Source organism: Streptomyces sp. NPDC015144, assembly GCF_043079735.1.
Lineage (GTDB): Bacteria > Actinomycetota > Actinomycetes > Streptomycetales > Streptomycetaceae > Streptomyces.
Window position 1 is genome coordinate 54,709 of the sequence record NZ_JBIBUU010000017.1, and the last position, 57,175, is coordinate 111,883.

At 72.5% G+C, this 57,175-nt stretch carries 49 protein-coding genes and 2 tRNA genes (1 of these 51 cut by a window edge); 18 read left to right on the forward strand and 33 right to left on the reverse strand.

The window, feature by feature from the left end; all coding sequences use genetic code 11:
• On the forward strand, positions 1-574 hold the 3' portion of the coding sequence (locus ACF08W_RS25950; protein WP_385218330.1) for a ribonucleotide-diphosphate reductase subunit beta. The gene continues 446 nt to the left of window position 1, outside the view; the window shows 574 of its 1,020 coding nt (coding positions 447-1,020); its start codon lies beyond the left edge, outside the window; its stop codon occupies positions 572-574.
• Between the two features lie 97 nt (positions 575-671).
• Here ACF08W_RS25950 and ACF08W_RS25955 read toward each other — a convergent pair whose 3' ends face one another.
• A complete protein-coding gene (locus ACF08W_RS25955) occupies positions 672-848 on the reverse strand; it encodes a hypothetical protein (protein ID WP_352278389.1) in 177 nt (58 codons plus the stop codon).
• Positions 849-929: 81 nt separating this feature from the next.
• Here ACF08W_RS25955 and ACF08W_RS25960 point away from each other — a divergent pair, with 81 nt between their 5' ends.
• Positions 930-1,904 (forward strand): helix-turn-helix domain-containing protein, encoded by a 975-nt coding sequence (locus tag ACF08W_RS25960; RefSeq protein ID WP_352278388.1) that lies wholly within the window; start codon positions 930-932, stop codon positions 1,902-1,904.
• Positions 1,905-1,996: 92 nt separating this feature from the next.
• Positions 1,997-3,919, forward strand: a complete 1,923-nt coding sequence (locus tag ACF08W_RS25965) for a family 20 glycosylhydrolase (RefSeq protein ID WP_392280700.1) — start codon at positions 1,997-1,999, stop codon at positions 3,917-3,919.
• A 62-nt stretch (positions 3,920-3,981) separates the two neighbouring features.
• On the opposite strand, the gene ACF08W_RS25970 is transcribed toward ACF08W_RS25965, so the two are convergent.
• The 9 genes from ACF08W_RS25970 to ACF08W_RS26010 form a co-directional block, all read right to left on the reverse strand.
• Positions 3,982-4,719, reverse strand: a complete 738-nt coding sequence (locus ACF08W_RS25970; protein ID WP_352278386.1) for a D-Ala-D-Ala carboxypeptidase family metallohydrolase — start codon at positions 4,717-4,719, stop codon at positions 3,982-3,984.
• A 225-nt stretch (positions 4,720-4,944) separates the two neighbouring features.
• On the reverse strand, positions 4,945-5,583 hold the full coding sequence (gene def / locus ACF08W_RS25975; protein WP_352278384.1) for a peptide deformylase: 639 nt from the start codon (positions 5,581-5,583) through the stop codon (positions 4,945-4,947).
• A 104-nt stretch (positions 5,584-5,687) separates the two neighbouring features.
• Positions 5,688-6,680, reverse strand: a complete 993-nt coding sequence (locus ACF08W_RS25980; protein WP_352278382.1) for a hypothetical protein — start codon at positions 6,678-6,680, stop codon at positions 5,688-5,690.
• Between the two features lie 91 nt (positions 6,681-6,771).
• A complete protein-coding gene (locus tag ACF08W_RS25985; RefSeq protein ID WP_385217814.1) occupies positions 6,772-8,028 on the reverse strand; it encodes an HD-GYP domain-containing protein in 1,257 nt (418 codons plus the stop codon).
• Complete coding sequence (locus tag ACF08W_RS25990; protein ID WP_392280701.1) at positions 8,025-9,413, reverse strand: HD-GYP domain-containing protein; 1,389 nt, start codon at positions 9,411-9,413, stop codon at positions 8,025-8,027. Before ACF08W_RS25990 ends, ACF08W_RS25985 begins: the two co-directional genes overlap by 4 nt.
• A 137-nt stretch (positions 9,414-9,550) precedes the next feature.
• Positions 9,551-9,871 (reverse strand): mycothiol system anti-sigma-R factor, encoded by a 321-nt coding sequence (rsrA, locus tag ACF08W_RS25995; RefSeq protein WP_385217819.1) that lies wholly within the window; start codon positions 9,869-9,871, stop codon positions 9,551-9,553.
• Positions 9,868-10,524, reverse strand: coding sequence for a sigma-70 family RNA polymerase sigma factor (locus ACF08W_RS26000; protein ID WP_352278374.1), 657 nt, complete (start codon positions 10,522-10,524; stop codon positions 9,868-9,870). Before ACF08W_RS26000 ends, rsrA begins: the two co-directional genes overlap by 4 nt.
• Positions 10,525-10,908: 384 nt before the next feature.
• Complete coding sequence (locus tag ACF08W_RS26005; RefSeq protein WP_352278373.1) at positions 10,909-11,577, reverse strand: alpha/beta family hydrolase; 669 nt, start codon at positions 11,575-11,577, stop codon at positions 10,909-10,911.
• A 31-nt stretch (positions 11,578-11,608) separates the two neighbouring features.
• Positions 11,609-12,424, reverse strand: coding sequence for an SOS response-associated peptidase (locus ACF08W_RS26010; RefSeq protein WP_352278371.1), 816 nt, complete (start codon positions 12,422-12,424; stop codon positions 11,609-11,611).
• A 78-nt stretch (positions 12,425-12,502) separates the two neighbouring features.
• Between ACF08W_RS26010 and ACF08W_RS26015 the strand changes: the two genes are divergently transcribed.
• The 6 genes from ACF08W_RS26015 to ACF08W_RS26040 all read left to right on the forward strand — a co-directional run bounded on the left by ACF08W_RS26015 (position 12,503) and on the right by ACF08W_RS26040 (position 17,473).
• Positions 12,503-13,216 carry a M50 family metallopeptidase gene (locus ACF08W_RS26015; RefSeq protein ID WP_392280702.1) on the forward strand — a complete coding sequence of 238 codons (714 nt, stop codon included), beginning with the start codon at positions 12,503-12,505 and terminating at the stop codon, positions 13,214-13,216.
• Positions 13,217-13,316: 100 nt separating this feature from the next.
• Positions 13,317-14,633, forward strand: coding sequence for a 3-phosphoshikimate 1-carboxyvinyltransferase (gene aroA, locus ACF08W_RS26020; protein WP_352278367.1), 1,317 nt, complete (start codon positions 13,317-13,319; stop codon positions 14,631-14,633).
• Positions 14,634-14,636: 3 nt separating this feature from the next.
• Positions 14,637-15,653 (forward strand): ribosome small subunit-dependent GTPase A, encoded by a 1,017-nt coding sequence (rsgA, locus tag ACF08W_RS26025; RefSeq protein WP_352278365.1) that lies wholly within the window; start codon positions 14,637-14,639, stop codon positions 15,651-15,653.
• A 105-nt stretch (positions 15,654-15,758) separates the two neighbouring features.
• Complete coding sequence (locus ACF08W_RS26030) at positions 15,759-16,082, forward strand: multidrug efflux SMR transporter (protein WP_352278363.1); 324 nt, start codon at positions 15,759-15,761, stop codon at positions 16,080-16,082.
• Positions 16,083-16,137: 55 nt separating this feature from the next.
• Positions 16,138-16,938: a histidinol-phosphatase gene (hisN, locus tag ACF08W_RS26035; RefSeq protein ID WP_352278361.1), complete on the forward strand. Its 801-nt coding sequence runs from the start codon at positions 16,138-16,140 to the stop codon at positions 16,936-16,938.
• A gap of 121 nt (positions 16,939-17,059) precedes the next feature.
• Entirely contained in the window at positions 17,060-17,473 is a 414-nt protein-coding gene (locus ACF08W_RS26040; RefSeq protein ID WP_385217830.1) for a cyclic nucleotide-binding/CBS domain-containing protein, read from the forward strand.
• Positions 17,474-17,546: 73 nt separating this feature from the next.
• Here the strand turns inward: ACF08W_RS26040 and ACF08W_RS26045 are convergent, their stop codons facing one another.
• Positions 17,547-18,998 (reverse strand): catalase, encoded by a 1,452-nt coding sequence (locus ACF08W_RS26045; RefSeq protein WP_385217833.1) that lies wholly within the window; start codon positions 18,996-18,998, stop codon positions 17,547-17,549.
• A 161-nt stretch (positions 18,999-19,159) separates the two neighbouring features.
• Here ACF08W_RS26045 and ACF08W_RS26050 point away from each other — a divergent pair, with 161 nt between their 5' ends.
• A complete protein-coding gene (locus ACF08W_RS26050; protein WP_385217836.1) occupies positions 19,160-19,579 on the forward strand; it encodes a Fur family transcriptional regulator in 420 nt (139 codons plus the stop codon).
• A 143-nt stretch (positions 19,580-19,722) separates the two neighbouring features.
• On the opposite strand, the gene ACF08W_RS26055 is transcribed toward ACF08W_RS26050, so the two are convergent.
• From ACF08W_RS26055 to ACF08W_RS26070, 4 genes are all read right to left on the reverse strand, one after another.
• Positions 19,723-19,796: transfer RNA gene (locus ACF08W_RS26055), tRNA-Met, on the reverse strand.
• A gap of 111 nt (positions 19,797-19,907) precedes the next feature.
• Complete coding sequence (locus ACF08W_RS26060; protein WP_352278356.1) at positions 19,908-21,950, reverse strand: tetratricopeptide repeat protein; 2,043 nt, start codon at positions 21,948-21,950, stop codon at positions 19,908-19,910.
• A 212-nt stretch (positions 21,951-22,162) separates the two neighbouring features.
• Positions 22,163-22,236, reverse strand: a tRNA-Met gene (locus ACF08W_RS26065).
• 51 nt (positions 22,237-22,287) lie between these two features.
• The gene (locus ACF08W_RS26070) at positions 22,288-25,272 is read right to left on the reverse strand and encodes a UPF0182 family protein (protein ID WP_392280738.1); all 2,985 of its coding nucleotides are present in this window, start codon (positions 25,270-25,272) and stop codon (positions 22,288-22,290) included.
• A gap of 137 nt (positions 25,273-25,409) precedes the next feature.
• Here ACF08W_RS26070 and ACF08W_RS26075 point away from each other — a divergent pair, with 137 nt between their 5' ends.
• On the forward strand, positions 25,410-25,970 hold the full coding sequence (locus ACF08W_RS26075) for a PPA1309 family protein (RefSeq protein ID WP_392280703.1): 561 nt from the start codon (positions 25,410-25,412) through the stop codon (positions 25,968-25,970).
• Positions 25,971-25,996: 26 nt separating this feature from the next.
• Here the strand turns inward: ACF08W_RS26075 and ACF08W_RS26080 are convergent, their stop codons facing one another.
• The 4 genes from ACF08W_RS26080 to ACF08W_RS26095 form a co-directional block, all read right to left on the reverse strand.
• Positions 25,997-27,085: a PDZ domain-containing protein gene (locus ACF08W_RS26080; RefSeq protein WP_352278353.1), complete on the reverse strand. Its 1,089-nt coding sequence runs from the start codon at positions 27,083-27,085 to the stop codon at positions 25,997-25,999.
• 145 nt (positions 27,086-27,230) lie between these two features.
• Positions 27,231-27,401 (reverse strand): hypothetical protein, encoded by a 171-nt coding sequence (locus ACF08W_RS26085; protein ID WP_352278352.1) that lies wholly within the window; start codon positions 27,399-27,401, stop codon positions 27,231-27,233.
• A 163-nt stretch (positions 27,402-27,564) separates the two neighbouring features.
• The gene (locus ACF08W_RS26090; RefSeq protein WP_352278350.1) at positions 27,565-28,026 is read right to left on the reverse strand and encodes a molybdenum cofactor biosynthesis protein MoaE; all 462 of its coding nucleotides are present in this window, start codon (positions 28,024-28,026) and stop codon (positions 27,565-27,567) included.
• Positions 28,027-28,141: 115 nt separating this feature from the next.
• Positions 28,142-29,284 (reverse strand): SDR family oxidoreductase, encoded by a 1,143-nt coding sequence (locus ACF08W_RS26095; RefSeq protein ID WP_366293016.1) that lies wholly within the window; start codon positions 29,282-29,284, stop codon positions 28,142-28,144.
• A gap of 192 nt (positions 29,285-29,476) precedes the next feature.
• Between ACF08W_RS26095 and ACF08W_RS26100 the strand changes: the two genes are divergently transcribed.
• Positions 29,477-30,892: a zinc-dependent metalloprotease gene (locus ACF08W_RS26100; protein ID WP_385217847.1), complete on the forward strand. Its 1,416-nt coding sequence runs from the start codon at positions 29,477-29,479 to the stop codon at positions 30,890-30,892.
• A complete protein-coding gene (locus ACF08W_RS26105; RefSeq protein ID WP_352278344.1) occupies positions 30,889-31,437 on the forward strand; it encodes an NUDIX hydrolase in 549 nt (182 codons plus the stop codon). Before ACF08W_RS26100 ends, ACF08W_RS26105 begins: the two co-directional genes overlap by 4 nt.
• A 117-nt stretch (positions 31,438-31,554) precedes the next feature.
• Here the strand turns inward: ACF08W_RS26105 and ACF08W_RS26110 are convergent, their stop codons facing one another.
• The 4 genes from ACF08W_RS26110 to ACF08W_RS26125 all read right to left on the reverse strand — a co-directional run bounded on the left by ACF08W_RS26110 (position 31,555) and on the right by ACF08W_RS26125 (position 35,417).
• Positions 31,555-32,310, reverse strand: a complete 756-nt coding sequence (locus ACF08W_RS26110) for an AIM24 family protein (RefSeq protein ID WP_352278343.1) — start codon at positions 32,308-32,310, stop codon at positions 31,555-31,557.
• A 19-nt stretch (positions 32,311-32,329) separates the two neighbouring features.
• A complete protein-coding gene (locus ACF08W_RS26115; protein WP_392280704.1) occupies positions 32,330-33,010 on the reverse strand; it encodes an AIM24 family protein in 681 nt (226 codons plus the stop codon).
• Positions 33,011-33,021: 11 nt separating this feature from the next.
• Positions 33,022-34,686: a TerD family protein gene (locus tag ACF08W_RS26120; RefSeq protein WP_392280705.1), complete on the reverse strand. Its 1,665-nt coding sequence runs from the start codon at positions 34,684-34,686 to the stop codon at positions 33,022-33,024.
• A 107-nt stretch (positions 34,687-34,793) separates the two neighbouring features.
• Complete coding sequence (locus tag ACF08W_RS26125) at positions 34,794-35,417, reverse strand: M48 family metallopeptidase (protein ID WP_352278338.1); 624 nt, start codon at positions 35,415-35,417, stop codon at positions 34,794-34,796.
• A gap of 247 nt (positions 35,418-35,664) precedes the next feature.
• Here ACF08W_RS26125 and ACF08W_RS26130 point away from each other — a divergent pair, with 247 nt between their 5' ends.
• Together ACF08W_RS26130 and ACF08W_RS26135 are read left to right on the forward strand one after the other, a co-directional pair.
• Positions 35,665-36,810 carry a ThiF family adenylyltransferase gene (locus ACF08W_RS26130; RefSeq protein ID WP_385217856.1) on the forward strand — a complete coding sequence of 382 codons (1,146 nt, stop codon included), beginning with the start codon at positions 35,665-35,667 and terminating at the stop codon, positions 36,808-36,810.
• A 41-nt stretch (positions 36,811-36,851) separates the two neighbouring features.
• Complete coding sequence (locus ACF08W_RS26135; RefSeq protein WP_392280706.1) at positions 36,852-38,411, forward strand: ABC1 kinase family protein; 1,560 nt, start codon at positions 36,852-36,854, stop codon at positions 38,409-38,411.
• Positions 38,412-38,466: 55 nt separating this feature from the next.
• Here the strand turns inward: ACF08W_RS26135 and ACF08W_RS26140 are convergent, their stop codons facing one another.
• The 5 genes from ACF08W_RS26140 to ACF08W_RS26160 form a co-directional block, all read right to left on the reverse strand.
• A complete protein-coding gene (locus ACF08W_RS26140) occupies positions 38,467-38,682 on the reverse strand; it encodes a hypothetical protein (protein WP_385217862.1) in 216 nt (71 codons plus the stop codon).
• Between the two features lie 211 nt (positions 38,683-38,893).
• Positions 38,894-39,244, reverse strand: coding sequence for a hypothetical protein (locus ACF08W_RS26145; protein WP_352278331.1), 351 nt, complete (start codon positions 39,242-39,244; stop codon positions 38,894-38,896).
• Positions 39,241-39,618, reverse strand: coding sequence for a WhiB family transcriptional regulator (locus ACF08W_RS26150; protein ID WP_385217866.1), 378 nt, complete (start codon positions 39,616-39,618; stop codon positions 39,241-39,243). The genes ACF08W_RS26145 and ACF08W_RS26150 overlap by 4 nt, the downstream gene beginning before the upstream one ends.
• A 173-nt stretch (positions 39,619-39,791) precedes the next feature.
• Positions 39,792-40,127 (reverse strand): hypothetical protein, encoded by a 336-nt coding sequence (locus ACF08W_RS26155; protein WP_352278328.1) that lies wholly within the window; start codon positions 40,125-40,127, stop codon positions 39,792-39,794.
• A gap of 165 nt (positions 40,128-40,292) precedes the next feature.
• On the reverse strand, positions 40,293-42,494 hold the full coding sequence (locus tag ACF08W_RS26160; protein ID WP_352278326.1) for an ATP-dependent DNA helicase UvrD2: 2,202 nt from the start codon (positions 42,492-42,494) through the stop codon (positions 40,293-40,295).
• Between the two features lie 224 nt (positions 42,495-42,718).
• On the opposite strand from ACF08W_RS26160, the gene ACF08W_RS26165 reads away from it, so the two are divergent.
• On the forward strand, positions 42,719-42,973 hold the full coding sequence (locus ACF08W_RS26165) for a mycoredoxin (protein WP_352278325.1): 255 nt from the start codon (positions 42,719-42,721) through the stop codon (positions 42,971-42,973).
• 78 nt (positions 42,974-43,051) lie between these two features.
• Here ACF08W_RS26165 and nudC read toward each other — a convergent pair whose 3' ends face one another.
• Both nudC and ACF08W_RS26175 read right to left on the reverse strand, forming a co-directional pair.
• Entirely contained in the window at positions 43,052-43,999 is a 948-nt protein-coding gene (gene nudC, locus ACF08W_RS26170) for an NAD(+) diphosphatase (protein WP_366292975.1), read from the reverse strand.
• Positions 44,000-44,042: 43 nt separating this feature from the next.
• Complete coding sequence (locus ACF08W_RS26175) at positions 44,043-45,437, reverse strand: dipeptidase (RefSeq protein ID WP_392280707.1); 1,395 nt, start codon at positions 45,435-45,437, stop codon at positions 44,043-44,045.
• Positions 45,438-45,884: 447 nt separating this feature from the next.
• Here ACF08W_RS26175 and ACF08W_RS26180 point away from each other — a divergent pair, with 447 nt between their 5' ends.
• Positions 45,885-46,352, forward strand: a complete 468-nt coding sequence (locus ACF08W_RS26180) for a hypothetical protein (RefSeq protein WP_392280708.1) — start codon at positions 45,885-45,887, stop codon at positions 46,350-46,352.
• A 21-nt stretch (positions 46,353-46,373) separates the two neighbouring features.
• Here ACF08W_RS26180 and ACF08W_RS26185 read toward each other — a convergent pair whose 3' ends face one another.
• The 3 genes from ACF08W_RS26185 to ACF08W_RS26195 all read right to left on the reverse strand — a co-directional run bounded on the left by ACF08W_RS26185 (position 46,374) and on the right by ACF08W_RS26195 (position 54,209).
• Positions 46,374-49,886, reverse strand: coding sequence for a UvrD-helicase domain-containing protein (locus ACF08W_RS26185; protein ID WP_392280709.1), 3,513 nt, complete (start codon positions 49,884-49,886; stop codon positions 46,374-46,376).
• 65 nt (positions 49,887-49,951) lie between these two features.
• The gene (locus tag ACF08W_RS26190) at positions 49,952-53,485 is read right to left on the reverse strand and encodes an ATP-dependent helicase (RefSeq protein ID WP_392280710.1); all 3,534 of its coding nucleotides are present in this window, start codon (positions 53,483-53,485) and stop codon (positions 49,952-49,954) included.
• Between the two features lie 319 nt (positions 53,486-53,804).
• Positions 53,805-54,209, reverse strand: a complete 405-nt coding sequence (locus tag ACF08W_RS26195; protein ID WP_352278316.1) for an MGMT family protein — start codon at positions 54,207-54,209, stop codon at positions 53,805-53,807.
• A 221-nt stretch (positions 54,210-54,430) separates the two neighbouring features.
• Between ACF08W_RS26195 and ACF08W_RS26200 the strand changes: the two genes are divergently transcribed.
• Positions 54,431-57,169 carry a YbhN family protein gene (locus tag ACF08W_RS26200; protein WP_392280711.1) on the forward strand — a complete coding sequence of 913 codons (2,739 nt, stop codon included), beginning with the start codon at positions 54,431-54,433 and terminating at the stop codon, positions 57,167-57,169.
• Positions 57,170-57,175: the final 6 nt, after the last annotated feature.

The window sequence follows — 57,175 nt, forward strand, 5'->3', positions numbered from 1 at the left end:
GTGGATGGACTCGGTCGAGAAGATCGAGCGGCTGGAGACGAAGGCCGACCGCCGCCGCTTCCTGCTCAACCTGATCTGCTTCGCGGCGTGCATCGAGGGGCTGTTCTTCTATGGCGCGTTCGCGTACGTCTACTGGTTCCGCTCGCGGGGTCTGCTGCACGGTCTGGCCACCGGCACCAACTGGGTGTTCCGGGACGAGACGATGCACATGAACTTCGCGTTCGAAGTGGTGGACACCGTCCGCAAGGAGGAGCCGGACCTCTTCGACGACGAGCTCCAGCAGCAGGTCACCGACATGCTGAAGGAGGCCGTGGCGGCGGAGCTCCAGTTCGGCCGCGACCTGTGCGGCGACGGGCTGCCGGGCATGAACACCGACTCGATGCGGCAGTACCTGGAGTGCGTCGCCGACCAGCGCCTGACCCGGCTGGGCTTCCCGGCGGTCTACGGCTCGGAGAACCCGTTCTCGTTCATGGAGCTGCAGGGCGTGCAGGAGCTGACGAACTTCTTCGAGCGCCGCCCGTCCGCCTACCAGGTGGCGGTGGAGGGGTCCGTCTCCTTCGACGACGACTTCTAGGCCGGCAGGACGTGGAAGAGGCCGGTCCCGCCGGGTACGCGGCGGGACCGGCCTTCTGCTGTACGGGGGACTCGGGGCGGTGGCCCCGGACACGGCATCAGACGCGGGCCCAGCTTCTGACGTACGGGCGTCTCGGGGCGGGGGCGGGGGCCGGGGCCTCCGCGGCGCGCAGCTCGCGGTCGATGCGGCGCTCCCGGGCGAGCCCGGCCAGGGTGGGTGCCAGGAAAAGAACGATGAGTGCGGAGATGCCGAGTACGTTCTCGATTGCGGTCATGGCTCCACTCTCGCCCTCGCCGAAGGATCGCGGCAGTGGCAGGACTGTCATAGAGCATCGAATTACTGCCACACTGGTGCCATGCTGAACAATGTCGCCGCACTGCTGCTGGACGAGGTCCACCCCTTCGAGCTGGGGGTGCTGTGCGAGGTCTTCGGGCTCGACCGCAGTGACGAGGGGCTGCCGTTCCACGACTTCGCGGTGGTCTCGGCCGAGGGACCGGTGCTGCGCACCCACGCCGGTTTCACCCTCAGCACACCGCACGGCCTCGACCGCCTGGAGGAGGCCGACCTGATCGCCATCCCGGCCGGCGGCCACTACGTGGACCGGGAGTACCCCGAGGATGCCCTGGACGCGCTGCGCCGGGCGGTGGACCGGGGCGCCCGGGTGCTGAGCGTCTGCTCCGGCGCGTACGTGCTCGGCGCGGCCGGGCTGCTGGACGGGCGCCGCTGCACCACCCACTGGCGGCACACCGAGGAGCTGGCCCGCCGCTACCCGCGGGCCGTCGTCGAGCCCGACGTGCTGTACGTGGACGAGGGCCAGATCATCACCTCGGCCGGAACCGCCGCCGGGATCGACGCCTGCCTGCATCTGATCCGGCAGTCCTACGGGCCGGACGCCGCCAACGCCATCGCCCGCCGCATGGTGGTGCCGCCGCACCGGGACGGCGGCCAGGCCCAGTACATCGAGCGGCCGCTGCCCCGCACCTCCTGCGACACCGTGGGCGAGACGCTCGTCTGGATGGAGCGCCACCTCGACGAGGAGATGACCGTCGACCAACTGGCCGCGCAGGCCCACATGTCGCCGCGCACCTTCGCCCGCCGCTTCCAGCAGGAGACCGGCACGACGCCGTACCGCTGGCTGCTGCGCCAGCGGGTCCTCCTGGCGCAGCACCTGCTGGAGACGTCCGACGAGACGGTGGACACCATCGCCGGGCGCACCGGTTTCGGAACCGCCGCCGCCCTGCGCCACCAGTTCGTCCGCTCCCTGGGCACCACGCCGAACGCGTACCGCCGCACCTTCCGCGGACCGGGCGCCGTCGTCGACGTGGCCTGAACCTCGGCAGGTCTGACGTCGGACGATTCGTCCAAGCGCTCGCCGCACCTGTCCATGGACCGACGCCCGGCGGGCCCAGCAGGGTCTCGGGCATGGACATGCAGAAGATAGGACGAAGGACCATCGGGGCCCTGGTCGTCGCGCTCGCCGCCGCACTGCTGCCCTGGCAGAGCGCCTCGGCCACGGACTCCCCCACCACCGCTGCCCCACCCGAGGTACTGCCCTCGCTACGGCAGTGGCAGCCCGCCGAGGGCGAGTTCGCCCTGACCGGCCGGACCCGGATCGTGCTGGCCGGGGTGAGGGACGGCCGGACGACCGCCGATGCCCGGCGGTTCGCCGGTGAGCTGGCCACCGGCCGGGCCCCGGTGACGCGGGGCGCGGCGGCCCGGGGCGGGGACGTCGTACTGCGCCAGGACCCCTCGCTGAAGAGCTCGCTGGGCACGGAGGGCTACCGGCTCGATGTCGGGGACCGGATCACGGTCACCGCCGCGACCTCCACCGGCGTCTTCTACGGCTCCCGGACCGTGCTCCAGCTGCTGAACGACGACGGCAGGGCCGCGCGCGGCACCACGACCGACGTACCCGCGTACCGGGAGCGCGGAGTGGGCGTCTGCGCCTGCTACATCAATGTGTCGATTCCCTGGTTCGAACGGCTGCTCAAGGACATGGCGTCCCAGAAGCTCAACCAGTTGTGGATCGAGGCCAAGGTCAGGAGCGACACCGACCCGGCGTCCGCCTTCTGGGGCTACTACACGAAGCCCCAGGTCCGCGCCCTCGTCGCGCTGGCGAAGAAGTACCACGTCGAACTGGTCCCGGAGATCAACTCCCCCGGCCACATGGACACCTACCTGGAGAACCACCCGGAGCTCCAGCTCAAGGACCGCGACGGGGTCTCCTCCCCGCCCCGCCTCGACATCTCCCGGCCCGAGGCGCTCACGTACTACACCTCGCTGGTCGACGAGGCGCTGGAGGTGTGGGACACCCGCTCCTGGCACATGGGCGCGGACGAGTACATGATCGGCTCCTCCTACCCCGACTACCCCCAGCTCCAGGCCGCCGCGACCGCGCGGTTCGGCGCGGACGCGACCCCGGACGACCTCTTCGTCGACTTCGTCAACCAGGTCGACGCGCATGTACGGGCGGGCGGCCGGTCGCTGCGGATCTGGAACGACGGCCTCATGGGCCGCAACGGCGTGGTCCGGCTCGATCCCGACATCACCGTCGAGCACTGGCTGGGCGGCGGATCCATCCAGAAGCCGTCCGCGCTGCTCGCCGAGGGCCGCCCGGTCATGAACTCCGCGTACGCCCTGTACCTGGTGCGCGGCGGCTACACCAGCCGTACCCGTGAGCTCTACGAGAGCGACTGGACGCCGCTGCGTTTCGAGGGTGAGACCCTGCCCGCGCGGTCGGCCGGCCTCACCGGGGCGAAGATCAGTCTGTGGCCGGACAGCGCGGCGGCCGAGACCGAGAACGAGGTGGAGGCCAAGACGTTCATGCCGCTGCGTTTCCTGGCCCAGGCCACCTGGGGTGGCCCCAAGCCGAGCGACAGCTACGACGGCTTCGAGGCGATGGCCCGCCGGATCGGCCACGCCCCGGGCTGGTCGAACACCGACCGCACCCCGCTGCCCGACGGCACGTACCGGCTGACGTCGGGCGCCAAGTCCCTGGCCTCCGGTGACGGTTCGGGGGTGTCACTGGTCCGGGGCGGCACCACCGCCTGGACGCTGGCGGCGACCTCCGACGGCTACTACACGGTGCGCCCGGCCGGCACGGATCAGTGCCTGGACGCGGTGCGCGGCAGGAAGTACCTCGGGGCGCCGCTGGAAGTGGGGGCCGAACTCTCGCTCGGCGACTGCTCCACGGCCTCACGCACCCAGCGCTGGCAGCTCGACACGGCGGCCGGGACGCTCGTCCTGCGCAACGCGATCTCGCAGCTCCGCCTGACGGAGCGGGCCGCAGACGGCGCCGCCGTCCAGACGACGGACGGCACCCGGCTGACCGCGCACGCCGTCTGATCCGCCGGACGGAGAGGTCCCGCGCACCGCGCCCTCGGGGGCCGATGCGCGGGACCGGTGCGTCAGATGCCGCAGCTGGGCGCCGACCAGTAGTGCGAGGGGCCCTGGTTCACGTGGATGTGGTCGTTGTGGCCCGGGTAGCCGGGGCCGAGGATCCCGTTGAAGCCGTGGTTGCGGGCCTGCTTGGCGATGGTGCACAGCGCGTGCGGCCCGGCGCCGAGGTCGACGGCGTCCCCGTACATGTGGCGGCTGTTGGAGGCGCCGCCGACCGCCGAGTTGCAGGGGGCGGAGCGGAAGCCGCTGGTGACCCGGAGCGGCTGGTCGCCCAGCGCGTGCCGCAGCGCCTCCAGCTTCCACATCGAGCTGAGCGCGTTGGCCTTCGCCGTTCCGGCCGCGACCTTGCCCCCGGCCCAGGTGCTGTTGCACGTGTTCAGCTCGGGGTACGTGAAGTGTGCCGGGGTGCAGTCGTTGTCCTGGAGCGCGTAGATCTTGGCCTGGGTGGCGGGGCCCGCGATGCCGTCGGCGGCGAGGCCGTAGGCGGCCTGGAAGCGCTTGACGGCGGCGGTCGTGGCCGGCCCGTAGGACCCGTCGATGGCGAGCACCGCGTTGTAGCCGGGGTAGCCGGCCACCCGGATCTGGAGCTGGACGACGTCGTTGCCGGTGGCGCCGGGGGACAGCGTGCGGGTCCAGGTGTAGCAGCCGTCGGCCTGTGCGGTGCCGGCGGTCATCACGGCACCACCCAAGGCGAACGCCATGGTCATGACAAGGCCGAGCAGGAGTCGTGCGGTGCGTTTGAGCATGAGGGGGCTCCCAACACGAAAGAGGTGTGGGGGGAAAGACTGGCGGACGAGTCGACGCGCGTCAACTTCTCGTAAAGGAACGGCAATTGACAGTTCCGGAACGGGACGGCGGACGGGCCCGGTCCCCCGCCGAGGAGGACCGGGCCCGTCCGCGGAAGCCCGACGCGTACGTACGGATCGTACGGATCAGTCGTACGGATCAGTCGTTCGGATCAGTCGTTCGGATCAGTCGTTCGGCACGGTCTCGTAGCGCGGCGTGCCCTCGGCCATCTGGCGCAGCGCGTCCTTGCGGTCGCGCTTGGAGAGCCGGTCGATGTACAGGTAGCCGTACAGGTGGTCCGTCTCGTGCTGGAGGCAGCGGGCGAAGTAGCCGGTGCCCCGGACCCGGATCGGGTTGCCCTTGGCGTCCTGCCCCGTGACCACCGCGTAGTCCGGGCGGGCCAGCTCGGCGTACGCGGTCGGCACCGAGAGGCAGCCCTCGTTGGAGTCGTCCAGGACCCGGAGCTCGGGTGCCAGCTCCTCCAGCACCGGGTTGCAGACGACGCCCACGTGTCGTACGCCCTCGTCGTCCGGGCAGTCGTAGACGAAGACCTTCTGGTCGACGCCGATCTGGTTGGCGGCCAGGCCGACGCCCTCCGCCGCCCGCTGGCTCGCGAACATGTCGTCGATCAGCGTGGCCAGCTCGTCGCCGAACTCGGTGACGTCCGCGCACTCCTTGTGGAGCACCGGATTGCCGACGACCGTGATCGGACGGGCGGTGCCGCGCTCGCGGTACGCCGCCTCGCGCGCCTCGCAGTCCTCCGTGTCCACGACGAATCCCTCGTCGTCGAGGGTGATCTGCTCGTCCGTCTCCTGCTGCGCCATCTCCGCCGTACGCCTTCCTCAAAGCCGAAACCGGCCGCCCGGCAGTCCCGGGACCCGGTTGCCCGTGCACCGCGACCGGTGTCCGTACAGCCTACGGGCACCGGTCAGCAGACTTCTTCCAGATCCCGCCACTCGCGGCTGTCCGGACTGTCGGCCACCCAGCCGTCCAGCAGACCGCGCACCAGCCCGGCCGGCGCGGCTATCCCGCACTCCCGCTCGGGCACCCAGAGCTCGCCGGAGGTGCGGTGGCCCAGCGGACCGGGATGGCCCGGCTCGCTGTGGTCGTGCGGGTCGAGGTGCTCGCCGTCGCCCTCGTCGCTCTCCATCCGGCTCTCCGAGCAGGCCCGGCAGAGCAGCCGCACGGAGGACGACCAGTCCTCGGCGGCGAACCCGGCGTCGGAGGCCAGCCGCTCCAGCGCGTCCCGGTCCTCCTCCGTGGCCGCCTCCAGCAGCACCACCCAGGTCGGCACGGGAGACGGCGCCCACAGCTCGATCTCGTCGAAGACGGGGTAGGAGGGCCCGGCCGCGGTCACCCGCTCACCGTTCGGCACCCCGTCGTGCAGCACGACCTCGCCCCAGCGGCGGCCGGAGGACGGCAGCGGAATGGAGAGCACCTCCATCCGGGCCGGATCGAGCCTGCGCCCCCAGACCACCTCGGCCTCGCCCTCCGGCGACAGCCGCACCGCGGCGCTGCCCAGCTCCATGCCGACCGGCTCGCTGTTGGCCGCGGAGACATGCGGGCCGGTGCCCGGCACCTTCAGCCCGTACGCCTGCCAGGCCCGGCGGGCCAGCGGCCAGTCCTGGAGCGCGGTGGCGGCGATGCCCACGTTCCACCAGTCCGGAGCGCCGGACTCCTTGCCCAGCAGCGCGACGGCCCGCAGACCCGCGGATCTGGCCTGTTCCCAGTCGTGCCGGAACTTGTGCAGCAGCGCCAGGTTGAACCACGACTCCGAGAGCCAGGGTTCCAGGTCCGCCGCACGCGTCAGCAGCGCGCCCGCGTCCTCGTACCGGCCGTCGCCGATCAGCGTGAACGCGCGGTCCGTGGCCTGCCGCCAAGAGGCGGAGGGCCGATGCCGTACCTTCCCGAAGATCCTCACGATTCCCGCCTGTCCCGACTGGACACCCTCTGATTTCCACTCTCTTCGCATCCAACCATGCCGGGCCGGACGCCCGCTCATTACCCGTGGGTTACCCGGGCGGGACCGGGACCGGAGCGCCCCGCGCCAGGACCCTGGCCAGCGACTCCACGACTTCGGGCTGATAGTCGTGGGCCGTGCCGAGCCTGAGTTGTTCGAGCGCGCCCAGTGGCCCGATGAGACCTTCCCCGCAGAGGTCGTCGTATGCGTTGACGACCCTGACGATCCTGGCGGACAACGGCTGCTCGCGGTAGGGGTCGGCCTGCCGTTCCACGACGACGGCGACCTCGGCGTCCACCCCGGTCTGCCGGACCACCGCGCCGCCCAGCAGGGCGATGCGGCGCTGCTCGGCGGCGGGCAGGGTGGCCGTCGCCCCGGCCGGGACCGGGTCGACCAGCGAGAGCTGGCCGATGTCGTGCATCAGGGCGGCGTACTCCAGGACGGTCAGCCGGCTCCCCGAGAGCCCCAGCTCGCGGCCGACGGCCCGGCAGAGCGCCGCGACCCTGCGGGCGTGGCCGGGCGGGGTGTACCCGGCGATCTCGGTGGACCGGGCGAGCGAGGCGATGGTCTGCCAGTAGGTCGTGCGGACGGCGACGAAGCGGCGGAAGGAGACCTGGGTCAGCAGCAGCGGTACGCAGAGCACCGGCAGCGCCCACAGCCCGGCGACGGCCACCCCGATGGCCATCACCACCCCGGTGGCACCGACCGCCGAGCCGATGCCGACGAGGCCGCGCAGCTCGTCGCGGAGGAGCGGCGGGTAGGGGTGGCGGGTGCGGGCGCACAGCAGCAGGGCCGCCAGCACGGCGTCGCACAGCGCGGTCAGGACCAGGATCAGGACCAGCACGAGGACGTAGTACGGGCCCTCGGCGAGCAGTCCCCCGGCGTACAGCGGCTGGAAGCAGACCGCGGCGAAGGCGACCGTCAGGACGCGGCGGGCCACCCGGTCGGGAGAGGGCCCGGTGCCGCGCGCCACATGCGGCACCGAGGCGACCAGCTGGGCCGCGACGAGCACGGCGACCACCTGGTGCACCCCGTGCGTGGTCGGCGTACCGCCGCTGCGGCCGAGCAGGGCGTACGCCAGCGCCCCGGCGGCGCCGAGCGGCGCGGGCTCGCGCTCCCCGGGCAGCGCGCCCCAACGGGTCAGCTCGCCGAGCGCGATCAGCACCCCGAAGACGAGGGCGTGCCCGGGGTCGTGGACGCCCTCCCAGAGGGTGCGGCCGAGCCCGGCGGCGGCGAGCAGCACCGCGGCGACCCGGACGGCGGGGGCGCCGAGGAGCACGAGGGGCGCTCCGGCCCCGGCGCGGGTCATCCGCGGCGGTCCGCGGACGCCCGCCGCCCCGCCGCGGGACCGGCCTCCTCGGCCGCCGCCGGCGCGGGGACCCGGCCGGGAACGGGCCCGTCCGCCGCCCCGGCCGCCGTCTCCGGCGCCCAGCCGTGCCGCTCCAGGCCGCGGGCCAGCGCCCGGACCATCCGGGGGTCGAACTGCGTGCCCGCGCACCGCTTCAGCTCCGCCAGCGCGGCGGGGACCGGCCGGCCCCGACGGTACGAGCGGGTCGAGGTCATCGCGTCGAAGGCGTCGGCCACCGCGACCACCCGGGCGAACTCCGGGATCTCGCGCCCACTGAGCCCGTACGGGTATCCGGTGCCGTCGAGCCGTTCGTGGTGGTGGAGGATGGCGGCCCGCGCCTCACCGAGGAAGCCGATGCCGCGCACGATCTCGTGCCCGTACTCGGGGTGCAGCTCGATCACCTGCCGTTCCTCCGGGGTGAGCGGCCCGTCCTTGCGGAGCACCCGGGTGGGGACGCCGAGCTTGCCGACGTCGTGCAGGATCCCGGCGAACCGGACGACCTCCATCCGGTCCTGGTCCATGCCGAGTTCCCGGGCGATCAGGACGGAGGCCCGGCCGACCCGCTCGCTGTGGCCCCGGGTGTACGTGTCCTTGAGGTCGACGGCCTCGACCAGGGCCCGGATGGTGGCGCGGTGCGCGGCGTGCTCGCGGTGGTACTGCGCGAAGACCCAGCAGGAGATGTACATCGGCAGCAGGACGAGGAGCGCGGAGAGCGGCCCGTACGGACCGTGCCACAGGACCGCCATCATCAGTCCGGCCAGCCCGTGCACCAGGTGCGGTCCCAGCGAGCGGCCCGGCAGCCCGCTCCAGGCCCGTCGCGGCGGGACCCGTTCGGCGACGGCCAGGACCGATCCGTCCAGCGCCGCCAGGACCAGGCTGAAGGCGAGCACGGCGGCGCAGCCGGGCAGCATCGCGTACGGGAGGTCGGGGAGCCGGCCGGGGCCGCCGAGCGTGGCCGGGCCGCCGAGCAGTCCGTGGACGGCAGAGGCGGCCCAGACCGTGACGGCGAGCTGCGCGGCCCGCCAGACACGCCGCTCGGCGGCGGGCGGCCGCTCCACCCGTCCGACGAGCGAGCCGGGCACGGCGACCAGGGCCGCGGCGGCGGGCGGCAGCAGGAAGGCGGCGGCGAGCAGCAGCGGAAAGAACGATCCGGCACTGATCGGCAGGGAGTTGCCGGGGAAGGGGCGGCGGCCGGGGAGCTCGCAGACGAGATAGAGCCCGGCGAGCAGCGCGGTGGTGCCCCAGGGTGTTCCGGCGCTGCCGGACAGCGCGGGGGCGGCACAGCACACGGCGCCTGCCGCGACGGTCGCGATGAACGCGCGGGCCGCCCCGCGTGTGGCTCTCACCCGCTCGCCCCGCCCTCCGACGTCGTCAATGGAGGCGCCACGCTAGCGATTGGTGCGAGCGGTCGAGCGTCAATGAGCCCGATTAGCACATTCGGGTGATGCGGGGTCGGCGGCCGGGACGGACCGGCCGCCGTGAGTCACTCCTTGGCGGCGGTCGGCTGCTCGCTCTCCGCGGCCGTGATGTCCTGCTCGGGGACGGCCTGCCCGGACCGGATCAGGTCGATCCGGCCCATCACCTTGGACCGGAGGTCACTGGGCACGTCGTCCTGACCGCAGCACCGCTTGACCAGCTTCTTGACGGCCTGCTCCAGGCCGTACTTCTCCAGGCACGGGGAGCACTCCTCGAAGTGCACCTCGAACTTGGTGCAGTCGCTGTCGGGCATCTCGTGGTCGAGGAACTCGTAGAGATGGTCGAGGACTTCCGAGCAGTCCGTCTCGTGCGGCTCTCCGCAGCTCATGAGCCCGAGCCTTTCCGATCGTCCGACTCTCCGGCACCGGCCGGGACGAGCCCGCGCTCACGGGCGTAGTCCTCCAGCATGCCGCGCAGCTGGCGGCGGCCCCGGTGCAGTCGGGACATCACCGTACCGATGGGAGTCCCCATGATGTCCGCGATCTCCTTGTACGCAAAGCCCTCGACATCGGCGAGGTAGACGGCGATGCGGAACTCCTCGGGGATCGCCTGGAGAGCGGCCTTCACGTCGGAGTCGGGCAGGTGGTCGAGCGCCTGGGACTCCGCGGAGCGCAGACCGGTCGACATGTGCGACTCGGCGCGCGCCAGCTGCCAGTCCTCGATCTCCTCGGCGGCGCTGCGCTGGGGCTCGCGCTGCTTCTTGCGGTACGAGTTGATGAACGTGTTGGTGAGGATGCGGTACATCCACGCCTTGAGGTTGGTGCCCTCGCGGAACTGGTGGAACGAGCCGTACGCCTTCGCGTACGTCTCCTGGACCAGGTCCTCGGCGTCCGCGGGGTTGCGCGTCATGCGCAGCGCGGCCGAGTACATCTGGTCGAGGTATCCGAGCGCGTCCCGTTCGAAGCGCGCGTTGCGCTCGGCGGGCGACTCCTGTGCGCGGCCGTCGTCGGTCCCCGTATCGGTCCCAGTGACCGGACCCACCTCCTCCAACGCCGTGGCGGAACCGAGACCGGATCCGCTCGAATCGGAGAATAGTCGACCTTGCTTCGGGACGGGCTGTCGATCCTTTCCGCCCAGCCCCCGCTCGGGAGTGGTCCTGGCCGCATGCAGCACCGTCCACTCCAGGTCAGCGGTGTTCGAGCGGTGCGGGCAGATGGTCGGACCCATGCGACGGACTCCCTTTCCACAACGACGTCTGTGTACCGATGACTCGGACAACAGCGGCCCCGCGCCCGGCATTCCCGAGGTACGCCACAGGGGTACGCGGGGGTGCCGGGGGCCACGTCGCGGCACACCGGCCCGGCCTGTCCCGGCCCGTCGCAAGGGGTGCGTCAGCTCACATCCGTCACACCGCCGGGACGGCCGTCACGCCAGGTCGGCCAGCCACCCGGTCACGGCACCGGTCAGGAGTTCCAGCGCCGCCTCCTGGCCGGGTTCGGCCCGCTTGGGCACGGCGAAGCCGTGGTCGCCGCCGGGCACCTCGGCGATCCGGTACTCCCCCGGCGGGAACTCGGCGGGGCGGCCGAACGGGTCGCGGCCGCCCTGGACGACGAGAGTGGGGACGCCGGTGGAGAGGAGCTCCTCGGCCCGGGACTTCTCCGGCCTGCCCGGCGGGTGGAGCGGGAAGGCGAGCGCGAGCACCCCGCACGCGCCCAGCTCCGCCGCCGTCCGGCAGGCCACCCGGGCCCCGGCGCTCCGTCCGCCCGCGACGACCGGCGCGCCTTCGGCGGCCAGCGCGGGCCAGAGCCCCCGCCATCCGGTGTCCAGGGTCTTCGGGGCGGGCGCGACCTTCTTCCCGGCCACCCGCCACGGCTGCTCCACCAGGGCGACGGTGATCCCGTGGGCGGGGAGCGCGGCGGCCAGGGCCGTCAGGTCGCGGGCCTCGATGCCGCCGCCCGCGCCGTGCCCGAGGGCCAGCACCAGGCGGGGGTCCGCGCCGCCGGTCGCGCGGTGCCAGGTGATCCTCGCCGGTCCGGCGCCGGTGTCGACCAGGTCGGTGGTGCGGGCGTCGCGGCCCGCCTCTGCTGTGCTCACGCGTCCCATCCTCCCGCCGCCGCCCCGGAAGTCAGAAGAGGGTGCCGATCTCCGGCGCGGCCAGCTCCTCCAGCAGTTCGGGGCCGTTGTTGCGGACGTTGCTGACGGCCGTGGACACCGGGTAGGCCCGCATCAGCCCGGCGGGCGGCGGCGCGAGCAGCGCCCGTACCTCGTCGACGTCGGTGCGGGCCGGGTCGAGCCAGGCGTCCCAGCGGTCCGGGGTCAGCATCAGCGGCATCCGGGGGTGGATGTCGGCGAGCGTGGCCGGGCCCTCGGCCGGGGCGACCGCGAGCGGGGTGGTCTCCGCCTCGGTGGTGATCACCGAGCAGGTCGCCCACCAGGCCATCGGGTGGTCGGCCGGAAGGGTCCGGTCGCGCCAGAACTCGTACAGTCCGGCCATCGCGAACACCGAGCCGTCGGCGGGCGTCACGAAGTAGGGCTGCTTGCGCGGCCGCTTGCGCTTCCCCGCCTCCTCCAGCTGCCGTTCGTCGGCGCCGGTGACCCACTCGTAGTAGCCGTCGGCGGGCACGATGCAGCGCCGCGCGGCGAAGGCGCTCCGGAAGGACGGCTTCTCGTGGACGGTCTCCGCGCGGGCGTTGATCATCCGGGCGGCACCCTCCGGGGACTTGGCCCAGGACGGTACGAGCCCCCACTTCAGTACCCGCATCTGGCGAACCGGACGGCGGTCCCCGGCGTCCTTCAAAGGGCGCTCCACGATGACGTGGACCTCCTTGGTGGGGGCCACGTTCCAATCGGGCGCCAGGCTCTCGGCCGGCTCCCACTTCTCGACCTGGAAGAGCTCGGTCAGGGCCTCGGGCCGCCGGCTCGCCGCATACCGTCCGCACATGAGTGCCAGACTGCCACGACCGCCGCACCGGCAGGACGCCGCTACCGCACCCCGAAACCACGAGGAGCCGCCCGCACCATGGACAGCACCGATCTGGGCAATCTCTGGGACCGGGTCTTCGGCACCCAGCCGGCCCCCGAGCAGTGGCTGGTGGTGGTGACCGGCACGCTGGCGCTGATCGCCACCGTGCCGAACCCGCTGTGGCGGCTGACCCGCAACGCGGTCACCATCGCGCACGAGGGCGGCCACGGGCTGGTCGCGCTGCTCACCGGGCGGCAGCTCTCCGGCATCCGGCTGCACTCGGACACCAGCGGGCTGACCGTGAGCCGGGGCAAGCCGACCGGCATCGGTATGGTCCTGACCGCCGCCGCGGGCTACACCGCCCCGTCCCTGCTGGGCCTCGGCGGCGCGTGGCTGCTGACCGAGGGCCGGATCACCCTGCTGCTGTGGGTGGCCACCGCGCTGCTCGCGGCGATGCTGGTGATGATCCGCAACGTGTACGGGGCGCTGACCGTGATCGTCACCGGCTCCGCCTTCCTGCTGATGTCCTGGCTGGCCTCGCCGGACTGGCAGGCGTTCTTCGCGTACGCCGTGGTCTGGTTCCTGCTGCTCGGCGGGGTGCGCCCGGTCTTCGAGCTCCAGTCGAAGCGGCGGCGCGGCGGGGCGCCGGACTCGGACGCGGACCAGTTGTCGAGGCTGACGGACGTACCGGCCGCGCTCTGGCTCTTCCTCTTCCACGCGGTGTCGCTCTGCTCGCTGATCGGTGGCGGGCGCTGGCTGCTCGGGCTCTGAGCCGGCGAGGGCCGGTACCGTTCCCCACCCTCGGAAAGTGACCGGTTTCGGCGCTTTCGGCAAGGATTGCGCGCGGTGGGGAGCCACTAAGGTAAGGACCATGACCGAGAGTTCCGCGCACCCTGCCCTCTGGCCCGCCCCGCACGCGACGGGGGCCGTCGACGCGACGGTCACCGTCCCCGGATCGAAATCGGTCACCAACCGCGCGCTCGTCCTCGCCGCGCTCGCCGCCGAGCCCGGCTGGCTGCGCCGCCCGTTGCGCTCCCGCGACACGCTGCTGATGGCCGAGGCGCTGCGCTCGATGGGCGTCGGCATCGAAGAGGGCGTCGGGCCGGACGGCACGGGCGAGGCGTGGCGGGTCATCCCGGCCGGGCTGCGCGGCCCCACCACGGTCGACGTCGGCAACGCCGGTACGGTGATGCGCTTCCTGCCGCCGGTCGCGACCCTCGCCGACGGGCCGGTCCGCTTCGACGGCGACCCCCGTTCGTACGAGCGCCCGCTGACCGGCGTGATCGACGCGCTGCGGACGCTCGGCGCCCGGATCGACGACGAGGGGCGCGGCTCGCTGCCGATGACGGTGCACGGCGGCGGGGCGCTGGAGGGCGGCACCGTGGAGATCGACGCCTCCGCCTCGTCCCAGTTCGTCTCGGCGCTGCTGCTGTCGGCGCCGCGCTTCAACCAGGGCGTGGAGGTCCGCCACACCGGCTCCCGGCTCCCCTCCATGCCGCACATCCGGATGACCGTCGACATGCTGCGGGCGGTCGGGGCGCAGGTCGACGAGCCGGAGACGGGCGGCGAGCCGAACGTCTGGCGGGTTTCCCACTCGGCCCTGCTCGGCCGTGACCTGACCATCGAGCCCGACCTCTCCAACGCCCAGCCGTTCCTCGCGGCCGCGCTGGTCACCGGCGGCCGGGTCACCGTCCCCGACTGGCCCGAGCGCACCACCCAGCCGGGCGACGCCCTGCGGGAGATCTTCACGGCGATGGGCGGCAGCTGCGAGCTGACCGCGCGCGGCCTCACCCTCACCGGCTCCGGCCGGATCCACGGCATCGACGCCGACCTCGGCGAGGTCGGCGAGCTGACCCCGGTCATCGCCGCGCTCGCCGCGCTCGCCGACTCCCCCTCCACCCTGAGCGGCGTCGCCCACCTGCGGCTCCACGAGACGGACCGGCTGGCCGCGCTCACCAAGGAGATCAACGAGCTCGGCGGCGACGTCACCGAGACCGCCGACGGCCTCCACATCCGGCCCCGCCCGCTGCGCGGCGGTACCTTCCATACGTACGACGACCACCGGATGGCGACCGCCGGGTCGGTGATCGGCCTGGCCGTCCCCGGAGTGGAGATCGAGAACGTGGCGACAACCGCCAAGACCCTGCCGGACTTCCCGCGGATGTGGACCGGAATGCTCGGGGCCTGAGACATGCGCCGCTACGGCAAGCACACCGACGAGGACGACGTCCGGGTCCGCCCCAACCGCAAGGGCAACCGGCCCCGTACCCACATCCGCCCCAAGCACGAGGATGCCGAGGAGGGCATGGTCCTCACCGTCGACCGGGGCCGCCTCACCTGCCTCGTCGAGGACCGTACGGTCGTCGCGATGAAGGCCCGCGAGCTGGGCCGGAAGGCCGCCGTGGTCGGGGACCGGGTCTCGCTCGTCGGGGACCTCTCCGGCGACAAGGACACCCTCGCCCGGATCGTCCGGATCGGTGAGCGCCGCTCCGTGCTGCGCCGGACGGCCGACGACGACGATCCGTTCGAGCGGGTCGTCGTCGCCAACGCCGACCAGTTGGCCATCGTCACCGCGCTCGCCGATCCGGAACCCCGCCCGCGGATGATCGACCGCTGCCTGGTCGCGGCGTACGACGGCGGGCTCTCCCCGCTCCTGGTGCTCACCAAGTCGGACCTGGCGCCCCCGGACAAGCTGCTGGAGGCGTACATCCCGCTGGGCGTCCCGTACGTGGTGACCAGCCGCGAGGAGCTGGAGAACGGCGACGCGGCCGACCGGGTCCGCGAGCAGCTCGACAACCGGATCACCGCCTTCGTCGGCCACTCCGGGGTCGGCAAGACCACCCTGGTCAACGCCCTGGTACCGAAGGACCGGCGGCGTACGACGGGGGTGGTCAACGCGGTGACCGGCCGGGGCCGGCACACCACGACCTCGGCCCTGGCGCTGCCGTTGCCCGGTCACCGGGGCTGGGTGATCGACACCCCCGGCGTGCGCTCCTTCGGGCTCAACCACATCGACCCGTCCCGGGTGATCCACGCCTTCCCGGACCTGGAGCCCGGTGCCGAGGAGTGCCCCCGCGGCTGCACCCACGACAGCCGGCAACCGGAATGCGCCCTGGACGCCTGGGTGGCCGCCGGCCACGCCGATCCCGCCCGGCTGGACTCGCTGCGCAGGCTGCTGGCCACCCGGGAACGGCGCGAGGGCGACTGACCCGATCGCGTTTGCGATCCACTCGACCAGGTAAATTCATCATCACACCGGGCGTGATCGCACTCGGTGTGGCGGGACGGCCGGCATGGCGGGAGGGTCTGGACGATGGCGTGGCTGCTGGTGGTGGTCGCAGGGATCCTGGAGACCGGTTTCGCCGTCTGTCTGAAGCTCTCCCACGGGTTCACCCGGCTCTGGCCGACCATCGCGTTCGCCGTCTTCGCCCTTGGCAGCTTCGGTCTGCTGACACTCTCGCTGAAGAAGCTCGACGTGGGGCCCGCCTACGCCGTGTGGACCGGCATCGGCGCGGCGGGCACCGCGATCTACGGCATGGTCTTCCTGGACGACGTGGTCTCCACGCTCAAGCTGATCTCGATCTCCCTGGTCATCCTCGGCGTGATCGGCCTCCAGCTCTCCGGTTCCTCGCACTGACCGGCGCGAACGGGGCCGTGTAGCCCTGTTCACCTCCGGTCGATACTGTGACGACATGCCCGATTACCACGATGATCTGCGCCTTGCCCATGTGCTGGCGGACGCCGCCGACGCGGCGACGATGGACCGGTTCAAGGCGCTCGACCTCAAGGTCGAGACCAAGCCGGACATGACGCCGGTGACCGAGGCCGACAAGGCCGCCGAGGAGATCATCCGCGGCCACCTCCACCGGGCCCGCCCGCGCGACGCGATCCTGGGCGAGGAGTTCGGGATCGAGGGCACCGGCCCCCGGCGCTGGGTCGTCGACCCGATCGACGGCACCAAGAACTACGTACGCGGCGTACCGGTCTGGGCGACGCTGATCTCGCTGATGGAGGAGGGCGAGGACGGCTTCCAGCCGGTCGTCGGCGTGGTGTCCGCCCCGGCGCTGAACCGGCGCTGGTGGGCGGCGAAGGGCGCGGGCGCGTACACCGGCCGCAGCCTGACCTCCGCGACCCGGATCCAGGTGTCCGGGGTGGAGCGGATCCCGGACGCCTCCTTCGCGTACGCCTCGCTGAGCGGCTGGGAGGAGCAGGGGCGGCTCGACGGCTTCCTGGACCTGACCCGGGCCTGCTGGCGCACCCGCGGGTACGGCGACTTCTGGCCGTACATGATGGTCGCCGAGGGGTCGGTGGACATCTGCGCGGAGCCGGAGCTCTCGCTCTGGGACATGGCCGCCAACGCCATCGTCGTCCAGGAGGCGGGCGGGAAGTTCACCAGCCTGGACGGGGTGTCCGGTCCGGGCGGCGGCAACGCGGCGGCGTCCAACGGGCGGCTCCACCACGAACTGCTCGGCTACCTCAACCAGCGGTACTGACCACCGCGCCACCGGGGCGGTGCGCGGTTGTTCCGCCCCGATATCGGTGCAAGGCTGAAACCCCGGGTTCGTGAACTCGTGAATCCGCCCGCGCGGCCGTCCGCCGAGGAGGTGGCCCGCCATGCTCGTCCGCGACGCCATGAGCACCCTGGTCCTCACCGTGCGGTCCACCGACACGCTCCGCCGGGCCGCCCGGTTGATGTCGGAGCACCGCGTCGGGGCGGTCGCCGTCCTCGACCTGGACGGGGCCGACGAGGACGCGGCCCTCGGCATCCTCACCGAGCGGGACGTCCTCCGTGCGGTCGGCGCGGGCTGCGACCCGGGCACCGAGACCGCCGGCCCGCACACCACCACCGACGTGGTCTTCGCCGCGCCCGCCTGGCCCCTGGAGCGGGCCGCGGAGGCCATGACCCGCGGCGGCTTCCGCCATCTGATCGTCCTGGACGGCCGGCTGCCGGTGGGCATCGTCTCGCTCCGCGACATCCTGCGCTGCTGGGCGCCGTCCGGGCGCCGTCACGCGGATCTCAGCGGCTGATACGGCGGAACGGCCGGTGGGCCGGTCCCCTCCGAGGAGGAGACCGGCCCACCGTCGACGGCAGCCGCCCGGATCAGCCGCGCAGGGCCTGGACCGCGGCCTCCAGACGCTTGCCGAAGTCGCCGTCCGCCTGGCGGAAGTTGTTGACCGCGCGCTCGGCGATGTCGTCGCGGGACACCTTGGCGATGAACCCGGCGAGGTTCTCCACCAGCCGCGCCTTCTCGTCCTCGGAGTACAGCCGGTAGAGGTTCCCGGCCTGCACGAAGTCGTTGTCCTCGGCGTGGTTCGGCGCCACGTGCGTGTGGACGTCACCACTGACCTGGGTGGCCTCCCACAGCGGACGGCCGGTCTCGAACGGGCCGCCGAAGCTGTTCGGCTCGTAGTTCTTCGCGCCCTTGTGGCGGCCGTCGTACAGGAAGCCGTCACGGCTGTTGGTCCGCGCCTCGGTGGCGTGCGGGCGGTTCACCGGCAGGTGGTCGGCGTTGATGCCGACGCGGTAGCGGTGGGCGTCGCCGTACGCGAAGAGGCGGCCCTGGAGCATCTTGTCCGGGGACGGGCCGATGCCCGGCACGAAGTGCGCGGGGCTGAAGATCGACTGCTCGACCTCGGCGAAGATGTTCTCCGGGTTGCGGTTGAGCTCCAGCTTCCCGATCTCGATCGGCGGGTAGTCCTCGTGCGGCCACACCTTGGTGAGGTCGAACGGGTTGAAGCGGTACGTGGCCGCCTCGGCCGCCGGCATGATCTGGACCTGCACCGTCCAGCTCGGGAAGTCACCGCGCTCGATGGCCTCGCGCAGATCGCGCTGGTGGCTGTCGGGGTCCTCACCGGCGAGCTTGTTGGCCTCGGCCTGGGTGAGGTTCTTGATGCCCTGGTCGGTCTTGAAGTGGTACTTGACCCAGAAGACCTCGCCCGCCTCGTTGCTCCACTGGTACGTGTGCGAGCCGTAGCCGTTCATGTGGCGGTACGAGGCCGGGATGCCGCGGTCTCCGAAGAGCCAGGTCACCTGGTGGGTCGACTCGGGCGACAGCCCCCAGAAGTCCCAGACGTTGTCCGCCTCCTGCGAGCCGGTGTACGGGTCGCGCTTCTGGGTGTGGATGAAGTCGGGGAACTTGATGGCGTCCTTGATGAAGAACACCGGGGTGTTGTTGCCGACGAGGTCGTAGTTGCCCTCCTCGGTGTAGAACTTCAGCGCGAAGCCCCGGGGGTCGCGCACCGCGTCGGCCGCGCCGAGGTTGCCCGCCACCGTCGAGAAGCGGAGGAAGGTCTCCGTCTGCTTGCCGACCTCGGAGAGGAACTTCGCCCGCGTCCACTGGGAGACGTCCCGGGTCAGCGTGAACGTGCCGTACGCACCGGCGCCGCGGGCGTGCACGATGCGCTCCGGGATGCGCTCGCGGTTGAAGTGGGCGAGCTTCTCCAGCAGCGACTGGTCCTGCACCAGAACCGGACCGCCGACGCCCGCGGTCTGGCTGTTCTGGTTGTCGGCGACCGGCGCGCCGGCCTCCGTGGTGAGCGGTCCCTGCGTCACGTGCGCCTCCTGCGTCGTTCCTGCACATTCGTCATGTCGTGCACAGCCTGTCCCTTGGCGTATGCCGCTGCCGATCCTACAATGGACAAAGTCCAAGTCAAGCGAAAGTCCAGATTCACACCCGTTCGGGACACGGTCCCTTGACTGTTAGGCTTATCCCCATGAGTGACCTGTTGGAACGACTTCGCAGCCGCGGCTGGCGCATGACCGCGCAGCGCCGCGTCGTCGCCGAGGTACTCGACGGGGACCATGTACATCTGACGGCCGACGAGGTCCACGCCAGGGCCGTGGCCAAGCTCCCCGAGATCTCCCGCGCCACCGTCTACAACACGCTGGGCGAGATGGTGACCCTCGGCGAGGTCATCGAGGTCTCCACGGACCGCCGCGCCAAGCGGTACGACCCGAACGCGCACCGCCCCCACCACCACCTGGTCTGCGCGAGCTGCGGCACGATCCGCGACGTGCACCCGGCCGGCGACCCGCTGGCGGACCTGCCGAGCGACGAGCGCTTCGGCTTCACGGTCTCCGACGTCGAGGTGACCTACCGGGGCATCTGTCCGGGCTGCGCGGCCACTGTCTGAATCCGTACGCGAAGGGCCCCGGCGCACATCTCCATGCGCCGGGGCCCTTTCACATGTACGCGTTTCGAATTCCGCACCTACTGAATCCGCACGCACCTATGCAGAAGGCCGGATCCTCGAAAGGATCCGGCCTTCTGTTTCAGTAGCGGGGACAGGATTTGAACCTGCGACCTCTGGGTTATGAGCCCAGCGAGCTACCGAGCTGCTCCACCCCGCGTCGTTGTGTTTAGAACTGTACGTCACGGCTCCGGACCAGCGCAAATCGATTCCGGCGCGGTACGGGCGGGCGGCCCGGCGGCGACCGGCCGGGCCGCCCGCCGGACGCGTCCTACGCGGTCAGCTCCTGGTGCAGCGCCTCCCGCAGCCGGGCGGCGCGCTCGGCGACCTCCGCCGGGCCCAGCTCCACCGCCCGGGCGCACCAGCGCTGCCCCTCGGTGAGCTCGCCGCGACGGGCGGCCAGGAGGGCGAGGCGGAGCGCGGCCCGGCCATGGCCGTCGTTCGCCGCCCGGCTCCACCAGAGCGCCGCCTCCCGCTCGCCGCCCTCGCGGGCCAGCAACAGCCCGAGGTTGAACGCGCCGTTGCGGCTGCCCGCCTCGGCGGCCTCCCGGTACCAGCGGGCGGCGCTGTCCATGTCGCCCCGGGCCGCCGCGAGCATCCCGGCCCGGACCTGGGCACGGCGGTGGCCCTGTTCGGCGGCGCGCTCGTACCACTCCTCGCACTCGGTCTTCGCGGGCATCGGCTCGCCGAGGGCGGGCGCACCGGGCGGCGGCTGCCGCGAGTCCAGCACCCCGGCCAGCCGGAAGGCCGCCTCCGCGCTGCCGCCTCCGGCCGCGCACCGCAGGTGCCGCTCCGCCTCCTGCTCCTCGCCCTGGTGCAGCAGGGCCATGCCGACCTGGAGGGCGGCCTCGGTGTGGCCGGCCGCGGCGGCGCGCTCGTACCAGACCAGCGCCATGCGGTCCTCCTCGCGCCCGGAGTACAGGATGCCGAGGTTGAACGCCGCGTCCACGCTGCCCGCCTCGGCGGCCTTGGAGAACCAGGGCTCGGCACCGGTCGCGTCGTCCGCCTGGAGCAGGAGCACGGCCAGCGCGTTGGCGGCCTCCCGGTGGCCCGCGTACGCGGCGCGGCGGTACCACTGCTCGGCCTGCGGCGTACGGTCCTGGGCGGCGCAGAGCAGGCCCAGGTTGTAGGCGCCGTTGACGTCGCCCGCGTCCATGGCGGCGCGGTACCAGCGCTCGGCGGTCTGCTGCTCCCCCCGGGCGGCGTGCAGGGCGCCCAGCGCGTTGGCCGCGTTCCCGTCGCCCTCCTGGGCGGCGCGCAGCCACCAGACGGCGGCGCTCTCCTCGTCGCCCGCGTCCCGCAGCAGGAAGCCGAGCGCGCAGGCGGCCCGCGCCTCACCGGCCTTCGCCGAGACGAGGTACCAGCGGCCCGCCTCCTTGGCCTCGCCGCGCCGTTCGAGGATGGCGCCGAGGTGCAGGGCGGCCCGCCGGTGACCGCGTGCGGCGGCCTGCCGGTACCACTGCTCGGCCTCGCCCGCCCGCCCCGTCGCCGGGCCGTTCCCGGTGCGCGCGGCACCCCGGCCGGACGCGCCGGGGCCCGTACGCGGCCGCCCGAAGGCGTCGTGCGGGTCGTCGGCCGGCGAGCGGTCCAGCAGCCGGGCCAGGCGGTACGCGGCTTCCCGGTGCCCCTGCTCGGCCGCGGCGCGCAGCCAGCGCTCGGCGCCGACGTCGCCGCGGTGCTCCAGCAGCTCGGCCAGGGCGTACGCGCCCAGCGCGTGCCCCTGCTCGGCGGACTGCCGCAGCCAGTACTCGGCGCCGGGCTCGTCGCCCCGCTCGCGGTAGTGGCGGCCCAGCGCGTGCGCGGCGGGGGCCGAGCCCGCGACGGCGGCGATGCGCCACCAGCCGGCCGCGTCGTCCACGTATCCGCGCTGGTGGAGGAGGACGCCCAGGTTGTTGGCGGCGGCCCGGTCGCCCTCGGCGGTGGCCCCGCGCAGATAGGGCTCCGCCCCGTCCAGGTCCCCCCTGCGCAACAGCAGGGCACCGAGGATGCTCATCGACGCGGTGTCCCCGGCGTCGGCGGCGCGGCGGTGCCGTGCCTCGCTCTCGGCGCTCTCCGGGCTCTCGGCGCTCTCCGCGCCCCCGGTCTCCTCGGTCCCCGTGCTCTCGGCGGTCGCGGCACACCCCGCAGTCTCGGCGGTCTCGGTCGCCTTGATGATCCCAGGTGCCCCGGGTGTCCCCCATGTGCCGGTGGTCTCTTTGTCCCCCACGACGGGACTACCAGAAGCCGCATCCGACGCACTCTCGCCCAGATGAGTGCGTCGCCGTATAAACCGCCCTGTCTCCAACAGAGTTGCCCTGTCCCCCATAAATTCCATCGTCGCACCACCCGCACCCCGCGTACACCGGTACAACGAGGACCGTGAGGTCACTTCAGCGTTTTGTCGACATGCCCACAGAGAGACAAGTCAAACACGTTCGGAGCCAACACGTGCCCCCCGAACCGCACTTCACTCACCCTGCACAAGAAAGTCGCCATGGCATGACGAAGGCCCGGATCCTCGAAAGGATCCGGGCCTTGGTCTTTCAGTAGCGGGGACAGGATTTGAACCTGCGACCTCTGGGTTATGAGCCCAGCGAGCTACCGAGCTGCTCCACCCCGCGTCGTTGTGTTGCAACCGTACCACGACGCGAGGTGGAGCTTTACCGGGTTGCTCAGCCGCCGCTGTCGCTTCCGGCCGGTTCGTCCTTCTTCTTGTCGGAACCACCGGAAGCGGCCGTGCTCTTGTCGGAGCCACCCGAGGAGTCCGCACCCTTCGGGCCGTCGCTCTCGGCGCCCGGCTTGGGCTGGGCGGCCGCAGCACGCTGGAGCGCGTCCTGGAGATCCGCCTGGGCCTTGCCGTAAGCGGTCCAGTCCTGCTCCTTCAGGGCCGCCTCGCCCTCCGAGTAGGCCTTCTGCGCGTCCGCGATCGCCTTCTTCAGCGCCGCGTCACCGGTGGCCGGCGGCTCGGTGGTCTCGCCCGGGGGCCGGGTTTCGCCCGGCGGCTCGGTGGTGCCGGAGTCCGTCACCCCGAAGACCGCGTTGAGCGCCTCGCCGAGACTGTTCTCGAAGACGGTCTTCGATCCGTACGAAGCGGCGACCTTGCGCAGCAGCGGGTAGTTCTGCGTACCACCGCGCGTGTACACCGGCTCGATGTAGAGGAAGCCCCCTTCGAGCGGCACGGTCAGCAGGTTGCCGTACTCGATGTCGGAGTCGGTCCCCTTCAGGTTCCGCACGAACTCGGCGACGTCGTCGTTGCCGTTGAGCTCACTCTGTACCTGACCGGGGCCCTTCACCGTGGTGGTGACCCTGAGCAGCCTTATCGTGCCGTAGTCCTTGCTGGCAGCGTCCGCGTCCACCGCCATGAACGCCCCGAGGTCGGGCCGCCCCTTCGGGGTGAAGGTCGTCGTCAGCGAGAACTTCTGAGCCGTCTGGTCCGGCATCTTTATGCTCAGGTAGTACGGCGGGACGGCACCGGAGTCCTTGTTGGTCGGGTCGTCCGGCACCTGCCAGGCGTCACTGCCGCTGTAGAACTGCGCGGGGTTGGTGACGTGGTAGCGGGTGAGCAGCTCGCGCTGGACCTTGAACAGGTCCTGCGGGTACCGCAGGTGGTCCACGAGCTCCTGCGGAATGTCCGCCCGGGACTCCACGGTCCCGGGGAACGCCTTGCGCCAGGTCTTGAGCACCGGGTCCTTGGTGTCCCACTCGTAGAGCTTGACCGTGCCGTCGTACGCGTCGACGGTGGCCTTCACCGAGTTGCGGATGTAGTTGACCTGGTTCTGCTGGGCGACCACCGCGCGCTGGTTGGTGGTCAGCGAGTCGGCCGTGGTGTCACCGAGCGTCGTACGCGAGGCGTACGGGTAGCCGTTCATCGTGGTGTACGCGTCGACGACCCACTGGATGCGGCCCTTCACCACCGCCGGGTAGGCGTCGCCGTCGATGGTCAGCCACGGGGCGACCGCCTCGACGCGCTCCTTGGGCGTGCGGTTGTAGAGGATCCGCGAGCCGTCGCCGATGGCCCCCGAGTAGAGGATCTGCGGCTCGCTGAACGAGACGGCGTACGCGGCACGGTTGAAGGCGTTGGAGAGGCTGACCCCGCTGTCGCCCTTGTAGCTCGTGGTCTTCTCGCCGTCCTCCTCGTAGTCGAGCTCCTTCTGGGGCCCGCCGACGATGGAGTACTGCTCGGTCTTCTCGCCGTAGTAGATCCGCTGCTCGTACGTACCCAGATCACCCGTGGTCGGCAGACCCGACTCGGTGAAGTCCGGTGAACCCTTCGGGTTCTTGCCCGTCGTCGTGCCGCGGGCCGCGATGGCGCCGTAGCCGTGGGTGTAGGTGAAGTGGTCGTTGATCCAGTTGCGCTTGGGGATGCCGTCGAGGTTGAGCTCGCGCAGACCGATGACCGTGTCCTGGTCCTTGCCGTCGGCGTCCTTGTAGCGGTCGACGTCCAGCGTCTTGGGGAACTGGTAGTAGTTCCTCTTCTGCTGGAGCTGCTGGAAGGCCGGGGAGACGACGTTGGGGTCCATCACGCGGTAGCTGGCGGCGTCGTTCGCGCTCGCGCGCAGCTTGGCGTCGTCCTCGGTCGTGCTCTTGCCCGAGTAGTCCTGGACCTGCGCCCGGTCGATGTCGTACGCGTCACGCGTCGCTTCGATGTTCTTCCGGATGAAGGGGGCTTCCTTGGCCTGCTCGTTCGGCTGGACCTGGAACTTCTGCACGATCGCCGGGTACAGCCCGCCGATCAGCACGGCGGAGAGCACCATCAGCCCGAAGCCGATCACCGGGAGCTGCCAGGTGCGGCGCCAGAGCGTCGCGAAGAACAGCACCGCGCAGATCGCGGCGATGCAGAACAGGATGGTCTTCGCCGGAAGGTAGGCGTTGGCGTCGACGTACCGCAGACCCGTCCAGTTGTCGGTGGCCTTGAAGTCGCTGGACTTCACGGCCAGGCCGTACCGGTCGAGCCAGTAGGCCACGGCCTTCAGCGAGACGAAGACACCGAGCAGCACCGACAGATGGCCGGTGGCCGCGCCGGTCGCCCGCGCGCCGGGGCTGGTGACGCGGAGCCCGCCGTACAGGTAGTGGGTCATCGCGGCGGCGATCAGCGAGAGCACCGTGGCCGCGAAGCCGAAGCCGAGCAGGAAGCGGTACCAGGGCAGATCGAAGGCGTAGAAGGACACGTCCAGGTGGAACTGGGGGTCCTTCTGCCCGAACGCCACTCCGTTCACGTACATCAGCCAGGTACGCCACTGACCGGAGGCCGATGCTCCGGCGATCAGGCCGACGAGCGCGGTGATCGCGAGCAGCACCCACTTCTTGTGCGGGGCGAGACTCATGCGGTAGCGGTCCAGGCTCTGCTGCTCCAGCGACATCGCGCTCAGCGGCGGCCGGAGCCGGTGGGCGAGCCAGATGTTCAGACCGACGGCGAAGGCCATCAGGAGTCCGAAGACGAGGAACAGCCCGATCTTGGTCCACAGAGTGGTGGTGAAGACGGACGAATAATCGACCGACCGGTACCACAACCAGTCCGTCCAGAACCCGGCGAACATGACGAACGCCATGGCGAGAACCGCCAGGACGCCCAGTGTCATGAGCAGGGTACGGGCACGCCGGGACGGGCGGCCGACTCTGATCCGTGGCCCGGTGGGGCCTCCGCCGCGGTCCGGCATCTGGAAAGCCAAGGTGCGCACCTCGAAGTTCGCGGGTCGTTGTGAAGCGGGCCCAGCGATCGTAGAGCCCGCTTGTTCAACTTACTGACGCTTTACCTAGTTCCCGTTTCCGGGGGCGAAGGAGGCAGGATATTGCCATGTCCAACGTTTCCCCCTCAGGCCCTCCGATGGCCGCGAGCCCGCTCACCGTGGCCGTGCTCGAAATCGACGAGTACATTTCCGGCCTCGGCTGGGACCAGCCGGCCCGGCTCTTCGCCCTGGTCGACACCGCCCGGCTCCGCCGCCAGGAGCCCGCCCTGGCCACCCAGCTCGGCCTGGACGGCGCCGAGGCGCCGGCCTCCGCACTGACCCCCGTCGAACAGGACGAGCTGCCGCCCGGCACCGCCCTCGACGAGTTCCTCGCCACGATCGCCTGGCCGGACGCGGTGACGGGCTGCGCCATGTCGGTGGAGCGGCTGATGCTGCCGCCGTCCGCCGAGGCGTCCGTGCCCGAAGGGCTCAGCGACGCGCAGCTGACCTCGTGGGTGGCCGAGCACCCGGAGCGCCAGGAGGTGCGGATGACCGTGGCGGTCCTCCGGGACGGCACCCGCGAGGCGGCCGTACGGCTGCGCGCGAAGGACACCCCGAGCGAGGTGCGGACCGGCGCCGGGCTGGTGCCCGGACTGGCCGACGCGCTGGCGGCGACCTTCGAGGCCTGACCTGTCACGCCCGCAGGGGGGCGCGGTCAGCCCGCCGAGCAGCTCGGCAGCCCGGCCGTGTCCCCCACCCGGATCTTCTCCAGCGACTTCTTCGCGTCGCCGATCGTCTTCACCTTCACCAGCGTGAGCCCGCTCGGGGTGTCCGAGGCGGCGGCCGCGCAGTTCTCCGCCGGGGTGAGGAAGTACTCCGCCCCGGCGTCACGCGCGCCGACCAGCTTCATCGTGATGCCGCCGATCGGGCCCACCTTGCCCTTGTCGTCCATCGTGCCGGTGCCCGCGACGAACTTGCCGCCGGTGAGATCGCCGGGCGTGAGCTTGTCGACGATGCCGAGCGAGAACATCAGACCGGCGCTCGGGCCGCCGACGTCGGCGAGCTTGATGTCGATCCGGAACGGGAAGGTGTGGTCCGTCCCGGCCTGGATGCCGACGATCGCGCGGTCCTCCTTGGGGGCCTTCACGGTCGTGATGACGACCTCCCGGCTGCCCACGGGCTCCTTGCCCGCCTTCTCCGCCTCCTGGGCCGTACGCGCCGGGACGACGGTGAACGTGACCTTCTCGCCGGGATCGTTGCGGGTGACGAGCTTCGCGACGTCCTCGGGCCGCTTCACCGCCTCGCCGTCCACCTGCTTGATCACATCGCCGGCGTGCAGCTTCCCCTGGGCGGGGCTGCCCTTGACGACCGTGGAGACCACGACGCGCGACTTCACCGGGATGCCCAGTTCGTTGAGGGCGGCGACCTTGGCGCTCTCCTGGGACTGGCTGAACTCCTCGGCGTTCTCCTGCGTCGACTGCTGCTCGGTCTTCCCGTCCGGGTAGAGGGTGTCGTGCGGCACGACCAGGCTGTCGTGCCCCAGCCATCCGTAGACGGCCTCGACGACGTTCATCCGGTAGTCGGCGCCGGTGACCCTGACCGTCGTCATGTTGAGGTGGCCGGAGGTCGGATACGTCTTGTGCCCGGAGATCTGCAGGACCGGTTCGCCGCCCGCCTTGCCGAGGGTGTTCACGGTCGGGCCCGGGGACATCTCCGAGTACGGGACCTTGACCACCACGCCGACGCAGAGCAGCGCGATGAGGATCAGCGTGGAGGCGAGCAGCGTCGCGGTGCGGCGTGGCATGGAACGACAGTACGGGAAGGGTCTGTCAGTGCACTGTCGGGGCCGGTCCGTACGGACGGGGCACCGGGCGGCAGCGCCCCGGCGGCCGGGACCGTTCAGGGGCAGGCCGCAGCGCGGATTGGCGACCGCATACGCGCGGGACCGTTCAGACGACGTCGGAACCGGAACGCGACTTCTCCATCGCCTCGCGGAACCGGGCATAGCCGACGAGCTCCGAGGCATCGCCGGTGGTTCGATTTCGAGCGGCCCAGCTACTCCATATCGCAGAGCCGAGCGCAGCGAAAAGCGGAATCATCAACCAGGCAAGCGCTGCCATTACGACCTCCCTACCCATGAGCGACCGCAACTGACCGATCAGCAGATTAACCGTCCGGTGAAACAACGCTCACGGCAGGGCCTGAGTTACGCAAATCGGGTCGCCCGGATGGTCCTCCGGCCAGGGCGGGTCCGCCCCTGCCGCGTCGGACACGCGCTTGCGATCAGCAGGCGCCGACCCATTCCTCGGTGCCGTCCGAGAATCGCTGGTGCTTCCAGATCGGGACCTCGTGCTTGAGGTCGTCGATGAGTCTGCGGCTGGCCGCGAACGCCTCGGCACGGTGCGGGCAGGAGACGGCGACGATGACGGCGAGATCGCCCACCTGGAGGTCGCCCACCCGGTGGACCGCCGCCAGTGCCCGGACCGGGAAGTCCGCGGCGACCTTCTCGGCCACCCGGCGCATCTCGTCCCGCGCCGAGGGGTGACAGGAGTAGCCGAGCCCGCCGACGTCCTGGCCGCCGTCGTGGTTGCGCACCGTACCGACGAAGAGCGCCGTGCCGCCCGCCGCGTCGTCCCCGACGGCCCGGAAGACCTCGTCGATCGAGAGGGGGGTGTCGCGGATCTCCAGCAGCCGGACCGGGTCGTCCGCCGCCCGCTCACCGGGATGGTGGTTGGTGGGTGCCATGGGGCCCATGGTGCCGCACCGGGGCGCCGGGCGGAATTGCGGATTTCACCGGCGGGCCGCCCCCGGCCTTGGAGCCTCCTACAGAAGAACCCCGTCGGGCGCGGCCGCGCCGCCCTCAGATCCGGCGGCGGGCCTTGCGGGCCCGGCGCACCAGGGCGGCGGTGCCGAGCAGCGCCACGGTCGCCCCGGCGGCACCGGCGGCGGTGGCGTCCTTGCGGCCGAGACGCCGCCCGGCAACGGTGTGCCGCCCCTCGACCTCCTCCAGGAGCGCGGCGAGCACCTCCTCGTTGGTCCAGCCCGGACGCCAGCCCACGTCGTGGAGCCGGCTCACGCTGACCACCCAGGGATGCATCGTGTACGCCAGGTCACCGGCCGGGGAGGGGGTGAGGCCGATCCGGTGCAGCCGGGCGGCGGCGCCCAGGGCCACCGCGGAGGGCAGCTCCATCCGCCGGACGCCGCTGAGCTCCTCCACCTCCTCCTGCTCCAGCCAGCCGTCGCAGCCGACCGCGAACTCTCCGTCGATCTTCTCCAGCGCGGCGTACTCCAGGGCCGTGACCAGGTCCTCGACGTGGCAGAACTGCCAGGTCGGACGGGATCCGGCGACGACCAGGAGACGCGGTGACTCGAAGTAACGGGTCAGCGCGGTGTCCGTACCGCCCACCAGGACCGTGGGGCGGACCACGGTCACGTTGAGTCCGGGGTGGGCGCGGGGCGCGCGGCGGCCGAGCCGTTCGATCTCCAGCAGGTCGCCGACACCGGTGGCCTCCGCGGTGGCCCGCAGTTCGGCGTCCTCGGAGAGCGGGATGTCGTTGTCGGGCAGGGCCCCGTAGACCATCGCCGAGGTGCACAGCACGACCCGGTGCACACCGACGGCGGCGGCCGCGGTCAGCACGGTCTGGGTGCCGCGCACGTTGTACGCGGTACGGGCGGCCGGATCGGTCTCCAGGTCGAGATCGAGCGCGAGGTGCACCACGACGTCCGCGCCGCGCAGCTTCTCCGCGATGGCGGGATCACGCACGTCGAGGATGTGCCAGGTCGCCTCCGAGACCTCGCCGCGTCGCTCGTCGATGGCGATGACCTGCTTGATCTCCTCGGACGCCGCGAGGCGCGCGGTGAGCAGTTCGCCCACGCCGCCGGCGGCCCCGGTGACCGCGACCACGGGGCCACGGTTCCTGGACCGGCTCTTTTCCGGTTTGTTCTCGGTCGAGGGAGCGGACAGGTTTCGCGCTGCGCGAACCTGAGGATCTGGGGAACTCACCAGGCATCTCCAGCGGTTGTCTTCAGTACGTACCCGAATGACGCGTGCGTACCAGGTGGCGTCCATCCTGCCGCAGGCCGGGAGCCGGCGGAGCACTGAGGCCCTGCGGGGACTTTTGGTGTCTACGCTGGATGGTGATGTCGGGCAGTCGCCGTCGGTTCGAGCCGGCGGCCCTACGAGCCGAGGAAACCCGTGAGTGACACCCCATTCGGATTCGGCCTTCCGCCGGAGGAGCCGGACAACGGCGACGAGGGCAAGAAGAAGGACCCCACCGGAGGTGGGCAGGGCTCGGGCGGGCCGGCGAACCCGTTCGGCTTCGGGCCGGGCGCGGGCGGGGACAACCCGTTCGCGGCGATGTTCGGCTCGATGAACCCCAACGACCTGGGCGCCGCCTTCCAGCAGCTCGGCCAGATGCTGAGCTACGAGGGCGGCCCGGTGAACTGGGACATGGCCAAGCAGATCGCCCGCCAGACGGTCTCGCAGGGCACGCCGGACGGCACGAAGGACGCCAGCGTCGGTGCCTCGGAGCGGTCCGCGGTCGACGAGGCGCTGCGCCTGGCCGACCTCTGGCTGGACGGGGTGACGTCGCTGCCCTCCGGTTCGGTCTCGACGGTGGCGTGGAGCCGCGCGGAGTGGGTCGAGGCGTCCCTGCCCGCCTGGCAGAAGCTGGTCGACCCGGTGGCGGAGCGCGTCGGCCTCGCCATGGGCGACGTGCTGCCCGAGGAGATGCAGGCGATGGCCGGGCCGCTGATCGGCATGATGCGGTCGATGGGCGGCGCCATGTTCGGTCAGCAGATCGGGCAGGCCGTCGGTGTGCTCGCCGGTGAGGTGGTCGGGTCGACCGACATCGGTCTGCCGCTGGGCCCGGCGGGCAAGGCCGCGCTGCTGCCGCTGAACGTGGAGCGGTTCGGCAAGGACCTCAGCGTGCCGCAGGAGGAGGTGCGGCTGTACCTGGCACTGCGCGAGGCGGCCCACCAGCGCCTCTTCGCCCACGTCCCGTGGCTGCGGTCGCACCTGTTCGGCGCCGTCGAGGGATACGCGCGCGGCATCAAGGTCGACACCAGCAAGCTGGAGGACGTGGTCGGCCAGTTCGACCCGTCGCAGCCCGAGCAGCTCCAGGACGCCCTCCAGCAGGGCATGTTCCAGCCGGAGGACACGCCGGAGCAGAAGGCCGCCCTGGCCCGTCTGGAGACGGCGCTGGCGCTCGTCGAGGGCTGGGTGGACGCCGTGGTGCACGAGGCCGCGAAGTCCCGTCTGACCTCGGCGGACGCGCTGCGCGAGACGATGCGCAGGCGCCGTGCCTCCGGTGGTCCCGCCGAGCAGACCTTCGCGACGCTCATCGGTCTGCAGCTGCGCCCGAGGCGGCTGCGGGACGCGTCCCGGCTGTGGGCCTCGCTCACCGACGCGCGCGGTCTCGACGGCCGCGACGCCCTGTGGGAGCACCCCGACATGCTGCCGACCGCCCAGGACCTGGACGACCCGGACGGTTTCGTCCACCACGAGCAGCTGGACTTCTCCGAGCTGGACAAGATGCTCGGCGAGGCGGCGAAGGGCCCGGGCAAGCCCGAGGCGGACGACGAGGACGGCAAGGACGACACCGGCCGGTGAGCCTCCACGACGACGCCACCCTCGTACTGAAGGCGTACGACAGCCCGGCGGATCCGGCTCAGGAGGAGCTGCGCCAGGTCTACCTCGACCATCTGGCGCACCACCCCGACGGCATGTGGAAGTCCTGCGGGGCGGGCCACCTCACGGCCAGCGCGCTGGTGGTCGATCCGGAGCACGGGCGGGTGCTGCTCACCCTCCACCGCAAGCTGCGGATGTGGCTGCAGATGGGCGGCCACTGCGAACCGCAGGACGCCTCGCTCGCCGCGGCAGCGCTCCGGGAGGCCACCGAGGAGTCCGGCATCCCCGGGCTGACCCTGCTCGGGGGCGGCCCGGTCACGCTGGACCGCCATCCGATCCCCGCCCCCTGCCACTGGCATCTGGACGTCCAGTACGCGGCGCTGGCCCCCGCCGGCTCCACCGAGCGGATCAGCGACGAATCGCTGGACCTGCGCTGGTTCGCGTACGACGAGGTCGCCTCGGTGGCCGACGCCTCCGTCGTGCGGCTGCTGGAGCGCACCCGCGCCGCGCTGGCGGAACGCCGGTAGCGGCCCCGGCCCACCGGGCTCGGCCCTTGGCCGTGCCAGGCTTCGCGGCCACGGCCGAGGGGCGGTCCCCGCGTGAGGACCGCCCCTCGGCCGTGGCGCACGTTTCGTGCCGGCGGTTCAGTTCCAGGTGTTGTTCTGGTTCTGGCCGTGGGCGCCCTGCTGCCCCATGCCGTACTGGGCCCGGATGCCCTGGCCGATGTCATGGCTCTGCGGAGGCAGCACCTCGCTCGGCTGGACCAGGGCGAAACCCTGGCCGAGGAAGCTGAGCTCCCAGCCCTCGCCGGTGCTGCCGCGCCTGCGCCAGACGCCCGAGGAATGGGTCTGGGCCTGCATCTGCACCCGCAGCGAGCTGGACCAGGCGACGATCGCGTCGGCGTCGGCATTGACGTACTTGTCCGGCGTGACCTGCATCATCAGCGGCTGGCCCGAGGTCATCAGCGCGACCTTGCCGCTGCCGGAGATGTTGAGCTGGTACTTCCCGGTGCCCGAGATGCCGTACTGGCTGTCCACCGCGATGACCTCGGTGTGCAGCGCGGAGTCCAGAGCCAGGACGTAGGCACTGTCCACGGTGATGCCGTCGTGGTCGACGTCCACGACGTGGATGTGCTGCGCCAGGTTGGCGAAGAAGACGGTGCCCTGGCCGGAGCACCGCATCAGTTCGAGGCCCTCGCCGGTGTGCGCGCGGGCATGACGCTGCCCCTGCGACTGGTACTCGCCGTCGAACTCCATCAGGCCCTGGTACGCGACCATGGCCCCCTTGCGGGCGAGGACGTCGTCGTGGCCGGTCAGCGAGACCCGCAGGAGCTGCGGGTTCTGGACGGTGTACCGCTCCTGGGACTGCTGCTCGGTGTGGCTGAAAAGCGGACTCTGCATGGTGTGTTCCCCTCCCCCGTCAGTTCCGGATCCGCAGGCGGTCGGTACTGTCCTCGCTCGGCTGGACGACGACGATGCCCTGGCCGGAGAACGCCATCTGGTACGCCTCGCCGCTGCCCCGCCCGATGAGCGAGGACGCCTTGAAGCTGCGCTTCCCCTTGACCTTGAGGTTCGGGGACCAGGCCACGAGCGCGTCCGGGTCGACGTACGTCTCATCCTCGCCGCGTCCGCAGTCGACGACGATGGGCGTGCCGCGCGAGGTGATCGCGACCCATCCGGTGCCGGAGATGCAGACGTTCCACAGGCCCTGCCCGGCGAACTTGGCGAGGCCCTTGACCCGCTCGACACCCCAGGTGAGATGGGCGTCGAAGGCGAGGACATTGGTCCCGTTGACCGAGAGGGACTCGTTGTTGAGGTTGATGACGACCACGTCGGCGCCGTAGTCGGCGAGGTAGAGCAGACCGTCGCCGGAGCACTTCATGATCGGCGTGCTCTCACCGGTGAGCCACTGGGAGGCGATCTGCCGGACGGCGGGCGGGTTGGGCTCGTACTGGATGAAGCCCTCGTAGGCGACCATCGAGCCGGTACGCGCGTAAAGGTCCTGGCCGGTGGCCATGGCGACCTTGAGCATCGTGTGGCCGTGGTTCTCCATCCGGGCGGTGACCGGGGTCGGGACGTAGCCCGCGAGCTGCTGGTTCATGACGGGCTCCCTCAGACCTCGTAGGGCTGGACGACGATGAAGTTGCCGGGGGCGCCCCGGAACTGGAGGTTCACGGTCTCCCCGCTGTGCCCGGGGTACGCGTTGCGGCGCAGCCGGACCTGGCTGGAGATGATCACCTGGGACCCGGACGACCAGGCCACGACGGCGTTGCAGTCGGCGAAGGTGGTCGGCGTGACGGGCAGCACGACGGGGGTGCCGTGGGTCTTGACGACGACCGTGCCGGTGCCCTGGAACTGCATGGTGAACAGGGCACCGCCGGGGATGCCGTGGCCGTCGATCCTGCGGACCTCGTACTGAAGGGTCTCGTCGAAGGCGAGAACGTTCTCCGCCGAGACGCAGATTCCGTCGCCCTGGAGCTCGATGGGGTGCAGGTGGGAGCCCTCCTCGGCGAGGAAGACCTGGCCGCGGCCGGTGCAGCGCATCAGCTGCATCTCCTGGCCGGTGGCGTTGCCGACGATGCGGCCGGCGAAACCGGCGCCCTTGTAGCCGAAGTCGACCTTGCCCTGGTACATCACCATGCTGCCCTGGCGGGCGAGCACGGGCGTGCCGCCCTTGTCGAGGTCGACCCGCATGAGCTGCTGGTTCTGCGAGGTCCAGCGCTGGCCGTTGTCCGTCTCCTTGTAGAGCTGAAGAGCTGCCTGGAGACCGGCACCGGCCTGCGGCACCCCCTGGGGAACGCCGTGCGGAACACCGGGAGGCTGCATCCCGGGAGGCTGCTGACCGAACGGGGCCGCGGGCGGCTGGCCGTAGGGCCCAGGGGGCTGCTGACCGTACGGGGCCGCGGGCGGTGCCTGGCCGGGGACCTGCCCGAACTGCGGCTGCGGCGGCTGCCCCGGATGCCCGTAGGGCGCGGCGGGCGGGGGCGGGGGCGGCACCGGGCCGCCGTGCGGTGCCAGTGGTGCCACCATCGTCGGCGCGGCGTGCATCTGCTGCGGCGGCACGGGGGCCGGGGCCGGCGGTGGCGCGGCGGGAGGCTGCGCGGCAGGGGCGCCGAAGGACGGGGCGGGGGGCGGTGCCGGTGCGGCGGGCGCACCGAAGGACGGGGCAGGGGGCGGCGCGGACGCCTGGGCGGGCGGGGCGAACGCCGGGGGTGCAGCCGCCTCCGGCTGGGGCGCGGCGGGCTCCTCCTCGGCGACCTCGCCGCCGAAATTCTTCAGCAGCGCTTCGAGACCGCCGTCGAAGCCCTGACCGACCGCGGCGAAGCGCCAGACGTCCTTCAGGTAGAAGTCGCCCAGCATCACCGCACGCTCGGTGGTGAACTCCGAGCCGGTGAAGGCGTACCTGACGACCTCCTCGCCACCCGCGACGACCCGGATGTAGCCGGGACCGACCTGGGACATCTGCCCGGCCCCGTCGATCGTCGCGGTGAACGACAGCTTGTGGATGTGTGCCGGGACGCGGTCCAGGGTGACGCGGAACGACTCGGTGTCACCGGCCTGCGGGCCGAGGAGCTGGATGGACTCCTCCGGCGATTTGGGCTGGTTGAAGAAGACGAAATAGCGGTCGTCAGAGAGCTGCTCGTTGGCGTCGAGACCGAAGCAGCTGATGTCGAAAGTCAGTCCCTGGCCGGCGATCTGCACGCCTACGTACAGGTCCGTCCCCGCTGTGAGGTCGCTGATCCTGGCCTTGTGGCCGCGTTGGAATTCCCTGGCCATACGTAACGACCGTCCCCCATCCCGAAGGTGAATGCGTCGCGCCAGGCTAACCGCAAACTCCGACATCGATCCAAGCCGGTGCACACCCGGTACAGAATCGGCGCTGGTCACTCACCTCGCGCGGCGGGAAGGCGCGGCAACCGGTCGGCGGCGACCACGCCCTCCAGGTATCCGCGCGCCCGTTCGGTACGGGGATACCCCTCCAGCAACCGCCAGAAGTCCGGGCCGTGCCCGGGGACGAGCAGATGCGCCAGCTCGTGGAGGAGCACGTAGTCGATGACGTACTCGGGCATGCCCTGCAGCCGGTGCGAGAGGCGGATGCTGCCCTCCGCCGGGGTGCAGGAGCCCCATCGGCTGTTCTGGTTGGTGACCCACCGCACCGAGGCCGGCCTGGCCCGGCCCTGGAAGTACTGGGCGGACAGCCGCTCGGCGCGCTCGGCCAGCTCGCTGTCGCCGAAGACCTTCTTGCTCTCCTGCGCCGCGAGTTTGTCGAGCATCACGCCCACCCAGCGCCGCTCCTCGGCCTCCGACATCCGGGCCGGGATGAGCACGATGGTGCGGTCACCCTCCCGGTAGGCGGAGACCGTTCTGCGGCGGCGGTTGCTCCTGCGGACCTCGACGGCGTTCGCCACCGGGGCGCGGGGCGGACGGTCCGCGGCACTTTGCTGCTGGGTTCCGGCACGGCGCGCGGGGGTCTCCCCGGCGATTCCGGGTGACGGGTCGGCGGGCACGCCACGACGTTACCCGGTGCCGGTGGGAGAAATCCCGGCTCCGGACGGTTCGGGCTCGATCCGTTCCCTTCCCCCACCATTTGAATGACTAACACCCCGTGCCTGTGGACAACTTTCCGCACGTTTCGGCCCCGGCATGCATTCTGGCAACGGGTCCGGCGAGGATCCGGGTCCCGGCCCATGCGCGGGACCACGCAGGGAGCAGGACCGAGGGACACAGAGCAGACCGGGGGCAGCCATGTATCCGATGTATCCGATGTTGAAGCCCGCACTGCGCCGCGCCTGGCGCAGCGCGGGGACCGTGCAGTTCGGGGTGACGCACGCCCATGCGGTGAAGTTCGGTCCGCTGGACATCACGACGGGCAGTTTCCTGGAAATGCTCGACGGGACGCGCGGGCTGCCGCTGCTGTACGAGGAGGCCCGCACGCTCGGGCTGACCGAGGCACACGTGGACACACTGGTGGGACGGTTGCTGGACGCCGGGCTGATCGACGACGTACGGGCCGCCGGTCCGGAGGCCGATGTCCTGCGCAACCGGCCCGGTGCGCTGGAGCGGCACCGCCCCGACCTCGCCTCGCTCTCCGTCGTGCACCCCGAACCGGGCGGCGGGATGAGGCGGTTGGCGGCCCGGCGGGCGATGCGGGTCCAGGTGAGGGGAGCGGGCCGGGTGGGGGCCGCGATCGCGGCGGTGCTGTCCGGGTCCGGGGTGGGCCGGGTGGAGGTGCTCGACGGCGGGCACACCGAGCCGTCCGACGTCTCGCCCGGCGGGCTTCCGGCGACAGCCGTCGGGGAGCGCCGGGACACCGCCGCCCGGCAGTTGGTGCGCAGGTCCGCGCCCGGTACGGCGCCCCGGGCCGCGGAGACGGCGGGACCGCCCGGCGGCGGCGAGCCGGGGCTGTCCCTGGTCGTGGTGGCCCCGCGCGACGGATTCTCGGTGTACGTCCCCGACCCCAGGTCGGCCGAGCCCTGGATCGCGTCGGGCACGCCGCATCTCTATGCCGGGGTGCTGGAGTCGACGGGGATCGTCGGGCCGCTGGTGCTGCCCGGCGGCACGGCCTGCGCGCAATGCATGGCGTTGGAGCGCGCGGCCCGGGATCCCGACTGGACCAGGATGCTGTCGCAGTGGCGGTCCGGCCGGCGGACGGCGGTGCAGGCCTGTGACCTGGGTCTGGCGACGGCGGTGGCCGGGCTGGCGGCCGCGCACGCGCTGTCCTTCCTGGACGGCGATCTGCCCGCGAGCACGGGAACCCGTTGGGAGGCGGCGCTGCCGCTGCTGGAATGGCGTCCCGAGCGGTGGTCACCGCGCCTCGACTGTTCCTGCGGGGCGGCCGGGCACATTGGGGAGGATCGCTCCTCCGATAGCGAGGTACGGCAGGACACAATGGCCGGGTAGCCGCCGCGCGCGGTACGGCGGTCTGGGATTTGGAGGGGCTCATGTCTGATCTTCCCCGGAAAGCGGTCACCCGTACCGCCAAGCTGGCCGCCCTGCCTCTGGGCTTCGCCGGCCGGGCGACGTGGGGTCTGGGCAAGCGGATCGGCGGGAGATCGGCGGAGCTGGTCGCCCGGGAGGTCCAGCAACGCACCGCGGACCAGTTGTTCCGCGTTCTGGGTGAGTTGAAGGGAGGGGCGATGAAGCTCGGCCAGGCGCTGTCGGTCTTCGAGTCGGCCCTGCCGGAGGAGGTCGCCGGACCGTACCGGGCGGCCCTCACCAAACTGCAGGAAGCCGCGCCCCCGATGCCCAGTGACACTGTGCACGCGGTGTTGGCGGAGCGGCTCGGGGAGGACTGGCGGGAGCTGTTCCTCACGTTCGACGACAAGCCGTCGGCCGCCGCCTCGATCGGCCAGGTGCACCGGGCGGTGTGGCACGACGGGCGGGCCGTGGCGGTGAAGGTGCAGTATCCGGGTGCCGGGGAGGCGCTGCTCTCGGATCTGACCCAGCTCAGCAGATTCGCCCGTCTGCTCGGTCCGTTGATCCCCGGAATGGACATCAAGCCCCTGATCACGGAGTTGCGCGACCGCGTCTCGGAGGAGCTGGACTACGAGCAGGAGGCCCGTTCGCAGGGGGACCACGCCAAGGAGTTCGCGGACGATCCCGATGTGGTGATCCCCGGCGTGGTGCACCGGTCGGACCAGGTGCTGGTGACGGAGTGGATGGAAGGCGTCCCGCTCGCCGATGTGATCGCCGACGGTACGCCGGAGCAGCGGGACCGGGCCGGACAGTTGTTGGCGCGCTTCCTCTTCTCGGGGCCGGCGCGCACCGGTCTGCTGCACGCGGACCCGCACCCGGGCAACTTCCGGCTGCTGCCGCCGGAGGACCGAGGAGCGGTGGAAGGAACAGAGGAAGGAGAAGAGGGCTCGGGATCGGGGGGCGGAGAGGCGGTCGACCGGACCGGCGAGTGGCGGCTCGGGGTACTGGACTTCGGAACGGTCGACCGGCTTCCGGGCGGCCTGCCGGAGATCATCGGGGAATCCCTGCGGCTGACGCTGTCGGGCGAGGCGGAAGCGGTGTACGAACTGCTGCGGGGGGAGGGCTTCGTCAAGGAGACGATCGATCTCGACCCCGACGCGGTGCTGGACTACCTCCTGCCGATCATCGAGCCGGCGCAGGTGGAGGAGTTCACGTTCACCCGGAGCTGGATGCGCAACCAGGCGGCGCGGATCGCCGATCCCCGCTCCCCCGCCCACCAGTTGGGCAAGCAGCTGAATCTGCCGCCCGCGTATCTGCTGATACACCGGGTGACGCTGAGCACGATCGGGGTGCTGTGCCAGTTGAACGCGACGGTGCGGCTGCGCGACGAGCTCGAAGCCTGGCTGCCGGGCTTCCTGCCGCAGGACGAACCGGACACGGACGGGGTGGCCGGGGACGGACCCGCCGAGAGCGGGCCGGCCGACGGTGGACCGGAGGAGAGCCGGATGGGTGCGGACGTGCCGGAGCCGAGCGGGAAGGGGCTCGTGGTGCAGGAGCTGGCGGGCGACGCACCGTCAGGGGCATAGCGGGCGGGCCGGTCGACGGGCCCGAGGGCAGGGGCGGGGCCGCCGCGGTGGGCCGTCACCACCAGTCGGAGTCGAGGCGGCCCTCGATCGCCCTGATGTGGGTGCGGGCGCACGTGTCGCAGAAGTACTGGCGTCTGCCGTTCTCCACGGAACAGAGCCAGGTCGGCGGTACGGCCTCGCCCTCGGCCGAGGCGCCGCACAGGGCGCAGACGACGGGAGCGTCGTCGCCCGGCGCGGGCTCCTGGGTCCGGTGCGGCTTCTCCTCGTCCATCTCGTGACGATAACGCCGCCCTCGGCATGTCGCGCGGTGTCGTCCGGCTTCGCCGCACAGCACGACCGCGGAACCGGTCCGTCCGGACCGGCCCCGCGGAAGGGGTACTGCTTGTCGGGTTCGCGTACCGTTCCGGGGCGCGAATCCCTGCCGGGCAGAGAGCGGCTGCCCGGCGGTGAGGTGGCCGGCGCAGGGCGCGGCCGGTGCCTGGCTAGTGCATGACTGCCATGGCCAGTGCCCGGCGGGCACGCATCGAGGCGCGCTCGGCCCGGCGCTGCATCCGGCGCGCGTTGACCAGGCGCACGGCCTGTCGTTGCGAGTCGGCCTCCTGCAGGCGCTCGTGCATATGGGCACGGGCCAGGGCTTCTGGGATGAGTTGCATGGCGCGGGTCCTGTTCTGACGCGAGTCGTTCGCGCCGGTGATCGTGACGTTCGGTGTTGCGGAGCCGACGGGCTCGTGGGTGGGGACGGACATTTCTGCCTGATTTCGGGGATCGTGGGTGTGGGGACGGTCGATGGTGCCGATGCGTTGGGGGGCCGTGACCCCCAGTCCGGCGATCACGCCGCGACCGGGTTCTTGCGCGGACGGCCACGCGGCCGCTTCCGGGCGACGACGACACCCTGGATGAAGAGCTCACCGCCCCAGACACCCCACGGCTCGCGGCGCTCCTTGGCGCCCGCGAGGCAGGCCTCGACGAGCGGGCAGGTACGGCAGAGGGACTTGGCGTACTCGACGTCGGCGGGCGACTCCGCGAAGAAGACCTCCGGGTCGTAGGAGCGGCACGGGACGGGCACGCCGAGGTTCTCGATGGCGTCGTCGAGCGCGGTGAGCGCGGTGAGGGGGGCGAGGGGGGTCAAGGTGGAGTCCTCCGTGAGGCCGGGCGGCGGGAGCGTGTCGGAAGTCGGTACGGACGGGGCGTGCGTTTCGAGTTGCACGGTGGGTGGTGTCCTCGTCTGGTCGTTCCGGCCTGTTGGCCGAGTGGCGGCTGGTACCGGGTGGTGCTTGTCCCGAGGCCCCTTCGCGTTGTCTCGTCCGTTGGGACAAAACAAAAGGGCCGCGGATCCCGAGTGGGGTTCCGCGGCCCTGAAGGCGCCGGCCTGATGATGCATCAGGCTGGATGACTCCAGGGTTCAGGCCCACGGAAGGCCCACATCGTGTGGTGCTGCTTCATCTGCTGATCGGCGCCGGCTTCAGCTCCCGCACCGACGGCGGCAAAGGCATAGGCCTGGGCCTGTCCCTTCGCTACTGCTGCTGCCGGTGCCAGAGCCGGTCGCTCATTGCGCTCCTGCGCCGGGAGGCTCGCCGGGGACAGCGGACGGACGGCAGGAATGCCGGACAGACCGGTGCCACGGAGCGAGGACTCGGAAGAGCAGGCGAGGCCGAGCGAGCAGGCGGAGACGACCGAAAGATCGGTCATTTTGTTGGTCTCGATGATGCTGATCACTTCAATCGCCTCCTCTCGGCGTCTCGGGCGGACCGGCGGGCCGGTCCTACGTATTCGGATAAGTACAGCACGGACCCAAGGCTTCCGAGAAGCCGTTGTTTCCGTGGTTAAGAACCTATGGTGATGACTGGTGCGGGCGCAAACTATTTTTCCGACGAGTTTTCCTCACTCCTCGCCGGTGTCCTCGCCGAGCGCTTCCTCCACCGTCCCACCTGCGCAGATGGCCAGAACGGCGGTTCCGAACCGGCCCAGCTTCCGCGCGCCGACCCCGGCGATCACCGCCAGCTCGCCCGCGCTGCCCGGTACGGCCTCGGCGATCGCCATCAGCGTCTTGTCCGTGAACACGCAGTACGCGGGCTGCCCGATCTCCCGGGCCCTGGCCGCGCGCCAGTCGCGCAGCCGCTCGTACAAAGCCTCGTCCATGTCGGAGGGGCAGTCCTCGCAGCGCATCAGCTTCATCTCTCCGGCGTCGGTGAGGGTCCTGCCGCAGACCCGGCACCGGGCGGGGCCCCGGCGGCCCCGTCTGGCGGCGGCCGGTCCCGCGCCCCGTTCGATCCCGCCGCCGACCGCGCCACGCGCGCTGCGGGTGCCGAGCGGGCCGGAGCCCGGGCGCAGGCCGCTGAGGAAGCGGCTCGGGCGCCGCCCGGCACGGCCGCCGGGAGAGCGGGCGAGCGACCACGACAGCGTCAGATGGAGACGGGCCCGGGTGACGCCGACGTAGAGGAGCCGGCGCTCCTCCTCGACCTGCTCGTCGGTCCTGGCGTACGCGATCGGCATCATGCCCTCGGTCAGCCCGACCAGGAACACCGCGTCCCACTCCAGGCCCTTCGCGGAGTGGAGGGAGGCGAGGGTGACGCCCTGAATCGTGGGGGCGTGCTGGGCGGCGGCCCGTTCGTCGAGCTCCGCCACCAGATCGGAGAGGGTCGCGCCGGGCCTGGCCCGTTCGAAGTCCTCGGCGAGGCGGACCAGGGCGGCCAGGGACTCCCAGCGGTCGCGCACCGCGCCGGAGCCCGCGGGGGGCTCCGAGGTCCATCCCTTGGTGGAGAGCACCGCGCGCACCTCCGCGGGCAGGCCCTCGGCGTCGTCGAGCAGGGAGTCGTTGCCGCCGGCGCGGGCGGCGCCGCGCAGGGCGACGCCCGCCTCCCGGACCTCGGCCCGTTCGAAGAAGCGCTCAGCGCCCCGGAGCTGGTAGGGCACACCGGCGTCGGACAGGGCCTGCTCGTAGACCTCGGACTGCGAGTTGACCCGGTAGAGCACGGCGATCTCGCCGGCCGGGACGCCCGCGGCGATCAGGTCGCGGATGCGGCGGGCGGTGCCCTCGGCCTCCGAGGGCTCGTCCGCGTACTCCGTGTAGGCGGGCTCGGGGCCGGGGTCGCGCTGCGAGACCAGTTCGAGCCGGTGCTCGGCGGCTCGGCCCCGGGCCTGGCCGAGCAGCCCGTTGGCCAGGTGGACGACCTGGGGGGTGGAGCGGTAGTCGCGGACCAGCTTGACCACCGTGGCCCTCGGGTGGCGGGTGCGGAAGTTCAGCAGGTGCTCGGGGGTGGCGCCGGTGAAGGAGTAGATCGTCTGGCTGGCGTCGCCGACGACGCAGAGGCTGTCCCGGTCGCCGAGCCAGAGGTCGAGCAGCCGCTGCTGGAGCGGGCTGACGTCCTGGTACTCGTCGACGACGAAGTGCTGGTACTGGCGGCGGACGTGGTCGGCGATGTCGTGGCGGTCCTGGAGGATGGCGACCGTGAGAAGCAGCACGTCCTCGAAGTCGATCACCGAGCGGTCGCGCTTCAGCTCCTCGTACGTGGCGTAGATCTGGGCGATCTCCGCCGGGTCGCGGGGGGCGTCGCGCTGGGTCTTGGCGACCACGGCCGGGTAGTCGGCGGGGACGGTCTGGGTGACCTTGGACCATTCGATCTCGCTGGTGACGTCCCGCAGCTCGTTGCGGTCGAGGCGGATGCGACAGCGGGCCGCCGCCTCGGCGACCAGCTGGACCTTGCGCTCCAGCAGCCGGGGCAGCTCGCCGCCGACCGCCTTCGGCCAGAAGTACTGGAGCTGGCGCAGGGCGGCGGAGTGGAACGTACGCGCCTGGACGCCGCCCGCGCCGAGCTGGCGGAGCCGGCCGCGCATCTCGCCGGCGGCCCGGTTGGTGAACGTGACGGCCAGCACGCTGCTCGGCTGGAGAATCCCGGCGCGCACCCCGTAGGCGATGCGGTGGGTGATCGCACGCGTCTTGCCCGTACCGGCTCCGGCCAGCACGCACACCGGGCCGTGCAGGGCCGTGGCGACCTCGCGCTGCTCGGGGTCCAGGCCGTCGAGCACGGCGTCGGCCGACTCGGGGACCTGGGGGAAGAGGGAGGAATGCGTTGCTGCTGTCACTCCGCCCATGCTGCCAGGTCGGCGGGGAGGGGTGCGGTGGGTCGTCCACAGGCGGGCCGTATTCGTCGTACCGGTCCCGGCGGGGAATGGTGGTCGCCCTGTGTACGTTGCTCTTCCGTGCGGTGACGCACGGTCCGGCTTCTCCGTGACGGACTTCTCCGTGTGACGGACGGGACGGGCGAGATGGACGAGACGACCATGCGAGAACAGAGGAGCGCGAAGACATGTCGGGCACTGTGACGATGTACAGCACCACGTGGTGCGGCTACTGCCGTCGGCTGAAGAGCCAGATGGACCGTGAGGGCATCGCCTACAACGAGATCAACATCGAGCAGGACCCGGAGTCCGCCGCCTTCGTGGAGAAGGCAAACGGCGGCAACCAGACCGTTCCCACCGTCCTGGTCGTCGGCGCGACCGGCGCCGAGGCCGTCATGACGAACCCGTCGCTGGCGCAGGTGAAGCAGGCGCTCGCCGCCTGATCCGCGTACCGGCGCGCCCCACGCCCCTTCCGGTGCCGTGCTCGGCCGGAGGGGGCGTCGGCATGTCCCGCGGGCGGGTCAGCCGAGGCTGCCGGGCTTCGGGAGCGGCTTGCCGTACCAGAGCTCGATCAGCCGCGCCGCGATGGAGATGCCGTACGGGGGCATGACCTCACCGGACTCGAAGGCGGCGGTGAGGTCCTCGCGGGAGAACCAGCGGGCCTCCTCGATCTCCTCGCCGTCCACGTTGATCTCGGAGCTGGTGGCGCGGGCCATGAAGCCGAGCATCAGGCTGGACGGGAAGGGCCAGGGCTGACTGGCGACGTACTCGACCTCGCCGACCGTGACGCCCGCCTCCTCGAAGACCTCGCGGGCCACCGACTGCTCGATCGACTCGCCGGGTTCGACGAAGCCCGCGAGCGTCGAGAAGCGGCCCTCGGGCCAGTGCACCTGGCGGCCGAGCAGGGCGCGGTCCTGTTCGTCCGTCACCAGCATGATCACCGCGGGGTCGGTGCGCGGGTAGTGCTCGGCGCCGCAGGCCGGGCAGCGGCGGATGTGGCCGGCCGCCGCGATGACCGTGCGCTCGCCGCAGCGGGAGCAGAAGCGGTGCAGGCGCTGCCAGTTCTCCAGGGCGACCGCGTGCACCATCAGGCTCGCGTCGCGCGGGCCGAGGAGCAGGCCCGCCTCGCGCAGTCCGGCCGGGCGGGCCGGCTGGTCCATGCGGCCGGGCAGGGAGTCCTTCTGGAGCGCGAAGTAGCTGACGCCGTTCTCGTCGGTGCCGAGGAAGTAGCGGTGGGTCTCGGTGAGCGGGGCCTCGAAGGCCGGGGTCATGACGATCTCCGTGGAGCCGTCGGCCGAGTCGTCGATCAGCACCTGGCCGCCGGAGACGACGAACACACGGGTGGTCGGGTGGCTCCACGCGGCGGACAGCCAGGCCTCGTCGAGGCGGTGGTGGGCGGCGCGGTCGATGCCGCTGGGCGCGGTCAGGCCGATGGGCCGGACCGCGGCGGCGTTGTCGAAGGTGCTCACAGGTGCTTCCTACTCCCCCGGGGTGGAATCGGGTGTTCAGGACTCAGCGGAGTGCGGCGGCCAGCTCGCCCCACAGGTACGCGGCCGTCTCCACGCCCTTGAGGAGGAGGTCCAGCTCGACCTTCTCGTTGGGGGCGTGCCAGCCGTCCGACGGTACGGAGATGCCCAGGAAGAGGACGGGGGCGCCGAGCACGTCCTGGAGGTCGGCGGCGGGCCCCGAGCCTCCTTCGCGGGTGAAGAGGACCTTCTGGCCGAAGGCCCGTCCCATGGCGCGGGCCACCGCCTGGAGGGCGGGGTGGTCGAGCGGGGTCAGGCAGGGGCGGGTGGCGGGGGCGAAGGTGATCCGGTGCCGGATACCGGCGGGGATCCGTGCCTCGGCCCAGGCCCGGACCGCCTGCTGGACGTGGTCGGGATCCTGGCCCGCGACGAGCCGGAAGCTGATCTTGACCAGGGCGGAGGACGGGATGATCGTCTTGCTGCCGTCGCCCTGGTAGCCGCCGCCGATGCCGTTGACCTCGGCGGTGGGGCGGGCCCAGACGCGCTCCAGGGTGGAGTATCCGGCCTCGCCGGACGCGGCGCGGGACTTGGCGGTGCGCAGCCAGGCCGCCTCGTCGAAGGGCAGCTCGGCGAAGAGCGCGCGCTCGGTGTCGGTGAGTCCGGTCACCCCGTCGTAGAAGCCGGGGATCGCGACCCGGCCGTCCGCGTCGTGCAGCGCGGCGACCAGCCGGGCGACGGCGGTCGCCGGGTTGGGGACCGCGCCGCCGAACGAGCCGGAGTGGATGTCCTGCTCCGGGCCGTCCAGGACGATCTCGCACTCGGCGAGGCCACGCATGCCGGTGCAGACCGTGGGGGTCGTCTCGTTCCACATGCCGGTGTCGGAGACGATCACGGCGTCGGCGGCGAGGCGGGCGGCCCTCTCCTCGACCAGGGCGCGGAAGTGCGGCGAGCCGGACTCCTCCTCGCCCTCGATCAGGAGCTTGAGGTGGACGGCGGGGGTGGTGCGGCCGGTGGCGGCGAGATGGGCCCGGACGCCGAGCGTGTGGAAGAACACCTGCCCCTTGTCGTCGGCGGCGCCCCGCCCGTACATCCGGCCGTCGCGGATCACCGGCTCGAACGGGTCGGTGTCCCAGCCGTCCTCGCGGGCGGCGGGCTGCACGTCGTGGTGGCCGTAGACCAGGACGGTCGGGGCGTCCGGGTCGTCGGAGGGCCACTCGGCGAAGACCGCGGGGGCGCCGGGCGTCTCCCAGATCTCCACGGCCGGGAAGCCGGTCTCCTCGAGCTTGGCGGACAGCCACTCGGCGCTGCGTCGTACGTCCCCGTCGTGGACCGGCTGGGCCGACACGGACGGGATGCGCAGCCAGTCGGCGAGGTCGTCGAGGAAGGCGGCGCGATGCTGCTGGGTGTACGTACGGACGGCGCTGTCCGGGGTGTCGCTCATGGCCACGAGCCTAGTGCCTCCCCCGACGGGGTCCGTTCCGCGCAGGGGTGTCCGGGGCCGCGGCCCGCTCCGGGCCGTACGGCTGTCGGCGGGGCCCCTCCTCCAGTTGAATGGCTCCGCCGAACGGTTCCGGGGACGGTGCCCGCCAGCGAAGGGGGAGAGCGGGTTGAGCGGTTCAGGTGGGGGAACGCCGCCGCGTCGGCGCACCGCGGTGAGGCGGCGGCCTGGGTCTCGGCGATCACGGCGGTGGCCGGTCTGCTGCTGGCGGTGTTCGGGATTCCGCTCGTCGGCGGCTCCCCGGTCAACCGGGGCGTCGCCGGCCGCGCGGACGCCCCGGCGGCGTCGCAGTCGCCCGCGCCATCGCAAGGGTCGTCGGAGTCTCAGAAGTCTCAGGGGTCGCCTGAATCACAGGGCTCACCGGAACCGCGGTCGTCACCGCCCCTGGCCGTGCCCGAGGGGTGGCGCCGGGTCCGGGAGGCCGGTCTCACGGTCGCCTTCGCCGTACCGGACGGCTGGACCCGTACGAGGCGGAACGCCATCCAGAGCAACTGGGCCTCCCCGGACGGCACCCATGAGATGAGCGTGAAACGGGACACGTCGTACGGGGCGACCGCCGAGGCGGCCGCGGAAGGGCAGCTCGCCTGGTACCGCGACACCGCGAAGTCGTCGATGGCCGGGCTCACGGCCGTCCGCCACACCACCCGGCAGAACGGTCGCGCGGCCCTCTGGCTGGAGATCGACTACCACTGGGCGGGCCAGAGCCGGGCCCGCAAGCGCGTCGAGGTGTTCGTCCCGGGCACGGCGGGCCGGGTCTACCAGCTCCTCCTCGACACCACCGCGACCACCGGCGACCTCGCCGCGCAGCGGCGGCTCTTCGCGACCGCGCGCGGACAGCTCCTGATCGACCGGGGCTGAGCCCGGCCGCGCGGGGCCGACTCAGCCGCGCGGGGGCGGCTCGTCCAGCAGGATGCGCTCCAGCTCGGCCCGGCCCGGGAGGCGGGTGGGGCGGGCGATCTCCCCCGTGCGCACGTAGAGGAACGTGGCGGTGACGTCGGTCAGCGGCAGCCCGTGCAGCTCGGCCCAGGCCAGGCGGTAGACCGCGAGCTGGAGGGGGTCGGCGGTGTGGGCGCGGGTGGTCTTCCAGTCGACGATCTCGTAGGTGTCCCCGGTGCGGTAGACGGCGTCGATGCGGCCCCGGACCACCCGCCCGGCCAGGGTGATCTGGAACGGCGCCTCGACGCGGTACGGGGTGCGGCGGGCGTACGGGGTGCGCTCGAACGCCTCCTTGAGCGCGGCGAGGTCGCGTTCGTCGGCGATCTCGGCGTCGGTCCCGTCCCCGCCGGGCAGCTCGTCGGGGCCGAGCATCGGCAGCGGCAGCTCTTCGAAGCGGGACTCCACCCAGGCGTGGAACCGGGTGCCCCGGCGGGCGGCCGGCTGCGGCGGTCTCGGCATGGGGCGGGCCAGCTCCTGGGCGAAGCCGTCGGGGTCGTCGGCGAGGCGCAGCAGCTGGGTGGCGGAGAGCGAGGCCGGTACGACCACGTCGCGCACGGTGGCGCGGGCGCGGCGCAGCTCCCCGGCGAGGGCGTCGAGGTCGCGGTCCCAGGAGGCGAGGGTGCGGGCCTCCTCGGGGGTGAGGCGGTGCGCCCCGGCGGGGCCGGGGGCGGCCGTGAGCTCGGGCTCGGGGGTGCGGGCCGCCGGGACGCGCGGGGCGGACGGGGGCGGGGGCTGCGTGGGCAGGGCGTCCCAGTCGTCGGCGTACCGCTCCTCGTCGAACTCGGGGGGCTCCTCGTCGGGGAAGGGCGCCTCGTCGTCCCCGAAGGGTGACGGGGTGTCGGGGAAAGGCGCCTCGTCGTCCTCGAACGGGGGCGCGTCGCGCGGGACCGGCTGCCGGTCGCCGCCCGGGAACGGCTCCGCCGGCGCTCCCGCGCCCGCCCCGGCCAGGGCGTCCAGATGGGCCGTCACCGCGGCCGCCGCGGCCCTGCGCCGGGTCAGCGCGACGTCGTCCAGCGGCAGCGGCCACGCCTGGTCGGCGGTCTCCTCGCCGAGGGCCGGGTTCTCCGCGTCCTCGGCCGGTTCGTCGGCCCAGACCTCGATCTCGCCGTACCCGGCCGCGCAGTGCTCGTACAGCGCGTGCAGGAAGGGGGACGGGCCGCGCGGCTTCTTCTGGGACGGGCCCCACCAGTGGCCGGAGCCGAGCAGCAGGCTGCGGGGCCGGGTGAAGGTGACGTACCCCAGCCGGAGCTCCTCGGTGTGCTGGTGCTCCTTCATCTCCTCCTTGAACGCCTTGAGGCCCTTGGCGTCCCAGGTGCGGACGTCGGGGAGCGTCGCCCGGTCGCCGCGCAGGGCGTGCGGGAGGACCTGGGCCTGGGCGGTCCAGGCGTCGCGGGACTGGCCGCTGGGGAACTGGCCGCCGACCAGGCCGGGCACGGCGACGACGTCCCACTCCAGGCCCTTGGACTTGTGGGCGGTGAGCACCTTGACGGTGTTCTCGCCGCCGGGCAGGGCGTTGTCCAGGCCCTTCTCGTACTGGACGGCGGTGCGCAGGAAGCCGAGGAAGGCGAGGAGGGTGGCGTCGCCCTCGACGGCGGAGAACCGGGCCGCGACGTCCAGGAAGTTGCCGAGGGTCTCCCTGCGGCGGGCGGCCAGCGCCTGCGGGGAGGCGGACAGCTCGACCTCCAGGCCGGTGGCGGCGAGCACCCGGTGCAGCACGTCCATCAGCGGGTCGGCCAGGGAGCGGCGCAGCTCGCGCAGCTCGGCGGCGAGCCGGGCGAAGCGGATCCGGGCCTCGGCGGAGAACGGAAGGCCGTCGTCCGCCTCGCCGCCCGCTTCGAGGAAGGTGTCCAGCGCGTCGGCGAGCGAAATCACCTCGGCCGGGTCGACCCCCTCGACGGCCTCGGCGAGGCGGCGGTCGGGATCGGCGGTGTCGTCGTCGGCGTGGGCCGCGCGGTGCACGAGGAGCCGGGCACGGCGGCCGAGCAGCGCCAGGTCGCGCGGGCCGATCCGCCAGCGGGGGCCGGTGAGCAGCCGGACCAGAGCGGCGTTGGCGCCGGGGTCCTGGAGGACCTCGCAGACGGCGACGAGATCGGCGACCTCGGGCAGGTGCAGCAGTCCGGACAGCCCGACGACCTCGACCGGGACGTCCCGCGCCACCAGGGCGGCCTGGATCCGGGGGAAGTCGCCCGCGGTACGGCACAGGACGGCGATCTCGCCGGGCGCCCTGCCGGTCCGTACGAGGTGGGCGATGGAGTCGGCGAGCCAGTCGATCTCCTCGGCGTGGGTGGACAGCAGGGCGCAGCGGACGGTGCCGTCGCGCTCGGCGCCGGGGGCGGGGCGCAGCGCCTCGACGCCCTCGTGCATGGCGCGCAGCGGTGCGGCGAGGCCGTTGGCGAGGTGCAGGAGGCGGCCGCCACTGCGGCGGTTCTCGCTGAGCGAGTGGCGGGTGGCGGGGGTGCCGTCGGCGTGCGGGAAGTGGTGCGGGAAGTCGTCGAGGTTGGCGACGGAGGCGCCGCGCCAGCCGTAGATCGCCTGGCAGGGGTCGCCGACGGCGGTGACGGCGTGGCCGGTCACGCCCGCGGGCCCGCTCCCGAAGAGGGCGGAGAGCAGCAGCCGCTGGGCGACGGAGGTGTCCTGGTACTCGTCGAGGAGCACGACGCGGAACTCGTCGCGCAGGATCGTGCCGACCTCGGGGCGGGTGAGGGCCAGCTCGGCGGAGAGCGCGATCTGGTCGCCGAAGTCGAGGAGGTCACGGCTCCGCTTGGCGTCGCGGTAGCGCCGGGTCAGCTGGAGCAGCTCCCGGCGGGCCTCGGCGGTCTCGGGGATCCGGCGCAGCTCGGCGTTGCTGAGCCGGGCCGAGGCGAGCGTGTCCAGCAGGCCGGTGTCGTACTCCGCGAGCTGTTCGGGGCGTACGAGGTGCTCGGCCAGCTCGGCGTCCAGGGCCAGCAGATCGCTGACGAGGCTGGGGAACGACCTGGTCAGGGCCGGGTACGGGCCGGGGGCCTCGCGCAGCACCCGGGCGGCGAGCTGGTAGCGGGTGGCGTCGGCGAGGAGGCGGGTGGTCGGTTCGAGCCCGATGCGCAGCCCGTGCTCGGTGAGGAGCCGGCCGGCGAAGGCGTGGTACGTGGAAATGCTGGGCTCGCCCGGGGGGTGGTCCGGATCGATGGCGTCCGGATCGGTGACCCCGGCGGCGATCAGGGCCTTGCGGACGCGCTCGGCGAGTTCGGCGGCCGCCTTGTTGGTGAAGGTGAGCCCGAGGACCTGCTCGGGGGCGACCTGGCCGGTGCCCACCAGCCACACCACGCGGGCCGCCATGACCGTGGTCTTCCCCGAACCGGCTCCGGCCACGATCACCTGCGGGGCGGGCGGCGCGGTGATGCACGCCGTCTGCTCCGGGGTGAACGGAATCCCCAGGAGCTCCTTGAGCTGCTCGGGATCGGTGATACGCGGGGACACCCCAGAAAGGCTAACCGGCCCCACCGACAACCGGCGGCGCCGAGGACCGCAGCCCCTCACCGTGCTCACTCCACGACGTGGCGGCCCTCCGGCTGGGCGCTGCACGAGGCGCGGAAGGCGCAGTGCGTGCAGTGCTGGCCGGTCGTGGGGGTGAAGCGCTCGTCCAGGACCCGGCCCGCGGCGGTGGCCAGCAGCTCGGGCACCCACTCCCCGGCGAGGGGTTCCTGCGCCTGCACCTTGGGCAGGGTCTCGCCGCCCTCCTTCTTGGGGGCGGGCTGGCGGAGCTGGACGAGTTCGGCGCCGCCCGGCTCGGGGCGGCGGCCGTCGAACACCTCGTCGACCGCGCCCTCCCGGACGGCCAGCTGGTAGACGGCGAGCTGGGGGTGACGGGCGACCTCGTCCCTGGTCGGGGCCTGTTTGCCGGTCTTGAAGTCGACGACGTAGGCGCGGCCGTCGGCGTCCTGCTCGACCCGGTCCATGGAGCCCCGGATCCGTACCTCGTACTCCCCCGCCTCCAGGGTCACGTCGAAGTCGTGCTCGCTGGCGACGGCGGTGCGCCCGGCGCGGTCCATGACGTGCCAGCGCAGGAAGCGTTCGAGGGCGGCCCGGGCCTGCTCCTTCTCCTGGCCGGACTTCCAGGGGGCGTCGAAGACGAGCCCGTCCCAGACCGAGTCCAGCCGCTCCATCAGGACGGCGAGGTCGGCGGGGGTGCGTCCGGAGGCGACCTCGTCGGCCAGCACGTGGACGACGTTGCCGAAGCCCTGGGCGGCCGTCGCCGGGGCGTCCGCCTTGACCTCGCGGCCGAGGAACCACTGGAGCGCGCAGGTGTGGGCGAGCTGGTCGAGGGCGCTGCCGGAGAGGGCCACGGGCCGGTCCCGGTCGCGGAGCGGGACGGCGGAGCGGGTCGGTTCGTACAGGCCCCACCAGCGGTGGGGATGGGCGGCGGGGACGAGCGGCAGCCCGTCGTCGTCGGTGAGCGCGGCGAGCCGGGCGAGGCGGCGGGCGGCCTCCTCGCGCAGGGCGTCGGAGGCGGCGGGGTCGACGGTGGTGGCGCGGAGCTCGGCGACGAGCGCGGCGACGGCGAGCGGGCGGCGCGGGCGGCCGGTGACGTCGCGGGGTTCGGCGCCCAGCTCGGTGAGGAAGCGGGACGGCTGGTCGCCGTCGTCGGCGGGGGCCTTCACGGCGGTGACGACGAGCCGTTCACGGGCGCGGGTGGCCGCGACGTAGAAGAGCCGGCGCTCCTCGGCGAGGAGGGCGCCGGGGGTGAGCGGTTCGGCCAGGCCGTCGCGGCCGATCCGGTCCGCCTCCAGCAGCGAGCCGCGGCGGCGCAGGTCCGGCCAGAGCCCTTCCTGTACGCCCGCGACGACGACGAGCCGCCACTCCAGGCCCTTGGAGCGGTGCGCGGTCATCAGCCGTACGGCGTCGGGGCGGACCAGGCGCCGGGAGAGGGTGTCGGCGGCGATGTCCTGGGCGTCGACCTCCTCCAGGAAGTTGAGCGCGCCGCGTCCTCCGGTGCGCTCCTCGGCGCGGGCCGCGGTGTCGAAGAGGGCGCAGACGGCGTCGAGGTCGCGGTCGGCGTTGCGGCCGGCCGCGCCGCCGCGCAGGGCGGCGCGCTCCAGCCGGCCCGGCCACGGGGTACCGGACCACAGGGCCCACAGGGCCTCCTCCGCGGTGCCGCCGCCTTCGAGCAGCTCGCGCGCCTTGCGCAGGAGCGCGCCGAGCCGCTGGGCGCCGCGGGCGTACGCCGGATCGTGCGTGACGAGCCGTTCGGGCTCGGCGAGCGCGCGGGCCAGCAGGTCCCCGGAGGGCGCGGGGACGCGGACGCCCGCAGCGCGCTCCTCGTCGCGCAGGGCCCGGCCGAGGCGGCGCAGATCGGCCGCGTCCATGGCGCCGAGCGGGGAGCCGAGCAGGGTCAGCGCGGTCTCGGTGTCCAGCCAGGGGGCTTCGGCCGGGGTGGCGGGGGGCTCGGGCTCGGCTTCCGGATCGGTCACGTCCCCGGCTTCCGGCCTCGGCTCCCCTACAGCGGCTCCGGCTTCGGCTTCGGGCTCGGACTCGGACTCGGACTCGGCCTCGGGCCCAGGCCCGGCATCGGCATCGGCACCGAGCCCATGCTCTGCCCCGGCCTCTCCTCCGGTCTCTCCCCCGCGCCCCTCCTCCGCGCCCGGCGCGCCCCTGCGCACCGCCGCCATGGCGACCGCGCGCAGGGCGGTGAGCAGCGGGGCCACCGCGGGTTCGTGGCGGAGCGGGAGGTCGTCGCCGTCGACCTCCAGGGGGACGCCCGCCGAGGTCAGGGCCCGGCGCAGCGAGGGGATCGTGCGGCCGCCGGCCCGGACCAGTACGGCCATCTCGCGCCACGGGACGCCGTCCTCCAGATGGGCGCGGCGCAGCAGGTCGGCGATGTTGTCCAGCTCGGTGGAGGCGGTCGGGTAGGTGTACGCCTCGACGGTGCCACCCTCGCGGACCGCGGCCAGCTCGCGGTGGGCGCGGACCTTCTCCGCGGGCAGCCGGGTCAGCGGCATCCGGCGGGTGAGCAGCCGGGTGGCGGCCAGCAGCTGCCCGGCCGAGCGCCGTGAGGTGGTGAGCACGCCGACCGGGGCGGGGGCACCGTCCGCCCGCCGGAAGGTCTCGGGGAAGTCCAGGATGCCGTTCACGTCGGCGCCCCGGAAGGCGTAGATCGACTGGTCCGGGTCGCCGAAGGCGATCAGGTCCCGGCCGCCCCCGGCACCCGGGGCGCTCCCCCGGTTCCCGGCCAGCGCGTGCAGCAGCCGCACCTGCGCCGGGTCGGTGTCCTGGTACTCGTCGACGAAGACCGCGTCGTACGCCCCGGCGAGCACCGCCGACACCTCGGGCCGCTCCGCGAGCAGCACCGCCCGGTGCACCAGCTCCGCGTAGTCCAGCACCCCCTGCGCGTCCAGCACGTCCAGGTACTCGGCGAGGAACCCGGCGGCGGCGCCCCAGTCCGGCCGGCCGGTGCGGCGGGCGAAGGCGGCCAGCGCGTCCGGACCGAGGCCCAGCTCGCGGCTGCGGGCCAGCACCGCGCGCACCTCGTCGGCGAAGCCCCGGGTGGTCAGACAGGCCCGCAGCTCGTCGGGCCAGCGGATGTGCGGGAAGCCGTCCCGCTCCAGCTCGAGCTGGCCGGCGAGGAGCTCGCGCACGGTGACGTCCTGCTCCGGTCCGGAGAGCAGCCGCATCGGTTCGGCGAAGAGGTCGGCGTCCTGGTGGGCGCGGACCAGTGCGTAGCAAAACGAGTGGAACGTCGTCGCCTGCGGGCCGCGGGCGGCGCCAAGGCGGGCGGCCATCCGGTCGCGCAGTTCGACGGCGGCCTTGCGGCTGAAGGTGAGCACCAGGACGCGCGCCGGGTCGGCGCCCCGGGCGATGCGCGCGGCGACCGCCTCGACCAGCGTGGTCGTCTTGCCCGTGCCCGGTCCGGCGAGCACCAGCAGCGGACCGCCGGGGTGGTCAACCACCGCGCGCTGTGCCGCGTCCAGAACAGGAGGGTCCACCGAGCCCGGCGGGGTACGCACCAGCCGGTACGCGCCCGCGGCCCGCTGCCGTGCCGGGCGGTGCGGACTGTGCCGGGTGGTGGAGGAGGAGCTCACGTGGATCGCCGGTCCTGATGGGTGTGCCGATGCCGAGGGTGCCAGGAGTGTCAGGGGTGTCAGGGGTGTCGAAGGTGTGAGGGGTTTCGAGGGTGCCGAGGTTTTCGAAGGGGCCGCAGGGGCCCCGGGGCCGAGAGTGTCGAAGGGGTCCGGGGTGCCGAGTCCGAGGTGCGCGCGGTACGTACCGCGAACCTACGAAGCTACGCCAGTGACGGCACGATCCGGGCCGCCCGCGATGCGTCCCTCGCCACATTCCGCGATGCCCGGCACCCCGTACGGCCCCGGTACCGCCCGCCGCGCCGCCGGATGGCGGAAGCTGTCAGGTGTGAGCACCTCGGCCCTCGTCCCGGTCCGCGCCGCCGTCCCCGGTGGTGCCGTCCCACCGCGCCCGTCGCATGTCAAGACGCGGAAGGTGGCCCTCCGCTGCCCGCGGGGCCTCGCGCAGCGGAGTGCCCTCCGCGCGGTAGTGGTCCAGCGCCCGCAGCTCGTGGCCGGGCAGCAGCGACCCGTCCGCGCGCACCACGCGCCACCAGGGCACCGTGGCCCCGTACAGCGTCATGACCCGGCCGACCTGGCGCGGGCCGCCCTCGCCGAGCCACTCGGCGACGTCCCCGTAGGTCATGACCCGGCCGGGCGGGACCAGCTCGACGGCGTCGAGCACCCGCTCCGCGTACTCCGGCAGTTCGTGGACCGGCCCCTCGCCGCCCGCTCGCTGTTGGCTCATCCGCCCCATCCTGCCGTACGCCACCGACATCCCGGCCCGGTCCGCGCGCACCCGGTCATCAGGTGTGCGGGCGGCCGCGAAGGGGCGTATGTTGCGCTTCGCGCATCGGTGCGGCGCACCCTGGCGCCGCCCTCCGCCGCCGGGCCGTGCCACCATCGTGCGGGCGGTGACCGGTGATACGAGAACACGAAGACCCATCAGAGGCGACGAAGGAGCAGGGCGTGCAGCCACCGAAGGCGGCCAACGCCCCTGACATCGAGCCGCGACCGGACATTCCGGACACCATGGGCCCGGACGCCCCCGGCGCGGCCGGATCGACGCTGTCGACCGTCGCCGAGGAGCAGGCCGAGCGCGTCTCGGGGGACGAGCCGCTGCTGCCCGCCCGGGTGCACCGCCCCTCCGACCTCATGCGGCTGCTCATCGGGGTGCTGGCCATCGCGGTGCTGTTCGCCGTCGCCGCCTTCGCCCACGGCACCACCACCGGCCTCGAACAGGACATCACCAAGGGCACGGGCCAGGCGCCCGACCTCCTGATCAAGATGGCGGGTCTGGTCTCCAGCATCGCCGTCCTGCTCGTCCCGGTCGTCTTCGCCATCGAGCGGCTGATCAAACGCGACGGGCTGCGGATCGCCGACGGGGTGCTCGCCGCCGTACTGGCCCACGGCGTCACGCTCGCCGCCGACCTCTGGGTCGCCCGGTCCGCCCCCGGCACCATCCAGGACGCCCTGACCCAGCCGCAGCCGGGGGACGCGCTCAGCGACCCGGTGCACGGCTACCTCGCCCCGGTGATCGCGTACATGACGGCGGTCGGGATGGCGAGACGGCCGCGCTGGCGGGTCGTGCTGTGGGTGGTGCTGCTGCTCGACGCCTTCGCGATGCTGGTCGGCGGCTACACCACCCCGTTCTCGATCGTCCTCACCGTGCTGATCGGCTGGACCGTGGCGTACGGCACGCTGTACGCGGTCGGCTCGCCGAACGTCCGGCCGACCGGCCAGCACCTGATGGCCGGTCTGCGCCACGTCGGCTTCCGCCCGGTCAGCGCGATGCGCGCCGACGAGGCGCTCGACTCGGGCGACCAGAACGACCGGGGGCGCCGCTATCTGGTCCCCCTGGAGGACGGGCCGCCGCTGGACGTGACGGTCGTCGACCGCGAACAGCAGGCCCAGGGCTTCTTCTACCGGGTGTGGCGACGGCTCACCCTGCGCGGCATCACCGAGCGCCGCTCCATCCAGTCGCTGCGCCAGGCCCTGGAGCAGGAGGCGCTGCTCGCCTACGCGGCGATCGCCGCCGGGGCCAACGCGCCCAAGCTGATCGCCACCTCCGAGCTCGGGCCGGACGCCGTGATGCTGGTGTACGAGCACATCGGCGGCCGTTCGCTGGACGCCCTGGAGGACGCGGAGATCACCGACGAGCTGCTGCACGGGGCCTGGCGGCAGGTGAAGGCGCTCCAGTCGCGCCGGATCGCGCACCGCGGGCTCACCGGCGACGCCATCCTGGTGGATCGTTCCGGCGCGGTGTTCGTCACCGATCTGCGCGGCGGCGAGATCGCGGCCGGTGATCTGCTGCTGCGGATGGACGTCGCCCAGCTGCTCACCACGACCGGTCTGCGGGTCGGTGCGGAGCGGGCCGTCGCCGGGGCGCTGGAGGTCCTCGGCCCGGACGCCGTCGCGGACTGCCTGCCGCTGCTCCAGCCGATCGCGCTGAGCCGCTCCACCCGGGCGGCGCTGCGCCGGCTCGCCCGGGAGCGTTCGCAGCGGGAACGCGAGGCGGTGCTGGCAGCCTCGGACGCGGCGAAGCGGGCCCGGACGCAGGAGCACGCCGCCCCGGACGGTGAGGTGACCGGCGCCGACCGCCGGGCGGACCGCAAGGCCGACCGCAGGGCGCTGCGCGACCACAAGCAGGCCGAGAAGCGCGCCCTGGACGACGCCCTCGAAGAGGCCCGCGAGGAGGACCTGCTCACCCAGATGCGGCGCCAGGTGCTGCTGATCCGCCCGCAGGCACCGGTCGAGCCGGTGCGGCTGGAGCGGATCAAGCCCCGCACCCTGGTCAGCTGCATCGCCGGGGCGATCGCCGCGTACTTCCTCATCTCGCAGATCACCCAGCCGGACTTCGGCGCGGTGGCCGAGCAGGCGGAGTGGGGGTGGGTGGCGGCGGCGGTCGGCTTCTCGGCGCTCACCTACGTCGCGGCGGCGATGAGCCTCCTGGGCTTCGTACCGGAGCGGGTGCCGTTCGGGAAGACGGTGCTGGCGCAGGTCGCCGGGTCGTTCGTGAAGATCGTCGCCCCGGCCGCGGTCGGCGGCGTCGCGCTGAACACCCGGTTCCTGCAACGCGCCGGGGTGCGCCCCGGACTCGCCGTGGCCAGCGTCGGTGCCTCGCAGCTGTTCGGCCTCGGCGCCCACATCCTGCTGCTGGCCGCCTTCGGCTATCTGACCGGCACCGAGAAGACCCCGTCGTCGCTCACCCCGTCCAGGACGGTCATCGCCGGACTGCTGACGATCGCCGTGCTGGTGCTGGTGGTGACGGCCGTCCCGTTCCTGCGGAAGTTCGTGGTGACCCGGGTGCGGTCGCTGTTCGCCGGGGTGGTGCCGCGCATGCTCGACGTGGTGCAGCGGCCGCAGAAGCTGCTGACCGGCATCGGCGGGATGCTGCTGCTGACCGGCCTGTTCGTGATGTGCCTGGACGCCTCGGTGCGGGCGTTCAGCGGTCCGGACGTCCCGCATCTGAGCTACGCCAGCATCGCGGTGGTCTTCCTCGCGGGCAACGCGCTCGGGTCGGCGGCCCCCACCCCGGGCGGAATGGGCGCGGTGGAGGGGGCTCTGACGCTCGGTCTGATCGCGGTCGGGCTGCCGAAGGAGGTCGCGGCGCCCGCCGTGCTGCTGTACCGGCTGCTGACGCTCTGGCTGCCGGTGCTGCCCGGCTGGCTCTGCTTCAACCACCTGACCCGCCGGGGCGAGCTCTGACACCCC

Excerpts from the sequence above, each read along its gene's own strand:
- ACF08W_RS25955 (WP_352278389.1), bottom strand. The coding sequence starts at position 848 with ATGACCGCAATCGAGAACGTACTCGGCATCTCCGCACTCATCGTTCTT.
- ACF08W_RS25960 (WP_352278388.1), top strand. The coding sequence starts at position 930 with ATGCTGAACAATGTCGCCGCACTGCTGCTGGACGAGGTCCACCCCTTC.
- ACF08W_RS25965 (WP_392280700.1), top strand. The coding sequence starts at position 1,997 with ATGGACATGCAGAAGATAGGACGAAGGACCATCGGGGCCCTGGTCGTC.
- ACF08W_RS25970 (WP_352278386.1), bottom strand. The coding sequence starts at position 4,719 with ATGCTCAAACGCACCGCACGACTCCTGCTCGGCCTTGTCATGACCATG.
- def (WP_352278384.1), bottom strand. The coding sequence starts at position 5,583 with ATGGCGCAGCAGGAGACGGACGAGCAGATCACCCTCGACGACGAGGGA.
- ACF08W_RS25985 (WP_385217814.1), bottom strand. The coding sequence starts at position 8,028 with ATGACCCGCGCCGGGGCCGGAGCGCCCCTCGTGCTCCTCGGCGCCCCC.
- rsrA (WP_385217819.1), bottom strand. The coding sequence starts at position 9,871 with ATGAGCTGCGGAGAGCCGCACGAGACGGACTGCTCGGAAGTCCTCGAC.
- ACF08W_RS26010 (WP_352278371.1), bottom strand. The coding sequence starts at position 12,424 with ATGTGCGGACGGTATGCGGCGAGCCGGCGGCCCGAGGCCCTGACCGAG.
- ACF08W_RS26015 (WP_392280702.1), top strand. The coding sequence starts at position 12,503 with ATGGACAGCACCGATCTGGGCAATCTCTGGGACCGGGTCTTCGGCACC.
- aroA (WP_352278367.1), top strand. The coding sequence starts at position 13,317 with ATGACCGAGAGTTCCGCGCACCCTGCCCTCTGGCCCGCCCCGCACGCG.
- rsgA (WP_352278365.1), top strand. The coding sequence starts at position 14,637 with ATGCGCCGCTACGGCAAGCACACCGACGAGGACGACGTCCGGGTCCGC.
- ACF08W_RS26030 (WP_352278363.1), top strand. The coding sequence starts at position 15,759 with ATGGCGTGGCTGCTGGTGGTGGTCGCAGGGATCCTGGAGACCGGTTTC.
- hisN (WP_352278361.1), top strand. The coding sequence starts at position 16,138 with ATGCCCGATTACCACGATGATCTGCGCCTTGCCCATGTGCTGGCGGAC.
- ACF08W_RS26040 (WP_385217830.1), top strand. The coding sequence starts at position 17,060 with ATGCTCGTCCGCGACGCCATGAGCACCCTGGTCCTCACCGTGCGGTCC.
- ACF08W_RS26050 (WP_385217836.1), top strand. The coding sequence starts at position 19,160 with ATGAGTGACCTGTTGGAACGACTTCGCAGCCGCGGCTGGCGCATGACC.
- ACF08W_RS26060 (WP_352278356.1), bottom strand. The coding sequence starts at position 21,950 with ATGGAATTTATGGGGGACAGGGCAACTCTGTTGGAGACAGGGCGGTTT.
- ACF08W_RS26070 (WP_392280738.1), bottom strand. The coding sequence starts at position 25,272 with ATGCCGGACCGCGGCGGAGGCCCCACCGGGCCACGGATCAGAGTCGGC.
- ACF08W_RS26075 (WP_392280703.1), top strand. The coding sequence starts at position 25,410 with ATGTCCAACGTTTCCCCCTCAGGCCCTCCGATGGCCGCGAGCCCGCTC.
- ACF08W_RS26080 (WP_352278353.1), bottom strand. The coding sequence starts at position 27,085 with ATGCCACGCCGCACCGCGACGCTGCTCGCCTCCACGCTGATCCTCATC.
- ACF08W_RS26085 (WP_352278352.1), bottom strand. The coding sequence starts at position 27,401 with ATGGCAGCGCTTGCCTGGTTGATGATTCCGCTTTTCGCTGCGCTCGGC.
- ACF08W_RS26090 (WP_352278350.1), bottom strand. The coding sequence starts at position 28,026 with ATGGCACCCACCAACCACCATCCCGGTGAGCGGGCGGCGGACGACCCG.
- ACF08W_RS26110 (WP_352278343.1), bottom strand. The coding sequence starts at position 32,310 with ATGCAGAGTCCGCTTTTCAGCCACACCGAGCAGCAGTCCCAGGAGCGG.
- ACF08W_RS26115 (WP_392280704.1), bottom strand. The coding sequence starts at position 33,010 with ATGAACCAGCAGCTCGCGGGCTACGTCCCGACCCCGGTCACCGCCCGG.
- ACF08W_RS26120 (WP_392280705.1), bottom strand. The coding sequence starts at position 34,686 with ATGGCCAGGGAATTCCAACGCGGCCACAAGGCCAGGATCAGCGACCTC.
- ACF08W_RS26130 (WP_385217856.1), top strand. The coding sequence starts at position 35,665 with ATGTATCCGATGTTGAAGCCCGCACTGCGCCGCGCCTGGCGCAGCGCG.
- ACF08W_RS26135 (WP_392280706.1), top strand. The coding sequence starts at position 36,852 with ATGTCTGATCTTCCCCGGAAAGCGGTCACCCGTACCGCCAAGCTGGCC.
- ACF08W_RS26140 (WP_385217862.1), bottom strand. The coding sequence starts at position 38,682 with ATGGACGAGGAGAAGCCGCACCGGACCCAGGAGCCCGCGCCGGGCGAC.
- ACF08W_RS26165 (WP_352278325.1), top strand. The coding sequence starts at position 42,719 with ATGTCGGGCACTGTGACGATGTACAGCACCACGTGGTGCGGCTACTGC.
- ACF08W_RS26175 (WP_392280707.1), bottom strand. The coding sequence starts at position 45,437 with ATGAGCGACACCCCGGACAGCGCCGTCCGTACGTACACCCAGCAGCAT.
- ACF08W_RS26195 (WP_352278316.1), bottom strand. The coding sequence starts at position 54,209 with ATGAGCCAACAGCGAGCGGGCGGCGAGGGGCCGGTCCACGAACTGCCG.